49 protein-coding genes, 1 pseudogene and 1 riboswitch (1 of these 51 cut by a window edge) are annotated in these 57,671 nt (G+C 34.2%); of the genes and pseudogenes, 40 read left to right on the top strand and 10 right to left on the bottom strand.

Features of this window, described 5'->3' with window-relative positions:
* Window positions 1-93 precede the first annotated feature (93 nt).
* On the top strand, window positions 94-1,509 hold the full coding sequence (locus AC4BHP_RS13295) for a lipopolysaccharide biosynthesis protein (protein ID WP_490552737.1): 1,416 nt from the start codon (window positions 94-96) through the stop codon (window positions 1,507-1,509).
* Between the two features lie 1,140 nt (window positions 1,510-2,649).
* Here the strand turns inward: AC4BHP_RS13295 and AC4BHP_RS13290 are convergent.
* Window positions 2,650-3,426 (bottom strand): SGNH/GDSL hydrolase family protein, encoded by a 777-nt coding sequence (locus tag AC4BHP_RS13290; RefSeq protein ID WP_490552735.1) that lies wholly within the window; start codon window positions 3,424-3,426, stop codon window positions 2,650-2,652.
* Between the two features lie 191 nt (window positions 3,427-3,617).
* Here AC4BHP_RS13290 and AC4BHP_RS13285 point away from each other — a divergent pair, with 191 nt between their 5' ends.
* From AC4BHP_RS13285 to AC4BHP_RS13195, 19 genes are all read left to right on the top strand, one after another.
* Window positions 3,618-4,361: a YveK family protein gene (locus AC4BHP_RS13285; RefSeq protein ID WP_490552733.1), complete on the top strand. Its 744-nt coding sequence runs from the start codon at window positions 3,618-3,620 to the stop codon at window positions 4,359-4,361.
* Window positions 4,351-5,049 carry a CpsD/CapB family tyrosine-protein kinase gene (locus tag AC4BHP_RS13280; RefSeq protein WP_490552732.1) on the top strand — a complete coding sequence of 233 codons (699 nt, stop codon included), beginning with the start codon at window positions 4,351-4,353 and terminating at the stop codon, window positions 5,047-5,049. Before AC4BHP_RS13285 ends, AC4BHP_RS13280 begins: the two co-directional genes overlap by 11 nt.
* Window positions 5,050-5,128: 79 nt before the next feature.
* Window positions 5,129-5,893, top strand: a complete 765-nt coding sequence (locus AC4BHP_RS13275) for a tyrosine-protein phosphatase (protein WP_490552730.1) — start codon at window positions 5,129-5,131, stop codon at window positions 5,891-5,893.
* 311 nt (window positions 5,894-6,204) lie between these two features.
* The gene (galU, locus tag AC4BHP_RS13270; RefSeq protein ID WP_490552728.1) at window positions 6,205-7,098 is read left to right on the top strand and encodes a UTP--glucose-1-phosphate uridylyltransferase GalU; all 894 of its coding nucleotides are present in this window, start codon (window positions 6,205-6,207) and stop codon (window positions 7,096-7,098) included.
* A gap of 63 nt (window positions 7,099-7,161) precedes the next feature.
* On the top strand, window positions 7,162-7,791 hold the full coding sequence (locus AC4BHP_RS13265; protein WP_490552812.1) for a sugar transferase: 630 nt from the start codon (window positions 7,162-7,164) through the stop codon (window positions 7,789-7,791).
* Window positions 7,792-7,811: 20 nt separating this feature from the next.
* Complete coding sequence (gene fcl / locus AC4BHP_RS13260) at window positions 7,812-8,753, top strand: GDP-L-fucose synthase (RefSeq protein ID WP_490552810.1); 942 nt, start codon at window positions 7,812-7,814, stop codon at window positions 8,751-8,753.
* Between the two features lie 19 nt (window positions 8,754-8,772).
* Entirely contained in the window at window positions 8,773-9,852 is a 1,080-nt protein-coding gene (gene gmd / locus AC4BHP_RS13255) for a GDP-mannose 4,6-dehydratase (protein ID WP_490552727.1), read from the top strand.
* 114 nt (window positions 9,853-9,966) lie between these two features.
* Window positions 9,967-11,223 (top strand): glycosyltransferase family 4 protein, encoded by a 1,257-nt coding sequence (locus AC4BHP_RS13250; protein WP_490552725.1) that lies wholly within the window; start codon window positions 9,967-9,969, stop codon window positions 11,221-11,223.
* A gap of 116 nt (window positions 11,224-11,339) precedes the next feature.
* Window positions 11,340-12,410, top strand: a complete 1,071-nt coding sequence (locus AC4BHP_RS13245; protein WP_490552723.1) for a glycosyltransferase family 4 protein — start codon at window positions 11,340-11,342, stop codon at window positions 12,408-12,410.
* 74 nt (window positions 12,411-12,484) lie between these two features.
* Window positions 12,485-13,600 carry a glycosyltransferase family 4 protein gene (locus AC4BHP_RS13240; RefSeq protein WP_490552721.1) on the top strand — a complete coding sequence of 372 codons (1,116 nt, stop codon included), beginning with the start codon at window positions 12,485-12,487 and terminating at the stop codon, window positions 13,598-13,600.
* Between the two features lie 15 nt (window positions 13,601-13,615).
* Window positions 13,616-14,752 carry a glycosyltransferase gene (locus AC4BHP_RS13235; RefSeq protein ID WP_490552719.1) on the top strand — a complete coding sequence of 379 codons (1,137 nt, stop codon included), beginning with the start codon at window positions 13,616-13,618 and terminating at the stop codon, window positions 14,750-14,752.
* 24 nt (window positions 14,753-14,776) lie between these two features.
* Window positions 14,777-15,535 carry an acyltransferase gene (locus AC4BHP_RS13230; RefSeq protein WP_490552717.1) on the top strand — a complete coding sequence of 253 codons (759 nt, stop codon included), beginning with the start codon at window positions 14,777-14,779 and terminating at the stop codon, window positions 15,533-15,535.
* Complete coding sequence (locus AC4BHP_RS13225; RefSeq protein ID WP_490552715.1) at window positions 15,522-16,790, top strand: glycosyltransferase; 1,269 nt, start codon at window positions 15,522-15,524, stop codon at window positions 16,788-16,790. The genes AC4BHP_RS13230 and AC4BHP_RS13225 overlap by 14 nt, the downstream gene beginning before the upstream one ends.
* 26 nt (window positions 16,791-16,816) lie before the next feature.
* The gene (locus AC4BHP_RS13220; protein WP_490552713.1) at window positions 16,817-18,235 is read left to right on the top strand and encodes an O-antigen polysaccharide polymerase Wzy family protein; all 1,419 of its coding nucleotides are present in this window, start codon (window positions 16,817-16,819) and stop codon (window positions 18,233-18,235) included.
* Between the two features lie 46 nt (window positions 18,236-18,281).
* Window positions 18,282-19,835 carry a lipopolysaccharide biosynthesis protein gene (locus AC4BHP_RS13215; protein ID WP_490552711.1) on the top strand — a complete coding sequence of 518 codons (1,554 nt, stop codon included), beginning with the start codon at window positions 18,282-18,284 and terminating at the stop codon, window positions 19,833-19,835.
* Window positions 19,836-19,940: 105 nt separating this feature from the next.
* Window positions 19,941-20,498, top strand: a complete 558-nt coding sequence (locus tag AC4BHP_RS13210; RefSeq protein WP_490552709.1) for an acyltransferase — start codon at window positions 19,941-19,943, stop codon at window positions 20,496-20,498.
* Window positions 20,499-20,747: 249 nt separating this feature from the next.
* Window positions 20,748-22,136, top strand: a complete 1,389-nt coding sequence (locus AC4BHP_RS13205; protein WP_490552707.1) for a sugar phosphate nucleotidyltransferase — start codon at window positions 20,748-20,750, stop codon at window positions 22,134-22,136.
* A gap of 52 nt (window positions 22,137-22,188) precedes the next feature.
* Complete coding sequence (locus AC4BHP_RS13200; RefSeq protein WP_490552705.1) at window positions 22,189-23,262, top strand: glycosyltransferase family protein; 1,074 nt, start codon at window positions 22,189-22,191, stop codon at window positions 23,260-23,262.
* A gap of 111 nt (window positions 23,263-23,373) precedes the next feature.
* Complete coding sequence (locus AC4BHP_RS13195) at window positions 23,374-24,693, top strand: UDP-glucose dehydrogenase family protein (RefSeq protein ID WP_490552703.1); 1,320 nt, start codon at window positions 23,374-23,376, stop codon at window positions 24,691-24,693.
* Between the two features lie 864 nt (window positions 24,694-25,557).
* On the opposite strand, the gene AC4BHP_RS13190 is transcribed toward AC4BHP_RS13195, so the two are convergent.
* The 3 genes from AC4BHP_RS13190 to AC4BHP_RS13180 all read right to left on the bottom strand — a co-directional run bounded on the left by AC4BHP_RS13190 (window position 25,558) and on the right by AC4BHP_RS13180 (window position 27,570).
* Window positions 25,558-25,689, bottom strand: coding sequence for a hypothetical protein (locus tag AC4BHP_RS13190; protein ID WP_258188215.1), 132 nt, complete (start codon window positions 25,687-25,689; stop codon window positions 25,558-25,560).
* A 16-nt stretch (window positions 25,690-25,705) separates the two neighbouring features.
* A riboswitch (cyclic di-GMP riboswitch) is annotated at window positions 25,706-25,797 on the bottom strand.
* Between the two features lie 736 nt (window positions 25,798-26,533).
* On the bottom strand, window positions 26,534-27,124 hold the full coding sequence (locus AC4BHP_RS13185; RefSeq protein WP_490552701.1) for an acyltransferase family protein: 591 nt from the start codon (window positions 27,122-27,124) through the stop codon (window positions 26,534-26,536).
* Window positions 27,121-27,570 (bottom strand): acyltransferase family protein, encoded by a 450-nt coding sequence (locus AC4BHP_RS13180; protein WP_490552700.1) that lies wholly within the window; start codon window positions 27,568-27,570, stop codon window positions 27,121-27,123. The genes AC4BHP_RS13185 and AC4BHP_RS13180 overlap by 4 nt, the downstream gene beginning before the upstream one ends.
* 221 nt (window positions 27,571-27,791) lie before the next feature.
* On the opposite strand from AC4BHP_RS13180, the gene galU (AC4BHP_RS13175) reads away from it, so the two are divergent.
* Window positions 27,792-28,670, top strand: a complete 879-nt coding sequence (gene galU / locus AC4BHP_RS13175; RefSeq protein WP_490552697.1) for a UTP--glucose-1-phosphate uridylyltransferase GalU — start codon at window positions 27,792-27,794, stop codon at window positions 28,668-28,670.
* Window positions 28,671-29,048: 378 nt separating this feature from the next.
* On the opposite strand, the gene AC4BHP_RS13170 is transcribed toward galU (AC4BHP_RS13175), so the two are convergent.
* Window positions 29,049-29,369, bottom strand: coding sequence for a hypothetical protein (locus tag AC4BHP_RS13170; RefSeq protein WP_490552695.1), 321 nt, complete (start codon window positions 29,367-29,369; stop codon window positions 29,049-29,051).
* Window positions 29,370-29,779: 410 nt separating this feature from the next.
* Here AC4BHP_RS13170 and wecB point away from each other — a divergent pair, with 410 nt between their 5' ends.
* The 3 genes from wecB (at window position 29,780) to galE (ending at window position 32,647) form a co-directional block, all read left to right on the top strand.
* A complete protein-coding gene (gene wecB, locus AC4BHP_RS13165; protein ID WP_490552693.1) occupies window positions 29,780-30,931 on the top strand; it encodes a non-hydrolyzing UDP-N-acetylglucosamine 2-epimerase in 1,152 nt (383 codons plus the stop codon).
* Window positions 30,932-31,039: 108 nt separating this feature from the next.
* Window positions 31,040-31,201, top strand: coding sequence for a YwzD family small protein (locus AC4BHP_RS13160; protein WP_490552691.1), 162 nt, complete (start codon window positions 31,040-31,042; stop codon window positions 31,199-31,201).
* A gap of 432 nt (window positions 31,202-31,633) precedes the next feature.
* Window positions 31,634-32,647 (top strand): UDP-glucose 4-epimerase GalE, encoded by a 1,014-nt coding sequence (galE, locus tag AC4BHP_RS13155; protein WP_490552689.1) that lies wholly within the window; start codon window positions 31,634-31,636, stop codon window positions 32,645-32,647.
* 143 nt (window positions 32,648-32,790) lie between these two features.
* Here galE and tagU read toward each other — a convergent pair whose 3' ends face one another.
* Window positions 32,791-33,729: a polyisoprenyl-teichoic acid--peptidoglycan teichoic acid transferase TagU gene (tagU, locus tag AC4BHP_RS13150; protein ID WP_490552687.1), complete on the bottom strand. Its 939-nt coding sequence runs from the start codon at window positions 33,727-33,729 to the stop codon at window positions 32,791-32,793.
* A 160-nt stretch (window positions 33,730-33,889) separates the two neighbouring features.
* Window positions 33,890-35,155: a C40 family peptidase gene (locus AC4BHP_RS13145; protein ID WP_490552685.1), complete on the bottom strand. Its 1,266-nt coding sequence runs from the start codon at window positions 35,153-35,155 to the stop codon at window positions 33,890-33,892.
* Between the two features lie 167 nt (window positions 35,156-35,322).
* Here AC4BHP_RS13145 and AC4BHP_RS13140 point away from each other — a divergent pair, with 167 nt between their 5' ends.
* The 5 genes and pseudogenes from AC4BHP_RS13140 (at window position 35,323) to AC4BHP_RS13120 (ending at window position 38,345) form a co-directional block, all read left to right on the top strand.
* Window positions 35,323-35,478 (top strand): hypothetical protein, encoded by a 156-nt coding sequence (locus AC4BHP_RS13140; RefSeq protein ID WP_490552683.1) that lies wholly within the window; start codon window positions 35,323-35,325, stop codon window positions 35,476-35,478.
* Between the two features lie 4 nt (window positions 35,479-35,482).
* Complete coding sequence (locus AC4BHP_RS13135) at window positions 35,483-35,947, top strand: S8 family serine peptidase (RefSeq protein ID WP_490552681.1); 465 nt, start codon at window positions 35,483-35,485, stop codon at window positions 35,945-35,947.
* A gap of 312 nt (window positions 35,948-36,259) precedes the next feature.
* The gene (locus tag AC4BHP_RS13130) at window positions 36,260-36,679 is read left to right on the top strand and encodes a S8 family serine peptidase (protein WP_148630557.1); all 420 of its coding nucleotides are present in this window, start codon (window positions 36,260-36,262) and stop codon (window positions 36,677-36,679) included.
* A pseudogene (locus tag AC4BHP_RS13125) lies at window positions 36,676-37,109 on the top strand (Ig-like domain-containing protein). The gene AC4BHP_RS13130 and the pseudogene AC4BHP_RS13125 overlap by 4 nt, the downstream one beginning before the upstream one ends.
* Before the next feature lie 207 nt (window positions 37,110-37,316).
* Window positions 37,317-38,345 carry a DUF6270 domain-containing protein gene (locus tag AC4BHP_RS13120; protein ID WP_148630561.1) on the top strand — a complete coding sequence of 343 codons (1,029 nt, stop codon included), beginning with the start codon at window positions 37,317-37,319 and terminating at the stop codon, window positions 38,343-38,345.
* A gap of 51 nt (window positions 38,346-38,396) precedes the next feature.
* On the opposite strand, the gene AC4BHP_RS13115 is transcribed toward AC4BHP_RS13120, so the two are convergent.
* Window positions 38,397-40,520, bottom strand: a complete 2,124-nt coding sequence (locus AC4BHP_RS13115) for an LTA synthase family protein (protein ID WP_490552679.1) — start codon at window positions 40,518-40,520, stop codon at window positions 38,397-38,399.
* A 191-nt stretch (window positions 40,521-40,711) separates the two neighbouring features.
* Between AC4BHP_RS13115 and AC4BHP_RS13110 the strand changes: the two genes are divergently transcribed.
* From AC4BHP_RS13110 to AC4BHP_RS13100, 3 genes are all read left to right on the top strand, one after another.
* Entirely contained in the window at window positions 40,712-41,896 is a 1,185-nt protein-coding gene (locus AC4BHP_RS13110) for a processed acidic surface protein (protein WP_490552678.1), read from the top strand.
* 59 nt (window positions 41,897-41,955) lie between these two features.
* Window positions 41,956-42,501 (top strand): class D sortase, encoded by a 546-nt coding sequence (locus AC4BHP_RS13105; protein WP_262366005.1) that lies wholly within the window; start codon window positions 41,956-41,958, stop codon window positions 42,499-42,501.
* A gap of 163 nt (window positions 42,502-42,664) precedes the next feature.
* The gene (locus AC4BHP_RS13100; protein ID WP_490552676.1) at window positions 42,665-43,681 is read left to right on the top strand and encodes an LCP family protein; all 1,017 of its coding nucleotides are present in this window, start codon (window positions 42,665-42,667) and stop codon (window positions 43,679-43,681) included.
* 218 nt (window positions 43,682-43,899) lie between these two features.
* Here AC4BHP_RS13100 and AC4BHP_RS13095 read toward each other — a convergent pair whose 3' ends face one another.
* Window positions 43,900-44,973, bottom strand: coding sequence for a glycosyltransferase family 4 protein (locus tag AC4BHP_RS13095; protein ID WP_148630571.1), 1,074 nt, complete (start codon window positions 44,971-44,973; stop codon window positions 43,900-43,902).
* A gap of 293 nt (window positions 44,974-45,266) precedes the next feature.
* Window positions 45,267-46,001: a WecB/TagA/CpsF family glycosyltransferase gene (locus AC4BHP_RS13090; RefSeq protein WP_148630573.1), complete on the bottom strand. Its 735-nt coding sequence runs from the start codon at window positions 45,999-46,001 to the stop codon at window positions 45,267-45,269.
* A 374-nt stretch (window positions 46,002-46,375) separates the two neighbouring features.
* On the opposite strand from AC4BHP_RS13090, the gene AC4BHP_RS13085 reads away from it, so the two are divergent.
* From AC4BHP_RS13085 to AC4BHP_RS13050, 8 genes are all read left to right on the top strand, one after another.
* Window positions 46,376-47,794 (top strand): MBOAT family O-acyltransferase, encoded by a 1,419-nt coding sequence (locus tag AC4BHP_RS13085; RefSeq protein WP_066105948.1) that lies wholly within the window; start codon window positions 46,376-46,378, stop codon window positions 47,792-47,794.
* A gap of 12 nt (window positions 47,795-47,806) precedes the next feature.
* Window positions 47,807-48,982, top strand: coding sequence for a DHHW family protein (locus AC4BHP_RS13080; protein WP_066105951.1), 1,176 nt, complete (start codon window positions 47,807-47,809; stop codon window positions 48,980-48,982).
* A gap of 394 nt (window positions 48,983-49,376) precedes the next feature.
* A complete protein-coding gene (locus tag AC4BHP_RS13075) occupies window positions 49,377-51,785 on the top strand; it encodes a glucosaminidase domain-containing protein (protein ID WP_490552672.1) in 2,409 nt (802 codons plus the stop codon).
* A 349-nt stretch (window positions 51,786-52,134) separates the two neighbouring features.
* Window positions 52,135-52,851, top strand: coding sequence for an IspD/TarI family cytidylyltransferase (locus AC4BHP_RS13070; RefSeq protein WP_066105957.1), 717 nt, complete (start codon window positions 52,135-52,137; stop codon window positions 52,849-52,851).
* Window positions 52,844-53,875, top strand: coding sequence for a ribitol-5-phosphate dehydrogenase (locus AC4BHP_RS13065; RefSeq protein ID WP_066105961.1), 1,032 nt, complete (start codon window positions 52,844-52,846; stop codon window positions 53,873-53,875). The genes AC4BHP_RS13070 and AC4BHP_RS13065 overlap by 8 nt, the downstream gene beginning before the upstream one ends.
* Before the next feature lie 32 nt (window positions 53,876-53,907).
* Entirely contained in the window at window positions 53,908-55,071 is a 1,164-nt protein-coding gene (locus tag AC4BHP_RS13060; protein WP_066106837.1) for a CDP-glycerol glycerophosphotransferase family protein, read from the top strand.
* Window positions 55,072-55,115: 44 nt separating this feature from the next.
* Window positions 55,116-56,303, top strand: coding sequence for a CDP-glycerol glycerophosphotransferase family protein (locus AC4BHP_RS13055; RefSeq protein WP_490552669.1), 1,188 nt, complete (start codon window positions 55,116-55,118; stop codon window positions 56,301-56,303).
* A gap of 47 nt (window positions 56,304-56,350) precedes the next feature.
* A protein-coding gene (locus AC4BHP_RS13050; RefSeq protein ID WP_490552667.1) for a bifunctional glycosyltransferase/CDP-glycerol:glycerophosphate glycerophosphotransferase crosses the window boundary here: on the top strand, window positions 56,351-57,671 show its 5' portion. It continues 1,001 nt past the right edge of the window; only the first 1,321 of its 2,322 coding nucleotides appear in the window; it begins with the start codon at window positions 56,351-56,353; the stop codon falls past the right edge of the window.

Here is a 57,671-nt window from a genome sequence, read left to right as displayed (position 1 = left end):
CTCGAAGTTACTTTTAAAAGTAATACCAAGAAAGTTAAGATAAAAAAAGTAGTTAATTTTAAATCACTAATAAATTATTGGGATGTTGAAATAATGAGTAGGTATACTAAACTCGCAAAAAATTCTGCTATTTTCGCAATTGGCAACTTGAGCTCAAAATTTGTTACATTATTAATGTTACCTTTTTATACGAGATATTTATCACAAAGTGAATACGGTGAAGTTGATATAATAGTAACTACTCTAGCACTCTTCATGCCATTGTTTACTGTCAGTATAGTAGAAGCAATCGTCAGATTTAGCTTAGATAAAAAGAATTATAATTATGGAGAAGTTTTAACAAATAGCACTTTAATTATCATAGTTGGTTTTATTCTATTAATCTGTTTATTTCCCATATTATCAAATTTTAATTTTATTCATCAATATGGGCTTATCTTTTATATTGTTTTTTTTGTACAAGCAATAGATACCTCTATTAAACAATTTGCTAGATCAATAAATTTTAGCAAGGTTTACATGATAAGTGATATAATCTATTCTTTTGGATTTGTTTTATTTAATATTTTATTTATCTTTTATCTAAAGATGGGGGTAGAAGGTTATTTTATTTCCATGATATTTGCATATATTGTAGATATAATATATCTTTCACTAAAAACTAAAACTTATAGATACCTTCGTGTAAAATATTTAAATATAAATAAGATGAAAACAATGATAATATTTTGTCTTCCGCTTATACCAAATACTATTATGTGGTGGGCAATTAATGCCTCAAATAGATATACGATAACATTTTTTTTGGGCTTAGGTGCAACTGGTCTTTATTCTGTAGCTAATAAATTTCCTTCATTAGTGTCGAGTCTTTACGGCATTTTTTATAAGGCGTGGCAGGTATCTGCTATTGAAGAGTATAATAGCCATGAAAAGGAACGATTCTATACAAATATATTTAATATATTATTTTTTGCTATGATATTAGCAGCGTCTGTTTATATGATTTTTAACAAAGCTATTGTAAGTATCTTAGTAACCGATGACTTTTACTCTGCCTGGAAGTATGCTCCAATATTAGTTTTAGCAGCTGTTTTTTCTAGCTTTTCGAGTTTTGTGGGAACTAACTATATTGCCGTAAAAAAAACAAAGGGAGCTTTTTATACTTCCGTAGTTGGGGCATTAACGAATGTGGTCCTAAACATATTGTTATTACCTTTAATTGGATTGTATGGGGCTGCAATATCGACATTAATAAGTTTTTTCGTAATTTGGGTAATAAGAATTAAAGATACAAAAAAGTATGTTAATATCGAATATCCAGTTTTCAAAATGGTAATAGCATTAGGAATTTTAGTTATGCAAATATGTTTAGGGTACTTAAACATTAGCCTTTTTATATTTCTAGCACTAAATATTTTATGTCTTTTTATAATTTTATTAGTAAGTATGAAATATATAAAAAAACCAGTTCAGAGTTTAATTACAAAATTGAACCTATCTAAGAGTTAAGCAGATTGAGTGAACTGATATAGTGAATGCAAATCCTGCTTTTTCGAATATCAATCCTTCGATATTTCAATCCAGTTGGAGCACATGAGAGAGTGGATTAATTGTGAAGAGCATAATGGTATTCCCAAAAACTTAATGTCTTATGTCACTCAAGTGGCAAAAGGAGAGGTTAAGGGTTTTCGGAAATGATTATCCAACTGTTGATGGAACGGAGGTTTGAGATTATATTCATGTAGTAAATCTTGCTGTGGGCCATATTGCTTCATTGGAAAATCGGACTGAAGGTGTTCATGTTTATAACTTATGGACTAGAAGAATTATAAAAATTAACCCGCTGGCTGTTTTATTTGGCAGTATGGCGGGCTTATTTTTGCAGCCTAAGCAACTTCTCTAAATATAACAGGAAATTCTCTTTCTTGAATAAAAGCCTTCCATATATATTTAATATTCTCTAATCTTAATTTCATAACCATTCTGGTTCTTTTCCTGCCATCTCCAAGAATCCCAGCAAATCTCTTCGACTCCTCTTTTGGCTACCTTTCTCCTGGTACCCTCATAACATACTTAACTCCCGGTTTCCCGCCAGCCAATCATATAATTGTGAGAGTAAGAAATGATTATTCCTTAGTCATTCTATACCATTTCCTATTGATATAAATTCAACTTCTTCTCCCGTTACCTTAACGCATAATGAAATTCTTCAGAATCCACCGGTTATTTATTAAAAATAAATCACTCTATTTCTAGACACATTTAGTTTGCTAGAAATAACACTTTGAGAAACTTCCCTTTAAAGTCTATGGATTGCGATATAAAACAGATAACGGTTAGATTCCAATTAATTACAATGAAGTGAATGTGTAATAGAGCACTTTTAATCTTATTTGTAGGCTTATATTTTGAATATTTTTAAAAAAACGTTAAATCTAGTTTATGGTTTACATTGGTATATTTTGCATTAGCGATAAGTTATTGCTATCCCGAATAGTATATAATACACAGGCCCTCTGGAAACAATATTATGGAATTCTCGTGGCTTCGAAATAAAGAACTTGTGTAAGTAATCATTAATTTGCCCAATACAGTACATACAATGGTGATGTGAGAGGTCGGGGGTTAAACCCGACCTCTCATTCGATTTTAAATTCCAAACAAATTATATACTTGTTTGCTCCAAATCTGAATTCCCTGTTCATTCGGAGCGCTCTTATCCTCTTTCAAATACTCCATCAATTCGGTTTCATTCTTGTAATCAGGCCATTCTGTCCAGTGATCAATATACGTGATATTATTTTCTGCTGCATATTCCTTTAAGGCATCTACTTGTTGTGGGTAGATGATTGCATTTGGAATAGGGTGAGGTGGCATCATAATGACAAAAAGATCTTCATTGATAGACTTCAATTCTTGGATAATAGTTGCAATGTTTTCGTGATTTTCCTCCACTTCCACAACTCCGTTATCTGCCAATGTGAAAGCTTCAAGGATCAGAACATCAGGAATGGTATCCTGATAATCACTGATTAGACCTGCGTCTATTAATTCGGTAGATGTACCATTAAATTCTATATGAGATACTGCAATACCCTCTTCGAATTCTTCTTGTAACTCCTGACTAATTGTATTCCCAAGGCCGCTATCTTGATTGCCCAATGCTTTGGAACCAGCAATTAAAACGTTGGCTTTTCCATGTTTACTGATTCCTTTTTTAAGTGCGCTCTTTAGTTCTTGATTTTTAACATTCTTATATAAAGAGCCGGTGCTCTTTTCTATGTTCACTTCTTTTTTTTGTTCAGGTTGCTTTTTTTCCCTCTCCATCGCTACAGTTTCTTCGATTTGATTGTTCCAGCTGGTTTGTCCGAAAACTAAAACAACGATAGTGAATAAGGTAAGTAAAATCGTTGTTATATATTTCATTTTTCATCCTCCATGTAAATAAATATATTATAACAATATAATTATATTATATTGCTTTTATAAATTTATATAAAAAATTAGTAATCTTTCTAACATTAATTAAGTTTTTTGTGTATTTCCCAGAAAAAGTAAGGGCATTTAAAAAGGTATTGTAGTATAATATCTATTATTATTTTTAATCGGAGGACGAAATGGAAGAAACTATCAGCTTGAAGGATTTGTTTGCAACCTTAAAAAAACGCGCATGGTTCATCGCTATGATCACTGTTTTGGCTATTTTGATAAGCGGAGTAACAAGCTTTTTTATTTTGACTCCAATCTATCAATCTTCTACACAGCTACTTGTTAACCAGGCAAAGAGTGAAGAAACGTTATATAACCAAAACATGGTTCAAACGAATCTGCAATTCATAGAAACGTACAATGTCATTATGAAGAGTCCAACCATATTGGATAAAGTAATTGAGGAACTAGATTTGGACCTATCAGCGGAAGAATTAACCGATAAAATCACAGTAGCAAGTGAAAAGAATTCTCAGGTAGTAAACGTATCAGTTACCGATGAGGATCCCCACATGGCTGCCAAAATTGCTAATACGACAGCAGAGATTTTTAAAGAAGAAATCGTTGATATCATGAATGTGGATAATGTAAGCATCCTTGCGAAAGCAACGGTTTCAAATAATGATTCACCGATTAAACCACAGCCATTACTTAATATTGCGATTGCGATGGTAGTAGGATTGATGGTCGGTGTCGGATTAGCATTCTTGATGGAGCATTTGGACCATACAATCAAATCCGAGCAGGATATAGAACGTATTCTCGATTTACCGGTTATTGGTGTGATTGGTGTTATTGAAGCGGATAATACGCAAATGGAAGCGAGAGCAAGAACGAAGCGATCAGGAAGAGGTGGGCAGCATGGCGCGTAATAAGGGAAAACAAACTGGAAATCGAAATCAACGAAAACTAATCACCATGTGGGATGCAAAATCACCGATCTCAGAGCAGTATCGTACACTTCGCACGAATATTCAGTTTTCTTCGATTGATGAAGAGATTCAAACGATGTTAATTACATCTTCCGGTCCGGCAGAAGGAAAATCAACCACTGCAGCTAATATAGCCGTTGTGTTTGCCCAACAGGGAAAACGTACATTATTTATTGATGCGGATTTGCGTAAGCCATCATCACACTACACGTTTTCTTTTACAAACACTTTTGGGTTAACGAGTGTTTTAACGAAACATTCGAGTTTAGAAGAAGCTGTTAATGTTATTGAACCGCTTGGATTGCATGTGTTAACGAGTGGCCCAATACCTCCAAATCCAGCTGAGTTATTGTCATCTAAAGCAATGAAAGAGCTGATTAACGAGGCAAAAAATGATTATGATTTGATTATTATTGATACCCCGCCTGTAACGGCTGTCACAGATGCACAGATTATATCAAGTCTTTGCCAAGGCATAGTTCTGGTAGTCAGCAGTGGAAAAACTCAGATAGAGGATGCAATTAGAACAAAGGAACAACTGACCAAAACGGGTACAAAAATTCTTGGTGTTGTTCTTAATAACAAACAAATGAAGGATAGCACCTATTATTACTACGGTAATCATTAAAGAATTTTCATAGACTTTATTTTTAAGTGAAGCGTGACCAGGTTACCACATTATTATACTAATAAGGGGTTGCACAAGAATGATTGATATACACAGTCATATTTTACCAAATCTTGATGATGGGGCTAAAAGTTTAGAGGAATCGCTAAATATGGCTAGACTAGCCGTTAGTAATGGCATAGAGACCATTGTTGCAACCCCTCATCATAAAAACGGAAAATACGAAAATGAAAAAGAGTCTATTCTATCATCAGTTAAACGGTTAAATGAAGAGTTGGGAAAGAATCAAATTCCTTTAACAGTTTTACCAGGACAAGAGGTGCGAGTTTATGGGGAACTGCTTGAAGATATGGAACAAGGATTGATACAAACCGTGAGCAATTCTTCCTATCTATTAATAGAATTTCCCTCAAACTATGTTCCGAGATATGCCAACACTTTATTTTTCGATTTACTCCAGCGCGGAATAAATCCTATATTGGTTCATCCTGAACGGAATGCAGCCATCGCTGATCATCCGAACTTACTATACGAGTTTGTACAACAGGGTGTAAGTGCACAAATTACAAGCGGAAGTATTGCTGGTAAATTCGGGAAGAAAATCAAGAAATTATCTATGGACCTCATTGAAGCGAATCTTATTCATTTTGTAGCATCTGATGCACATAATGTTTCGTCCAGACAATTTTGGATGAATGAAGCATTGGATGAACTGGAAAAACAGTTTGGACTAGACCAAATCTATTATTTTGAAGAAAATGCAGAGTTACTCATCAGTGGCCAGACAATCATGAGAGAAATGCCACAGCCAGTCAGAAAGCGCAAGTTTTTAGGACTATTTTAATGATGAGCATGAAGGTGATGCCTCCTAGCCTTTATCAAAGGAGGCACTCGGCCATGCTGTGGGGAGCCAAGAAGCTTCCTTAGATGCAAAGTCATCAATAGGATGGTGTGAGGACGGGTTAGATGCCCGGTTTTTTAATTTATGTAAGATTAATTATTTTATATAAAATACGGAATGAGCATTAAACAGTTCATACAATTTTTAAAAATTATAAAGCATAAAAGATAAAAAATGACAATTAATGTATTTAAATATAGGTATTTATATATATTGGTAAAATACATAACAAACCTTTAGAAGGAGGAATACCATTGCGCAAAGTTAGAAAAGCGATTATACCAGCTGCCGGACTTGGTACACGATTTTTACCGGCGACAAAAGCGATGCCGAAGGAAATGCTACCGATTGTAGATAAGCCTACGATTCAATATATCGTCGAAGAGGCGATTGAATCAGGGATTGAGGATATCATTATCGTGACTGGTAAAGGAAAGAGATCCATCGAGGACCATTTCGATCATGCGTATGATTTAGAGAATAACTTGATGGAAAAGGGTAAGTTTGATCTTCTCGAAAAAGTACAGGCTCCTTCCAAGGTCGATATCCATTATATCCGCCAAAAAGAACCAAAAGGTTTGGGACATGCCGTCTGGTGCGCGCGTAACTTTATTGGAAATGAACCATTTGCTGTTCTATTAGGGGATGACATTGTTCAAAATGATAATCCTTGCTTACGTCAACTTGTTGATGAATATGAAAAAACATTATCTTCTGTTATTGGTGTACAAACAGTAGATGAAAATGAAACGCATCGTTATGGGATCATTGATCCTTCATCACAAGAAGGAAGAAGATATCAAGTAAGTAACTTTGTTGAGAAACCAGCACCGGGAACGGCACCATCTAACTTAGCTATTATGGGACGTTACGTGCTAACACCGGAAATCTTTATGTTCCTTGAAAAACAGCAAACGGGAGCTGGTGGAGAAATACAATTAACAGATGCTATTCAAAAATTAAATGAGATTCAAAGAGTCTTTGCATATGACTTTGAAGGACGGCGTTATGACGTAGGAGAAAAGTTTGGATTTGTGAAAACAACGATTGAATATGCATTACAACATGAAGACCTCCGAAATGAAATGAGGCAATACTTGAAACAATTGGTTGTTGGTTTTGAAAATGGAAAACAATTGGTTGAGTAAAGGCGGGGGGCAGGAGTGTCTGGAAAAGCAAATCAGGATATTGCATTATTTAGCAATCAAGATGTGTCAATTCAGTTAAATAATAGCCGTGGGTATATGTATACTAAGCGTTTAATAGACATCATCGGCTCATTATGTGGAATTATCCTATTAAGTTTATTATTTGTTGTCATTGCCATTTTAATTAAAATAGAAGATCCAAAAGGTCCGATTTTCTTTGCCCAAAAGAGAGTCGGATTAAACGGGAAAGAGTTTAAAATGTATAAATTTCGCTCGATGGTAACTGATGCAGAGGAAAAATTAAAGGAACTCCTTAAATATAATGAAGTTTCTGGTGCGATGTTTAAAATGAAGGATGACCCTCGCGTAACAAAGGTAGGAAAGTTTATTCGAAAAACGAGTATCGATGAACTTCCTCAGTTGTTTAATGTTTTAAAAGGGGAAATGAGCTTGGTAGGCCCGCGGCCTCCTCTACCTAGAGAGGTAGAAATGTACTCTAATTATGATAAACAACGGTTAATGGTTACGCCGGGATGTACAGGTCTATGGCAGGTTACTGCTAGAAATAGTGTCGGTTTTAAAGAAATGGTTGAATTAGACCTTCAGTATATTGAAAAACGTTCATTTCTATATGATATTAGAATTCTCATTAAAACAGCTGGTGTTCTATTCGGTTCAAAAGATGCATTTTAGAGAGAGGGATTTATTAGATGATGAAAAAGGATTCAAAAATATATATTGCTGGTCACCGAGGCCTTGTAGGTTCCGCAATCGTTAGAAGGTTAGAAGAAAAAGGATACACAAATCTAGTTTATAGAACAAGTAAAGAATTAGATTTAAGAGATAAATATTCAGTGGATATTTTCTTTGCAGAAGAAAAACCTGAATTTGTTTTCCTCGCTGCAGCAAAGGTGGGAGGAATAGTTGCCAACAACGAATATCCGGCAGATTTTATTCGTGATAACTTATTAATCCAAACGAACATTATCGATGCGGCTTATCGGAATAATGTGACTAAGTTGTTATTTTTAGGAAGCACTTGCATTTATCCTAAAATGGCTCCACAACCTTTAAAGGAAGAGTACCTATTGACTGGTGAATTAGAACCAACTAATGAACCATATGCTATTGCAAAAATAGCGGGAATTAAGATGTGTGAATCATATAATCGTCAATATGGAACACAATATATTTCAGTAATGCCAACGAATCTGTACGGTGAAAATGATAATTTTGATTTGCATACATCTCATGTTCTTCCTGCATTGATTCGTAAATTCCATGAAGCAAAGAAAAACAGCGCACCGTTTGTTGAAGTTTGGGGAACAGGCTCTCCTAAACGTGAATTCTTATATTCTGATGACCTAGCTGATGCTTGTGTATTCTTAATGAATACATATTCAGGTGAAGAAATTGTAAATATCGGCGTTGGTGAAGATATAACTATTAAAGAACTAGCGGAAAAAGTGAAAGAGACTGTAGGATATACAGGAAATATTCAATTTGACACTACTAAACCTGATGGTACACCAAGAAAATTAGTTGATGTAAATAAGTTGAACTCTCTTGGATGGAAAGCTTCCACTCCATTAAATGAGGGGCTAAAAAAGGCATATCAGTGGTTCTTAGAAAATGAAATTACAACAGTGAACTAACATAAATTGGAGGATTAAAATGAAAAAGGCGTTAATTACAGGGGTAACAGGGCAAGACGGATCCTATTTAGCTGAGTTTTTATTAGAAAAAGGATATGAAGTACACGGAATCATTCGCAGGAGTTCTTCATATAACCAAGAGCGTTTAGAGGATCTGTTGACTGAAGAAGAAGCAAACGTATTATTGAATAACAAAAACTTCCACCTTCATTATGGGGATGTAACAGACGCTTTGAATGTGACCCGTATCATTGGTGAAATCCAACCTGATGAAATCTACAATCTAGCAGCTCAATCACATGTACGTGTATCCTTTGATATGCCGGGTTATACGTTAGATGTAGATGCAAAAGGGACGCTAAACATCCTTGAAGCAGTACGTATTCTAGGCTTGACAGAAAAAACTCGTGTATATCAAGCTTCAACATCTGAGTTATTTGGAAAAGTACAAGAAGTACCACAAAAAGAAACAACACCATTTTATCCACGTTCTCCATATGGTGTAGCAAAAATATATGGATTTTGGATTACGAAAAACTATCGTGAATCCTACAACATGTTTGCTGTAAATGGTATCTTGTTTAATCATGAATCAGAGCGTCGAGGAGAAACATTTGTGACTCGTAAAATAACACTTGCAGCTGCACGTATTGCTCAAGGTAAACAAAAGAAGCTTTCCTTAGGAAACCTAAATTCATTGCGTGACTGGGGATATGCAAAAGACTATGTTGAATGTATGTGGCTAATTCTTCAACATGATAAGCCAGAAGACTTTGTTATCGCTACTGGAGAAATGCATACAGTGCGTGAATTCGTAGAGTTAGCCTTTAAGCATGTTGATATTGAGATTGAATGGACAGGTGAAGGTGTTGAAGAGAAAGGGATTAATAAAGCAACTGGTGAAGTAATTGTTGATGTTGACCCCAAATTCTTCCGACCTGCAGAAGTCGATCAATTATTAGGTGATCCTACAAAAGCTAAGACATTATTGAGTTGGAACCCAACTAAAACATCATTTGAAGAATTGGTAAAATTAATGGTTACTTATGATTTGGAAAAGGTATCGAAAGAAGAAAAAATTAAGAAGATGTATGACTGAAGAAAATAGCAGAAATGAATTATATGGTAATATTTCATTTCTGTTTTTTAATGAATAAATAATTAATTTCTATAAATTCAATTGGATTGAGGGATTATATAAAAAGGTGAAAAGATGGGAATTATAAAAAAAAAGCTTTTGATATATGCACACTACTATACTCCAGATGTGGCATCGACTGGTCAAATATTAAAAGAATTAGCAGAAGGTATGCTTAATGAGTTTGATATAACAGTAATCTGTGTCGTTCCTTCATATACAGGAAAGATTTCAGCGGAATATAAAAGGAAATTTTTTTATGAAGAAAATATAAATGGAGTAAATGTTGTTCGAATTCGTGTACCTGAGTTTACAAAAGATAAAAAAATTAGCAGAGTTAAGAATATTGTATCATACTTTTTTGGAGCTATGATTGGGACATTTAAAGTTGGAAAGATAGATTATGTTTATTCTATCTCTCAACCACCTATTTTGGGAGGTCTAATTGGCGTTTGGGGAAAATGGATAAAGCAAGCAAAATATATCTATAATATTCAAGATTTTAATCCTGAGCAAACTATAGCTGTTGGTTATAGTAATAATAAATTAGTTTTAAAAATGATGATGTGGCTAGACAAATTTAGTTGTAAACAAGCTGACAAAGTCATTGTTGTAGGTCGTGATATGATAGTGACTTTGAAGGAGAGATTTAAAAATAAGAAAAAAATCCCAAATACCGTTTTTATCAATAATTGGATTAACGAACAGGAAATTTATCCTCTGTCCGAAGATGATGAAAAGGTACAATCATTTAAAAAAATGTATGGTTTGGAAAATAGATATATTATTATGTACTCGGGTAACTTAGGTCTATATTATGATCTTGAGAATCTAATGCCTATATTAAAAGAGTACAAAGATAGAAAAGATGTTGTTTTCGCATTTGTAGGAGAGGGTACTATTCGGGATAAGTTGATCCAATATAAGGAAAAATGGGGTTTGAATAATGTCGTTTTTATTCCTTATCAAGATAAATCTGATTTGATTTATAGTTTGAACGCTGGAGATGTCCACTGGTGTATGAATGCCAAGGGAATTAAGGGGATAAGTGTTCCGAGCAAGCTTTATGGCATTATGGCAGCTGGAAAACCGGTTTTAGGTTTATTGGAGGAAGGATCTGAGGCAAGAGCTATTATCGAAAAGGCGTCTTGTGGTCGAGTTTGTAATCCTGGTGATTATAAAAAAGTTTCAGACAATCTTAAATGGTTCATAGATAATATTCGGTGTCCTGAACAGACATTGATGGGGAATCGTGGAAGAGAGTATCTAGTTGACAATATTACTAAAGATTTGTCTATTAAAAAGTATATCGAAGAAATAAAGAGTAGTTAAAGGATTTTTTTTAAAAAGGTTGTCCGCTGGATAATCAGATTAAAATAATGAATTCAGTATATTAGGAGTTATATTTGGTGTATTAATTTTAACATGAATAACTTTGAGGTATTTTTATGAAAAAAAAAGTAGGCATTATAGGTCATTTCCCTCCACCGGTTCATGGTTTATCTAAGGCTTTGGATACTTTAGTTAATTCGTCTATTAAATCAAACTACAAATTAACAAAATTCGACATATCAAATAATAAGTTTTTTCTATGGAGATTCGCACAAATATTGATAAGTAATCTAGATGTATATTACTTTACGATATCTCAAAGTAAGTTTGGAAATATTCGAGACTTAATTATTTTGAAATTAATTCAAATGAAAAAAAAGCGGATTATTATACATTTACATGGTGGGGCATTTAGAGATTTATTGAATCAATTTGGTAATCTTCAAAAAAATGCCAATTACAGGTTGCTAAGTAACGTTGATTGTACGATTGTATTAGGAGAATCTTTAAGATATATTTTTTCAGGCATAATAGACGATAGGAAAATTAAAGTTGTGAAAAATTGTGTTGATAAGCAATTTATTATTGATAATTGCACTTTCAATGAAAAGGTCCATACATTTAAAAATAAAAATGAGTTAAAAATTTTATATCTAAGTAATTTTTTGGAAGATAAAGGTTATAAAAGCGTATTAGAGCTTGCTAAAAGGGTGAGGGTTGAAAAGGAAAATAGGTTAAAATTTGTATTTGCTGGTAAATTTTTTAACGAAAATGATAAAAAAGAATTCTTAAATTTTATAAATGAAAATCAATTGGAAAATACAGTTGAGTATAAAGGTATTGTTCTTGGAGAAGAAAAAAAAGAACTACTTAGAGAATGTGACTATTTTATATTGTTAAGTAAAAATGAGGGTCAACCTATTTCTATAATAGAAGCAGCCGTTAATGGATTAAGAGTAATATCAACTAATTGCCCAGGAATTCTAGATATACTTAATCAAGATGAAATGATAATGTGCGATAAAGATAACCTTGATATTGAATTACTATATAGGAAAATAATTCGCGAAATTAGCAACAAAGATGTGGTTACTGATATTTTGATCCATAACAGAAGAAAGATGCTTGCAGATTTTTCTGAGGAAAAATATATTGAGGATTTAAATAATATCTTTAACAAGGTTTAATGTTATAAACACGCAAAAGGTTAGTTTATAGATAGTTTAGTATAGAAATCATGAAGAAAACGGAGAAAACTGTAATGAGAATTCTTTATTTAACCAATTTACCATCACCGTATAGGGTTAAATTCTTTTCGGAACTCGGTAAATTGTGTGATTTAACAGTAATTTATGAAAGACGAGCTGCAAGTGATAGAGATTCAAGATGGTATATAAAAGGAGATAATAATTTTACTGAGATTTATTTGGATAGCTATAAAGTTGGGGCTGAGAATTCTTTTACATTAGAAATATTAAAGCATATAAACCGAAATTACGATCATATCATAATTGGAATGTATAGCACTTTGACTGCGATGGTTGCAATAACTTATATGAAGGTAAAGAAGATACCATTCATTATAAGTACTGATGGAGGTTTTGTTAATAAAGAAGAATCTTTTCTCAAATATTATTTAAAGAAGTACTTCCTATCTTCAGCTAGCGCATGGTTGAGTACTGGAAAAGTTACGACAAATTATCTTACTTATTATGGTGCAAGTCCTGAAAGAGTTTTTACCTATCCATTTACATCTATAAATGAAAAAGAAATATTGAAAATCCCCCCATCTGATACAGAAAAAAGAATGTTACGAAATAAATTAGGAATGACAGAAGAAAAAATTGTTCTCTCAGTGGGTCAGTTTATCCCTAGGAAAGGATTCGATATCCTTCTTAAGGCGTGTGAAGGAATAGATAAAAACATTGGAGTTTATATTGTTGGAGGTAAACCTACCAAGGAGTATTTAGGTATACAAAGAGCCTTGGGTCTTTCGCATGTTCACTTTATTGATTTTCTAAAAAAAGAAGACTTAATCCCTTATTTTAAGGCTTCTGACTTATTTGTATTACCGACACGCTATGATGTATGGGGATTAGTAATTAATGAAGCAATGGCAAATGGGCTTCCAATTATTACAACCGACAAGTGCATAGCTGGAACTGAGTTGGTGAAAAAAGGATTTAATGGGTATGTGATATCGGATAATGAAAACTCACAGATATTCTCTACTTTGTTAAACAAAATCCTTTTGGATAATAGTTTAGATGAAATGTCCATGAATAGTTTAAAAATGATAGAAAAGTATACCATAGAGAACATGGCAGATGTACATTATAAGCTATTAAATAAAATATATTTATCGAGAAATCCATAGGAGAAAATTTTTGAAATGAAAAAACTTATATATATAGCGCCAGTTAATATTGATTTTCATAAACCAGACGGGGTTGCAAAAAAGGTTTTGAATCATTTTAGTGTATTTCAAAAGTATTTTGATACTCATTTGGTTTCTTATAGTTCAGAAGGAATACAAATTTTAAACGGACAAGGCAGTAATATAAAAAAATATACTGGTGGTCATAGGCGCTTTGAATTATATGATTTCATAAGTGATATAGCTCTTTATGAGAAATACAGTTATGTTTATATTAGATATCCTAAAAGTGAACGTAAATTTATAATGTTACTTAAGACCTTAAAAGATTCAGGTACTAAAATTGTCACTGAAATTCCGACTTATCCATATAACGGAAATGTTTTGGAGTCAGCAAAGAATCTAGCAATCGCTATTGTAGATTTATACTATAGAAAAAAACTTAAAAAGTATGTTAATAGAATTGTTACGTACTCTGACGATAAATCAATATTTGGAGTGGAGACAATCAATACAATAAACGGTATCGTATTTGATAAGGTATCTTTGCCCCCTATGAGAATAAAGAAAGAAAATAAGATAATCTTAATTGCTGTAGCTACTTGTTATGAATGTCATGGTTACGACAGAATTATTGAGGGCCTACATCATTATTATTCAAATGGTGGAAATATTGATATTAAGTTTCATATCGTTGGGGATGGGCCAGCTGTTGCAGGTTATAGGTCATTGATTAGTAAATATAAATTAAAAGATCACGTATTATTAGAGGGTTATTGCACGGGTGATAAACTCGATACTCTATATGAAAATGCTGATATTGCAGTTAATTCTCTTGCGATTCATAGAATTAAACTTGAGAAAGAAAGTACTTTAAAAACAAAGGAGTATGCTGCAAAAGGGCTACCTATGATTTCCTCATATTTTGTGGATGCTTTTGATGAGAATGGTAATCGAAATTTTGTATTTAGGGTACCTAATGATGACTCTCCGATAAATATTAACGAACTAATTTCTTTTTATAATAATTTATTCTTCGAAGAATCGAACGGGTATCTAGCACCAACTATACGAAACCTTTCTAAAAATATATGTGATATGGAAATTACATTACAAGACGTAATTGATTACTTTAAGTCTGATATAGAATAATCAAAAAATGGAGAGTTTAGATTCATGAAAACTTCTTTAAAATTAAGATGGTTAAAAATTAAGATTAAATTATTATCAAGATATGCAAAACCTGAGGACTTTAATCAATTATTGAGACTTGAAGGTATAGAAGTCGGTAAAGGGACTATTTTTTATGATCCTAAATCACAAACAATAGATAGACAACGCCCATGGATGCTTAAGATTGGAGAATATTGTAAAATAACCAAAGGAACTGTCATCCTAACTCATGACTATAGTCGTTCTGTCCTCAGAAGATCGTATGGAGATATAATAGGCGAAGCGGGTGAAACTATAATAGGAGATAATGTTTTTATAGGAATGAACTCGATAATACTTATGGGAACGCAAATTGGAAATAATGTAATCGTCGGCGCAGGTAGTGTGGTTAGTGGCATTATACCAGATAATGTAGTAATTGCAGGTAACCCCGCACGAATTGTACGTACCTTGGATGAACATTATAAAATTAGAAAAAACAAGTATGTTGAAGAGGCTAAACTATTTGCCAAGTCCTACTATGACACATATAATCAAAAGCCAACAATTAGGAATATGGATGCATTCTTTCCACTTTATTTAAAAAGAGATGTTAGCCACATACATCAAAATAATTTAAATATTAATCTGAATGGTGATAATTCTGAAGAAATTTTAGAATCATTTTTAAAAACTAGCCCTATTTATAGTGATTACCAAGAGTTTTTAAAAGAAGCTTTAGAGATTCAAAAGGAAGCGGGGGAGGAGTTTGAGTATAAATAAAAGAAAAATATTATATGTATTAAATGCATTTTATCCATATCAGGTCGGAGAATCTTTTCTGGAGTCGGAGGTAGATTTTCTTTATGGTTTTGATAAGATAATAATTGTTCCTGTTTATGCAACCTCAAGAAATAGTAATATAGGAGGCATCTACAAGAAACCTAATGTTGAGTTGAATTATTTAGATGTAGGGGATTTTAAAAAGGTCGGTCTCATCCTAAAGTATGGTATTAAAGCTTTACTTGCAAAAGAATTATATACTGAGATTAAAATTCTTAGAAAAAGCAAGCGTCTTACTTTAATAAACCTTTCTAAAGCAATTAGATTTATAATGAGAGGTATATACTGTAGTGATATTGTTATTAAGGATATTAATAGAAATAAAAAAGGTGAAAATAATATTGTTTTGTACTCATATTGGATGAATTTGGATGCTTATGTTGGGGCAAAAGTGAAAACAAAAATACAAAAACACATAATTGATAAATTTGTCACTAGATGTCACCGTGTTGATATATATGAGTATGCGGATCCTACTAACTATATACCAATGCGTAACTTTATTTTTAAGAATGCTGACTTGATATTACCGATATCTAATGATGGAAAAAATTATCTTAAAAAAACTTATAATCTTCCTGAAGAAAAAGTGAAAGTAATGAGATTGGGGACTTTGGATAAAGGAGAGAGATTCTCGCCGAAGGAGAATTCTTTAAAAGTTATTTCATGTTCCTGGATTCGACCAATAAAACGACTTGATTTAATTGTTAAAGCACTTAAAAATGTAAAAGTACCTATAAAGTGGACCCATTATGGCGATGGTGATGATTATGAAAAGATTAGAACTGCTATAGAAAATTTAAATAATCCATTAGTAGAATGTATTTTGGCAGGTCCAAGAACAAATACAGAGATCCTTGAAATATATGCATCTGAAGATTTTAATGTTTTTATTAATGTTAGTGAAAATGAAGGTGTGCCAGTATCTATAATGGAGGCAATGTCATTTGGGAAAATTGTCATTGCTACAGATGTTGGTGGAACTAGAGAAATTGTTGTCAATTCTAAAAATGGATTTCTATTGGATAAAGATTTTGATATAGATCATTTGACTAAGATTTTTGAAGACATATACTGCATGAGTTCAGAAGAATATTTTGAAATGTGTATTGAATCAAGGCGTATTTGGAAGGAAAAATACAATTCAGTTGTAAACTATACAGATTTTGTAAATCTGCTTAACTACAAATTGTAAGAAAGGTATTAAGGAAATTGTATATATTGGCGATATTATCATTTACAACATTTGGAATAGGGCTTTTGCTTTGGCCAATAGCAACCTTAACTCATGAGATTGGTTTACTTTTTATTGCGTTTCATTTAATTTGGTTTTCTAATTTATGTCATGGTTTTGTTAAGTTGCGTTTAAGATTTATTTTTACTGTTTTTCATTTAACTTTCTTTTTATTTGTAATGGGTAGAATGACAATGAACTGGCTATTTGAGGGATCATATAGTTTAGATTATTCATCAACAATTGTCTTTAAGGTTTACCAAATAATCACATTATCTTTAGTTACATTAAGAATATTTACCCACCTTTTTGAAAATCATAAAATTAAATTTTTTAGTAATAAAAAAATTAGCTTAAATGGAAATAACATAAATAAAGAAATCTTTAAAAAAGCAGCAAGAGCATTATTTTGGATATCGGTTCCCTTTTCAATAATATATATTTTGGAAAAAGTGCTCTTTGTACATGTTAATGGTTATGCAGCATATTATGTTGATTATGCAACTAATTTGCCAAGTATCTTTGCAAAAATAAACACGATTAATGAAATTGCATTTTTTGCATTTTTAGGATCTTCGCCAAATAAAAAAGAAGTGAAATGGCCTATATTAATTTATATACTTATAGGGATTTTGTGTTTAGGATATGGTCAACGTAACCCAATAGCACTAAGGATTTGTTTAATATTTTTAATTTATTTCCCTATACGTGAATTATATGCTGTCCAAAAGGGTGAATGGATTAATAAGAAGTATAAGCGATTTTTAATAATAGCAATACCGACATTGGTTTTATTCTTTTCCTTTTGGGGGTATTACCGGGCTTCTAACAGTGCAGAAGGTCTAGGGGAAATGTTTATTAGCTTTTTTGATTCACAAGGAAATAGTTCAAAGATACTTGCAGAAACTATCGAACATCAACATGAATTTCCAGAGAATAAGTATTATACATTTGGTTGGTTAATTGAGTTCGCTACTAATAATTTTATATCTGATTTCTTAATCGGTAATAGTGAGACATATTCTGGCTTTACGGCTGAGGCTGCATTAGAGGGTAATAATTTCGGTAATGCTATCTCGTATATATCAGATCCTTCTCATTACTTAGTAGGAGTAGGATTAGGGTCGACATATATGGCGGAATTATTCAAGGATTTTGGTTATACAGGGGTAGTATTAATAAATATCCTTTATGCTTTCCTAATGGCCAAAATTCCAAAGTTTTATTCAAAGAATATTATTTTTGCGGTCATGTCATTACTATTCGCTTACAGAATAATCTATGCTCCTAGAGATAGCGCATTAGCATTCATCTCTGTAGTCACTTCATTTACATTTATTATGGCGATTGTGATGTTGTATGTATTTTATAGAATAATTATACAGAAGCATTCCAGGAAATTATAAAAAACAATCCACATAATATACAGCACTATATGCATAAGGAGTAATTATGAGCAGTTCAAGAACAAGTAAGTCCATAAGGAATATGTCATTAGCAATAATCAGCCAATTAGTATATAGTTTAGCATCCTTTGCTACTAGAACAATTTTTATCTATACTTTAGGAAAAAATTATTTAGGTTTAACAGGCTTATTTAGTGATATTCTAACAATCTTGTCTTTAGCAGAATTGGGTTTAGGTACAGCTATAACTTATTCCATGTATAAGCCCATAGCAGTTAGGGATTATAGGAAAGTAAGTGCACTATTAAACCTATATAGAAAGTTATATCTGTTAATTGGATTTTTTATTACAGTAGTTGGATTATGTATCACTCCATTTCTTAATTTCTTTATTTCTGATTTACCTAATATGCCTGAATTACCAATTATATATATACTTTATTTATTTAATACAACATTTTCCTATTTATTTATATATAAAAAGAGTATTCTTATTGCCACTCAGAATACCCACATATCATCGATTATATATATAATTACGATCGGTATCCAAAGTTTGTTGCAGATTTTTATACTCGTTTATTTTAATAGTTTTATTGGTTATTTAATTGTTCAACTTTTATGTACCATAATAAATAATATAGCTATATCTTTCTATGTTGACCGGAACTATAAGTATTTAAGACTATATAGAAATGAAAAGTTGGATAAGGCTAGTAAAAATACTATTGTGCAGAATATAAAAGCAATGTTTGTTAGTAAACTTAGCTCAGCAGTTGTAACTTCAACGGATAGTATTTTGATATCAAAATTTGTTAGCACGGTTCATTTGGGGTATTATTCCAATTATATAGTCTTTACAACTATAATTAGAAGTGTATTTACACAAATTTTTGAAGCCTTAACAGGTAGTGTAGGAAATTTAGTGGCAGTTGAATCCCAGGAAAAGTCAAAAGAAGTTTTTAAGAAAATGTTTTTTATGAATTTTTGGATAATTGGATTTAGCAGTATATCCTTATATATTCTCGTTAATAAATTTATTATTATATGGATTGGTTCCTCTTATCTGCTTGATACATCAATTGCCTTATTTATATGTGTTAATTTATATATGCGCCTAATTAGAAATACGCAATTGGTCTTTATAGACACATATGGATTGTTTAATGATGTTAAATGGAAGAATATTGCTGAAGCGATTATTAATCTAGTGGCTTCTTTAATCTTTGTAGGCCCTATGGAAATGGGGATTTTTGGCGTGCTTTTGGGCACTTTTATAAGTAATATTACAACTAATTTTTGGTTTGAACCTTTTGTTATTTACAATAAAAGGTTTAATGAATCTGCGACATCCTACTTTATCGATTTTTTTAAATATTCAACAGCCACAGTAATATGTGGATTTTTGTTGAACATCTTATGTTCGTATATCGAATTTAACAATCAAATTCTTAATTTTATAATTTCCTTAATTGCATGCATAATATTTGTTAACTTATTCTTTGTATTACTTTTTGGCAGAACTAAGGAGTTTAAATGTTTATTTGAGTTGGTTAGAAATGTAAGTAAGAAGATTTTAAAAAATAAAGCTAGTCTTTAAACAATCATAATATAAATTTTTCAAAATCTAAAATACTGATAGATGTCTTATTAGAAATTCGTTTAAAGCTAAACCGTGCAATTTATGTTATTTGGAGGGAGTTCAATGAATTCAAATTACTTTAAAATAGTAATGAAACTTTTTAATATAAAATTTGGTGCTGGTTTAATTTTAAAGGGATGCCCGGTTATTTATAATAAAAGTGGAGCGACTATGATATTCGGAAATAATGTTGTCATTAAGTCTTCTTTTTTATCAAATTTAGTTGGTTTATATTCTCGAACTATTATTGTAACCAGAACACCGGATTCGAAAATTGAAATTGGTGATAACGTAGGGATTTCTGGAGCTACTATTTATGCTAGATCTTCAATTAAAATTGGAGAAAATTCCATGATTGGAGGAAATGCAAAGATTTTGGATAATGATTTTCATCCAATCGAGATAGCAGCTAGAAATGCTGATATTAAGGAGAAGATTGGTGCGCTTCCAATCTCAATTGGAAAAAATTGCTTCGTAGGTTGTAACGCTATTATTTTAAAAGGGACAGAGTTAGGGGATGGAACTGTTGTTGGGGCTGGAGCAGTAGTAAGTGGTAAGTTTCCACCCAACAGTGTGATTGTTGGTAATCCAGGGAAACTAGTTAAAACCCTAGATCAGTAAATGTTTAATGGTTTTAACACAGATAGAAAGTGATTTTAGGGATAATATATCGAAACTCTTATGCAGTTTAAGTAATACAGTTTTCAATCCCAAAAATGATTAGAATCAGTCTGCAAGAACTAAGATTACTTTAAAATGAACTACCGTGACATAGTTTACGATTAAAATATCTTTACCAACTGCTTACAATTGGCGATTAATGACACCTATTTTATTAGTTTAAGATATATTTTTGGGGGAGGGATACAGGTGAGACTTGTATTACTTTCTGGTGGTTCAGGTAAACGATTATGGCCTTTATCAAATGACACTAGATCAAAACAATTTTTAAAAGTATTAGAGAATAATAAAAAAGAAAATCAATCGATGGTCCAGCGGGTATGGGGCCAACTGAAAAAAGTTGGTCTATCTGATTCCTCAATTATTGCAACGTCAAAAATGCAAAGAGATATGATTCAAAGCCAGGTTGGTATGGATGTACCATTAATTATTGAACCTGAGAGACGTGACACATTCCCTGCAATTGCCCTAGCAGCATCTTATTTATATTCAGTAAATGAGGTTACAGAAGATGAGGTTATTGTGGTACTCCCGGTTGATCCGTATGTTGAGGATAGTTTCTTCGAAAAATTAAAGGAACTAAAGAATGTATTAGTTGATACCAATGCAGATTTAGCATTAGTTGGTGTAAAGCCAACCTATCCTTCTTCAAAATATGGTTACATTGTTCCTAAAGAAAATACTGAAAATAATAAATATATTACTGTCAATTATTTTACAGAAAAACCAAGTGAGGAAAAAGCTCAAGCACTCATAAATATCAATGCACTTTGGAATTGTGGAGTATTTGCATTTAAGTTAAAATACCTCATTAACATTTTAAACCAAAAAGGTTTATCTACTAGTTATGAAAAATTAGTACTAGAATATAAAAATCTTCCCAAAATCAGTTTTGACTATGAGGTGGTAGAGAGGGCAAAACATATTGTTGCTCTCCCGTATGAGGGGGATTGGAAAGATTTAGGGACGTGGAATACTCTAACTGAAGAGATGGCAACATCTCAAATAGGTAAGGGGGTTTTAAGTGAAGATTCAGTTAACACTCACTTAATCAATGAACTTGATATTCCAGTAACAGTCTTAGGAACAAAAGATATTGTTGTAGCTGCCAGTCCTGATGGTATTCTAGTTGCTGATAAAGCATCTAGCCCAAAAATTAAAGAATTAATTGGTGGTTTTAACCAACCGCCAATGTACGAAGAAAGAATTTGGGGTTGGTCTCGAGTACTTGATTACGCAAAATATAATGACGGTAATGAGATGGTTACAAAACGGATCTGTATTTATAAAGGTAAAAACTCTAGTTATCACTTCCATAATCTACGTGATGAAGTTTGGACAATAGTTCGTGGTGAGGGAGAACTAGCATTAGATGATTATATCACTTGGGTCAAGGCAGGGGACATTATTCATATTCCAGCAGGAAAGAAACATGGGATTAAAGCAATCTCTGAACTAGAGTTTGTTGAGGTACAAACAGGGGCTGGAATTAGTGATGAGGATTTTACTCGCCTTTGCTTTGAGTGGGATGAGGTTATTACACACTTTACTAAATCAAAGGCAAAAGTAATTATATAACGCATTGGGGAAGAATGGCAGTTCTTTCCCTTTTTAGTGTGAGGAGATTTAATTGAAAACCATCGCCTACTATATTTCAGATTATGGATATGGTCATGCTTCGAGGAGTATAGCAGTTATTAGGGAACTACTGAAAAACCCTAAGGTAAAAATTATTGTCTGCCATTCATTTGCACTATCTTTTATTAAGCGTTCACTTCATAGTAAACGGGTCACTTATAGACGCATTCAAACAGATGTAGGATTCTTTTTAGAAAAAAACTCAATATATCCTGATAGGAGTTTGTTGTTTAAAGAATATAAGAATTATCTTTTTGATTGGGGGGCCAAGGTAACGGCGGAGGGTGACTTCTTGAAAGCCAATAATGTTAGATTGGTCATAACAGATATATCTCCACTGGCTATTGATGCTGCAAGTAAATCAGGCATTCCTTCAATTGGGTTATCTAATTTTACATGGTATACAGCGTATAAGGGATTGATCGAGGAAAAAGAGCTAAATTCTTTTTATGAAATTTATGGAAAAATGAATCATTATTTTGCGCTAGCGGGCAGTCAAGAGCCATGGAATAGTAAAATTCAGGACTTTGGTTTTTTCTCAAGAGTTATAGATGAAAAAGAGGTTAACCGAATTCAACAGTTAATTAACCCTACAGGTAAAAATAATATAGTATTTCTAGGACTTGGTATGAAGATTGACCTTGATATACTTGAAAGTCTACCTATTTGGGATAGTCCAAATGTATCTTTCATTGTGTCCACTAATGTTAATGTATTCCGAAAAAATGTCTATCAAGTACCAATTAACTACATCGAGACACAAAATTATATAGCAGCATCCAATCTGGTTATATCAAAGGCCGGTTGGGGAATGGTAGGGGAGGCGTTGTGCTCCAATACCCCATTATTGCTCGTTAACAGATCATCAATGAGGGAGGATCGAAATACCATTCAGTATTTAAAGGAACGTAATTTATGTAAGACAATTGAATGGGATGATTTTAAATCCCTCGAAGTTAAGTCTGAATTTATAAAGGAACTATATGAATCAACAAATATAAGAGATAACAAGTTTAGTAATGAGGCTGGTAGAGTGGCAAAGGGAATACTCAAGTTAATGAAATAGTAGCTATATATACATTTAATAGTGATACACTACTGCCGAAAATCACTATATTAGTATAGTATAATATAAGTGAGTAACAAGATTAAAATCCATAAATATGAGGTGAGCAATATGAAAATTGCAGTAGCTGGAACAGGATATGTTGGTTTAGTAACAGGTGTTTGTCTTGCAGAGCATGGTCATTCTGTTACTTGTGTAGACATTGATGAAAATAAAGTCGCTATCATGGAAGCAGGAGTTTCCCCAATTTATGAACCTGGTTTAGAAGAATTAATGAAGAAAAATATGAAGCGGTTAACTTATACAACTGACTATCATACAGCTTATAAAGATGCTGATGTGATTTTTATCGGTGTAGGTACTCCTGAAAAAGTTGATGGATCCGCTAATTTAACCTATGTTTATGAAGTAGCTGAGCAGATTGCTCGGAGTATAGAAAAAGACTGTGTAGTTGTTGTGAAATCCACTGTACCTATTGGGACGAACGATAAGGTTGAGGAAATGATTAAACGCAATTTAGTTCATGACGTCAATGTTTATATTGCTTCTAACCCAGAGTTTTTAGCGCAAGGGACAGCAGTTCGTGATACTTTACAAGCTTCTAGAGTTGTAATTGGCGCTGAAGAAGATTACGCGGCGGAGGTTTTAAAAGAGGTTTATAAAGGCTTTAATGCACCTATCGTTGTGACAAATCGTAAGAGCGCAGAGATGATTAAATACGCTTCCAATGATTTTCTGGCACTAAAAATCTCATTTATTAATGAGATTGCGAACCTATGCGAAACCATTGGAGCAGATATTGAAGATGTTGCGCTTGGTATGGGCCTTGATGGTCGTATAGGAAATCGTTTCTTAAATGCTGGGATTGGCTATGGTGGTTCCTGTTTCCCTAAAGATACAAAGGCATTACATTGGATAGCAAACTTCCATGATACTGAGTTGAAAACAGTTAAGGCTGCGATTGATGTCAATGAGAATCAAAAACTTAAGTTATTTAAGAAATCACGTAAGTATTATAATAATCTACAAGGGTTAAATGTTGCGGTGTTAGGGTTAACGTTTAAGCCTGGAACGGATGATTTAAGAGAAGCACCTTCATTAGTAAGTATTCCATTGATACTTGAGGATGGAGCAAAAGTAAAAGCATGGGATCCAGTTGGTGTTGATAACTATAAGAAGATATATCCTAATGAAATTACGTACTGCAACTCAATAGAAGAAACTCTTAAAGATGCAGACATTTGTTTTATCTTTACTGAATGGGATGAAGTTAAAGAGTTTGATTTAGCGAAGTATAACCAGTTAATGAAGAACCCAATTATCCTTGATGGTCGTAACTGCTATGCTTTGACTTCTGCTAAAAAAGCGAATGTACTTTATGAATCTATTGGTAGAGAAACTGTAAACAATTTAGAAACTGCACTTGTTTAATCTTAAAGCAGACTTGATTTTATTTAAAATCAAGTCTGCTTTTTTTGTATGTAAATCAACCTGTAATTAATGTCTAACCAAGAAGTTTAATCTATAGCAGGATACTTAATGAAGTTCCCCATACCAATCCAACTAAGAGATTTCCATGTTCCTTCAATGCACAACTTATTTAAGTTCAATTACAATTTATACTATGTTCTGTGTGCTATATAACTAAATTGAGAAGTAAAGTGAAGAGTAACAGGGATTTAAAAACTTTTCGACAAATAGAATTAACTTAAAGATAAAGTTCACCTTAGACAAATCATAAACATAGTTCTAAATATGTTTTAATACAAAAATAAAATTCTGATAAATTTAGATTCTAAAATATAATAAAGGAAATTCTAATGGAAATAACAGCTGGGTGTTGCGCTAATTCAAAAGACTAGGATAGGAGTTAAACCCAGAATTCTCTAAATGTATCAAGACATACAATGGTTTACGGAGAATTATATAAGTTGATTATTTTATTTTCTTAATAAATAAAGAGTGTTTCAAAAAGTGGAGAAAAAGCTAACAATTTCTCCACTTTTCTACTATAAAATGCCTCAAAAATACTCCCCCAACACTAATACTACTAAAAATAAATTCACGATGTCTTCTAAGAAGGAACCTCGGATTTTAAACTAGGATATTGAAGAAGATATAAAAGAGCTTTCAAATTTCATCTTTTATTCTAGATATTTTTTATGTAAGGTATTTTGGCCATTCATTATAAGATATGTGTATGAAAAATTGCTACGTAGATAAACCCTCTTCCTGTATCAAAAGAAAAGATGAATGAACATAAAAAAGAATGGAACCCATAGTTCCACTCTTTTTTTACATATTGTATAGCAGCACTTGTAATCCTAAAATGATTCCAACAGCTACTACAATTAGGCCTGCATAGGTTGCAGTCTTTTTTAGTTTTCTTTTTCTGTACATTTCCTCAGGAGTTTGATAGTAATTCAATTTCGTGCCTCCTCGTTTTGGTAACTGGCTGACTTAGCTAGCATGAGACGAGCCTTAGTCCCTTTAGTTTTGCGTCACTAGTTTTCGCTAGCTTTGCTTTTTCGACGTTTAATATAATGGTACAAAATGTATTAAATATAAAACAGGGACCAAAGTCGCATTTTGTCAAAAAACAGAAGAAAATTTTAAGAATTATACCAACTTAAACAATAGCAGTATTTAAAATTAACTGTCAATACTGGTTCTTCAAATGGATAAATCCACCTAAACTCTGGATAATCCTCTTCTCCTATTACTTACAGTCATTGATTACTCTGTTCTGTCTTTATGGCATTTCCTCTCAATCTTCCGGAAAGCTCCCATAATAAATGGATGAATCAATCCGGCAACATTTCAGTAACCGTTGCCGCAGAACCTGCTAGAACATAAGTAAAGTAGCTTACATAGATTTAATTATCAAGCTTATTGAACATCCTGCTCTCTCGGGAATTTGGAAATGGTCTGGATGTTTTTTTGTTTTTTTAGAGGGATGGAATGGGATATGTAGTATTAGTTATATAAGATGAAAAATAAAAACGATGAGAAAGGATATATATAAGAATCAGGAAAATAGGCAGCAGGTCTTGGAATAAAATATATAAGAGGGTAAATTTGATTTATTAAAAGAGGCAAAAACCCCCTGAGCTTGAATTTATGCATTATATTTTCCCGGGAGACCAAGAGAGAAAACTTTACCTCTACCCGACGATAATAGACTGCTAAAAGTAATTCCAGCAGTCTGCAGAAGATTATATCATACTATTAATTATGATTTTTATATTCAACTTGAAGTTATAGCTTTAAATCATGAAATTCTATCTCTAGCTTGCAAGGTAGAGGTGACTGGTTGACCGTTAGAATTTTGTTTAGGTGCTGATTTTTTCAATTGTCCAATGATATAAGAGCCAAATGGTAAGAGTGAAATTAGTTTGATCAGACTCATACTGATTAGCAAGGAAACAAAAAATAAGGCTAATACTCTCGTTGATGTATGATCAAAGAAACCAGCAATATATGGTGCTACAAGCCGTTGGACCTGCCAATGAATTAAATAGATACCGAATGAATAATTACTAATTATATTGATAATACGATAATTCGGTATTTTTTGACCCCATGCCAGGATCAATGCACTTGTAACTATAACAAATAATAATAAATCGAATCTTTTAGATGATACGCTGGTATTTCCAGATTCATAGGAAATATACATAACCGCTAAAGAGATAATAAATAGAAGCACCGTCATCCATCTATACTTCATTAACTTCTCTGAAACAATTTTATAATTTTTACCCACAGCATATGCAATAGTGAAGTAAGCAAACCAAGCAAGAAAAGGTATGTGTATAGTCATTCCATATTGTGCTGAAAGCTCTGGATTTAGCCTTATCATATACTTAAGGGTATCATCCAAACCATAGAAAGCTTAAACTTCGTTACAATATAATGAAGAATATAAAATTGGAAAATAATCAGTATAAAATATCCTTCATATCTGCCGAATATAGCATTATTAATGATCTTCTCTGGAAGGTCTGTATTTGGATTTAAATAAAACGTTACAAATGCATCAATTAAAGCGAAGGCTAAATAAGGAATAAAAATAAACTTTAATCTTTTCATCCAAAAGTTTTGAGGAAGCTTAGATGGATACCTATTGGCCAAAATAATCTCCGATAAAACAATAAATGTTGGAGTAGCATAACATAATAGCATCCTATAAAAATGATAGTTTGTTATCTCGGGATAGCCAATACTTCTGCCAATTTGAGTAGTACAATGTAATAAAACGATACTTAGACAAGCAATAACACGCAGTAAATTCCATTCTTTAATCATGATTCTACCACCTAGTCAATAAAGTCTGTATTATTTTATCATTCATCGGTAGGTATATAAAGTTAAATGTGAAATGAATGGAAACAAAGGTGAATGTAGTTAAAAAATTGTAAGGTATATAAAACTTTTAGAAAGTTTAGTAATGACTTTACAATACTGAGATAGTTATCGAGGACTTTTATTTAACTCTATAATAATAAGAATGGGCAAAGGAGATTTGTATGAAAAGAATCAGGAAAGCAATCATACCTGCAGCAGGTCTTGGAACAAGGTTTTTACCTGCAACAAAGGCCATGCCGAAGGAAATGCTGCCAATTGTAAATAAACCGACCATTCAATACATAGTTGAAGAAGCCGTTGCATCCGGGATTGAGGATATTATCATCGTAACAGGTAAGGGAAAGAGAGCGATTGAGGATCATTTTGATTATGCCTATGAATTGGAGCAAAATTTAAAGGAGAAGCGTAAATTCGATTTATTGAAGGAGGTACAAAAGCCTTCAGAGCTTGCGAATATCCACTATATCCGTCAAAAGGAACCGAAAGGTCTCGGCCATGCCATTTGGTGTGCTCGTAATTTTATCGGGGATGAACCGTTCGCTGTATTGCTTGGTGATGATATCGTAGTTCATGATAAGCCGTGCTTACTTCAATTAATTGAACAGTATGAGGAACTTGATTCATCGGTTATTGGTATAAAATCTATTCCGGAAGAAGAAACCGATCGATATGGGATTATTGATCCGATTCAGGTGGATGGGCGTTGTCATCTAGTAGGCAGTTTTGTAGAAAAACCGATGAGAGGAACTGCACCTTCTAATCTGGCTATTATTGGGCGATATATTTTTAAGCCAGAGATATTTGATTTTCTCGGTGAAATGGAAATAGGAGCGGGTGGTGAAATTCAATTGACCGATGCGATTCAAAAGCTCAATCAAATCCAGCGTGTCTATGCCTATGAATTTGAAGGGGAACGATATGATGTAGGTGAGAAGCTAGGGTTTATCAAGACAACGATTGATTTTGCTTTGAAAAATGAAGAGCTAAGAGAGGACGTTCTAAAATATATTGCTCGGCTGATAGAAACGGAGAGAAGATGAGTTGGTTTTATGGAGTAGAATGGTCAGAGCGTATTCCAATTCTACTCCATCTATATGAATGGATTATCCATTGGATTGTTCACCTGAAATATAAAATTTCTCGATATCGTTAAGCTTTAAATGTAAGTCATAAATTTTTTTGTTTAAATCCTTTTTCATATCGGGATTAGTACAGGAAACTGTTTTATTGATAAGGCGTTTTAGTCTATATTCATACCAAAGATGTTTTAGGAGTATCATTTTAGCACCTCTTTTTGTTCAATATATAAAATATATATTCCCTTCTAATTCTAAAATAATCCTTTTGTCCTGAATATAGGTAAAAGGACAGATTCTTTTTTACAGAAAAAAGACTGAACACTCTAAAATCTAGTCAGTTCAGTCTTCTTTTGGTTCAATTAGAGGAGTAAGGTCCTGTAGTACCCCTTTTAATTCAGTGCTTTGATGCTTCGAATCATCGTATACTTTTTTGATCACCTTTTGGGCTTCTTTTAGCTTTTTTTGCTGCTGGTCATTAATTGATTTTCGTTCCTTTTCGAGTTGTGCTTTTTCTAAGCTCTGGTTTGCCTGATCCTCCGTGTATTGCTTGTACGCTTCTGCACGGGTCTCCTCAATTTCCGCATAATAATGGTTATTCCCATAGACTAAAAATCCAATACACAGTAGAGCTGTTACACCTGTAATCCCTATTCGCTTCATAGATCACCTCTTAATCTTTTCCAAATAGTACCACGATGTTTGCGGTCTGAATAGGCGATATCAGCAAGTTTTTTAACATGTGAAATGGTGTGTTCGATATAGTTATTGCGATAGAGATAGGATATTTTTTCAGGAAAATAAAAAGAATTAATTGTATAGCAATAAAAAACTGAATTTGTAAAGTATGACAATGAGTTCCTAGGATAATTTTTATGATCTAGGGTAATAGAGAATAGCGAAAGATTATTTAAAGAGTTTATTATCTATAATATATATGGATATGGTAATTTGAGGATGTTTTTTAATATTTCCTTTGTTCAAATGATGCTTACTTGTTAGTATAGGATATATGAACTGACTTGGGGTTTTGAGTTCAACGTTTATTGATTGTCGAAAAAAGGAGAGTTCCGATGGCTCAGAAAATAAAGGTAATGACTGTTTTTGGTACAAGGCCGGAAGCGATTAAAATGGCTCCCTTGGTTAAAGAGTTAGAAAAGTATCCAGAGCAAATAGAAACGATTATTACGGTAACAGCCCAGCATCGTCAAATGCTTGATCAGGTACTTGATATATTTGATATTAAACCGGATTATGATTTGAATATTATGAGAGATAAACAAACATTGGCCGGGATTACGACACGTGCACTTGAAGGGCTTTACGAGGTAATGAGAGATGTTGAACCGGATATTGTGCTTGTCCATGGTGATACGACGACAACTTTTGTAGCAAGCCTTGCAGCATTTTATCATTCCATCCCGGTTGGGCATGTCGAAGCAGGTTTGCGGACATATAATAAATATTCTCCATATCCTGAGGAAATGAATCGTCAGCTGACTGGAGTCTTAAGTGATTTGCATTTTTCACCTACCTATCAATCCAAACTCAATTTATTAAACGAAAATAAACCGGATGAATCAATCTTTATCACCGGAAATACAGCGATTGATGCATTGAAAACAACTGTTAAAGAATCTTATTCCCATCCTATTTTAGATGCTGTGGGCGAAGACCGTCTTGTTTTAATGACCGCCCATCGCAGAGAGAATCAGGGGAAACCAATGCGTAATATGTTTAAAGCTATTAAGCATTTGACTGAAGTTCACCAGGATATTCAAGTAGTCTATCCTGTCCATTTAAATCCTGTCGTTCGAGAATTGGCAGCTGAAATATTGGGAGAAAATCGGCGTATTCATTTAATTGAACCGTTGGATGTGATAGATTTTCATAACTTTGCATCCCGATCCTATTTAATCCTGACCGATTCAGGCGGTGTTCAGGAAGAAGCTCCATCTCTTGGGGTACCGGTATTGGTTTTAAGAGACACGACAGAGCGTCCGGAAGGAATAGAAGCCGGTACATTGAAGCTCGCAGGTACAGATGAGGATGTTATTTTCAATATGGCAAATGAACTTTTATCAGATGAAAAGGCACATGCCAAAATGGCGAAAGCATCCAATCCTTATGGAGATGGACAAGCATCCAGGCGTATTGTCGAGGCCATTCTCTATTATAAAAGGGAAAGGAAGGAAAGACCGTTAGATTTTTTGTCATCTAAGTAGATGATTATTTCAATGGCATTACCGTTTTGTGTCAAAATTTTTCAGTTATTTACAACATATAGATTAATTTGTATAATTAGGTAATGGTTTTTGGAGGAGAAAAGTGAGATGACAAACGAATTAAAATACAGAGAGACTGAGGATACTCAGACAAGAGCATTTATGGACCTAATCAAAAATGCCTACACTCGTGGAACAACAAATGAAACATTAACTGCACAGGAATTCATCGAAGAAATTAAATCAGAGATTAAGAACATCTATAAATGAGAAAACGGATTAAGCGAGCTGCTTAATCCGTTTCTATTTACTTATTGATTTGTAAATGTTCCTTTAACGTATCCTGAAGGTTTTTCAAAGATTCATCGGAAGGAATATAATAATAAATTTTATTTATTTTTGTTCCTTGCCCTTCAAGCTGTAGCTGTTCTAATGACTAAGCTGCTTCTTGCTTTTGACATTGAAAAGAAGATGTTATAAAAATATAATATGGCATGAGTAGTAAAATGGTAGGTTTAGCGATAGTATATAAGTATGTGCCCTGATTTTTTCTGATATATAAAGAGCACTTTATATATTATAGGGAACTTATAATTTTTTTTGAAGAAATGTAAAATTCCATTTTGCAATGTATCTTTATTTTTTAATTTAAGCTCACACTTTTGTATAATAAAGCGTTGATTTATAAGGAGGTAAAAAAAGATGGCAATCTTAATCACTGGAGGAGCTGGATATATCGGCAGCCATACATGTATCGAACTCATGAATGCTGCTCAGGATATTATCATTGTAGATAACTACTCTAACAGCAAACCTGAATCAATTGTAAGAGTGAAAGAACTTGCGGGTGAAAACTTAAAATTTTATGAAGTAGACCTTCTTAACCGTGAGGGTATTGAGGAAGTCTTTTTAAATAATAAAATTGATGCAGTTATCCATTTTGCAGGCTTAAAGGCAGTTGGAGAATCCGTATCTATTCCACTGCATTACTACCACAACAATATTACTGGAACATTAATTTTATGTGATGTAATGAAAAAATATGGTGTTAAAAACCTTGTATTTAGTTCATCTGCAACTGTTTATGGAATGCCAGACCAAGTACCTATCGCAGAAGACTTTCCATTAAGCGCAACAAACCCTTACGGACGTACAAAGTTGATGATTGAAGAAATCCTGAGGGATTTATATGTCGCAGACCCTTCATGGAGCATTGCTTTATTACGCTATTTTAATCCAATAGGGGCACATGAGAGTGGTTTAATCGGAGAAGATCCAAACGGTATTCCAAACAATCTTATGCCATATATCACTCAAGTGGCAGTTGGAAAACTGAAAGAGTTACAGGTATATGGGAATGATTATCCAACTGTAGATGGGACAGGTGTCAGGGACTATATCCATGTTGTTGATTTGGCTATTGGACATTTAAAAGCACTAGAGAAGGTAATGTCAAGTAGTGGGGTAGAAGCTTATAATCTTGGAACAGGTAATGGATATAGTGTACTTGAAATGGTTAAAGCTTTTGAGAAAGCGTCAGGTAGACAAGTTCCTTATCGAATCGTAGATAGAAGACCAGGAGATGTAGCTATCTGTTACGCAGATCCTTCCAAAGCTAAAAAGGAACTAGGTTGGGTAGCAGAAAGAGGAATTGAAGAGATGTGTACGGATTCTTGGAGATGGCAAGAGAAGAACCCGAATGGTTATGAAAAGTAAAGCTGAAGAATATTTAAAACAGGGAAGGCTTCTATTTAAGAAAAAGCCTTTCCTAATTTTTTTAAACCCTTCAATCAAATTCTGCCATTGTTACTATAAATGAGAAAACGGATTAAGCGAGCTGCTTAATCCGTTTCTTTTAATTATTTATTGATTTGTAAATGTTTTTTTAACGTATCCTGAAGGTTTGTCAGAGATTCATCTGAAGGAATATAATAATAAATTTTATTTATTTTTGTCCCTTGCCCCTCAATCTGAAGCTGTTCTAATGATTTAGCTGCTTCCTTGTAGTTTTGCTGAATACTGACCATTTGAGAGAAACTGATATCTGTTTTCACATTATCACCGAGTGCGTCAAAAATCCCATCAAAGCGGGTTAGAGAAGAAAGGCTTGCGCCTTCGTTAAGGACTGCCTGGATAACTTGTCTTTGCCTCATTTGGCGCCCGAAATCACCGCGTGGGTCTTCATATCTCATTCGTGAATATGCCAGGGCCTTTTCGCCATTCAAATTAAGGGTTCCTTCTGCGAAGTGATGACCATCAGCTGTAAAATCAAGATCGTTTACAACAGTGACGCCACCAACAGCATCGACGATATCTTTAAATCCTTCCATATTAACTTGTGCATAATAATCAATCGGAATATCAAGTAAGTTCTCTACAGTATCCATGGACATTTCTACACCGCCAAAGGCATATGCATGGTTGATCTTATCATCTATTCCTTTTCCGATAATTTCCGTTCTTGTATCACGAGGGATACTTACCATTTTGACTGATTCGAGGATTGGATTTACCGTCAGAACAATCATCGTATCGGAGCGGCCCTTATCGCCTTCTCTTTCATCTACTCCTAATAAAAGTACAGAAAAAGGTGTCTTATCCTTCAGGCTGACCTTCTCTACCCTCTTTTTAGAGCCTTCCCGGCTGGTTGGATTGTGCATCGCTTCTAAGGCATTATCAAAGGAACGATACACCGTAAAGGCGTATACGCCTCCAACTAAAATAAATAGTCCAATGATTCCTAAAACTATCTTTTTCCAGGTCTTCATCTTTTTCTTTTTTGTTCTATCTGTCCTCATATAACTCCCCGTTTTCTACAAAATATTACATTCTATTTATATTATATATTATATCTGTATGATTGAAACGAAGAAATTACATTTAGTACTTTTATTAATTTAAGAGTATCTACGATGTAATAAAAAAAATCCAGCCTAGCAAATAGGCTGGATCCTGAGTTTAATAGAATCTCTTAAAGCTGGAAAAGTGCTTCTTATAATATGAATTACTTAAGCTAACGATTCTGACGCCGCTATTATCTGCGTTAATGAACTGATTATTTCCTATATAAATACCTAAATGTGAAATGCCTTTTTTATAGGTATTTTCGAAGAATACTAAATCGCCCGGCTTCGGATTATCTACATAATAAGAACGGTCATAATAGCCTGCTGCTGAGTAGCGATTAATATCATATCCGGCCTTATTAAATACATAATAGATAAAACCACTGCAGTCAAAGCCTGATGTGCTAGTGCCACCAAAGACATATTTGGTTCCAATAACCTTTTTACTTTCATTGATCAGTCTAGAAGTGAAAGTGAAATTACCGATTTGGCTATCTGAATCATCTCGTACAATTTCATCTTGTTTAGGAGCTGGTTTACTTGTAGAGTTACTTGATAACTTTAACTTTTGTCCTACGTAAATCATATCTGATTTAAGATTATTTAATGATTTTAACTGTGCCACTTTCATTCCATATTGCTGGCTGATTCTCCCCAACGTATCCCCGCTTTTGACAGAGTATGTTGTTTTCGTTGATGGAGCTGGAGATTTAGGTGCGACAGGTTGTTTGGAAGGATTGTTTGAAGTTACAACTGCCACCTTTAGTTTCTGCCCAACATAAATTAAATCGGACTTAAGATTGTTAAGGGTTTTTAGCTTGGCTACCGTTAATCCGTACTTTTTTCCAATTTGGCTTAGGCTATCGCCACTCTTCACGACATACACTGTAGTTTTTGAGGTAGAGGGGGACTTAGGGGATGTAGTGACTGGTTGATTAATAACCGCTGTAGTCCTTGAAACTTTAAGCACCTGATTAGGATAAATAATGGTGCTTTTTAGATTATTCCACTCTATTAGATTGTTAATGGAGACTTTATACTTGGCTGCAATCTTAGAGAGGCTGTCTCCTGATACAACTTTATATGTTTTAGCAGAGCTTGTCTGGGAAGGAATTTTGGCTTGGGCGGTCTTTTTAGTTGTTGCCGGTTTGGTAGGACTAGTAGATATAATCTTTAATACTTGGTTGGGATAAATCAAGTCGGATTTTAGTTGGTTTACTTGTTTAAGAGCAGCTACAGTTGTTCCGCTTTTATTGGCAATAGCCGACAAGGTATCTCCTTTTTTTATTGTATATGAATTGGAATCGGCAGATGCAGATCCTGCATATGTTGCAGAAAGTATGGCGACGGCAGCGAATGCGACAGCTTTTGATTTCATTTTGGACTCCCCCTTTGAAAGTATCTCCTATAATATGGTAACACAAGGAAGGAGTTTTGGGAACTTTTTCTATTTTTATGATAAAAAAGAACTATGTGAGTTTATAGGAAATAATGGTGAAATTGGTCGAATAATATATTTATATAAGTGAGAAGAGGAGCAGTAGAATGAAAAGAATGATAGTGGCGCTAAGCATTATCGCTTTGGTGTTGGCGCCTTTAACTCCTGTCGAAGCAGCTATACAAAACTCGAAAAATAGCAAAGAAACGACTGATAGGGTTATTGCTTCAATACGGAAGTTCGATACTAGAAAAGAAGACTAACCTCATGACGCTTCAAAAGCCAAATAGTAAATCAATGGCTGCATTTTTGAAGGAGTTAAAGAAAAATCCTGAGGTTCTCTATGCTGAGCCTGATTATAAAGTAACGCTGGATGGATTATCGAATGATCCGTTACTTAATAAACAATGGCATCATAATGCCATTCAATCAGGGCAAGCCTGGGATACGACAAAAGGTTCTCAGCAAACAATCGTTGCGGTGATTGATAATGGGATTGATCTAAAGCATCCGGATCTTTCTACTAATATTATTAAGCCATTTGATATTATGGCAAATACCAACAAAAAGATGCCTGTTGGGGAACATGGTAAGCACGTAGCTGGTTTGATTGCTGCGGTAGGGAATAATAAAATAGGCGGTTCTGGGGTTGCCCCTGGAGTGAAAATAATGCTGATTAATGTTTTTGTAAACGATGTAGCTTATACATCCGATATCATTAAAGGAATTTAATATGCAGCCAAATCAGGTGCGGATGTTATTAATATGAGCCTCGGGATGTATGAAAGCTCAAAAGCACTTAATGATGCTGTTCAGGCTGCTTATAAAAAGGTGTATTGAATGTAGCCGCAGCCGGCAATGAACAAACTACCAGACCATCCTTCCCGGCAGCATTGCAAAATGTGTTATCTGTCAGTTCTAAACGAAGTTTGATAAAAAGTCATATTTATCCAATTATAGGACTTCGATAGACCTATCCGCACCAGGCTCAGAGATAACCTCTACTCTTCCTAATAATAAATACGGGTCAATGAGTGAACCTCAATGGCTGCTCCCATTGTAGCGGGGGCAGCTGCATTGGTTTTATCAAAGGAGCCCAAATTAACGAATGAGCAGGTGACATATCGGTTGGCGTCTACAGCGGATGACCTTGGGGCAAGGGGGAAAGATACCAGTTATGGAGCGGGCAGGGTAAATGTGGCGAATGCCCTGAAATACCGGTTGCTTTCCACCCCGGTGGTCAGCCAACTAACCGATAAAGATAAGGCCATTCGTATACAGTATAAAGAAGCATTTAAGGGTAAAGTTATCATTACAGGAAAAACGAAAGTTGAAAAGCAGTTAAGCTCAGACCGGACATTTAATCAGTTGATTAATATCCCTCCCCAAAAGGGAGATACAATTGTTTCTATTAAGCTAGTCGATGAAAAAGGGAATGAAAGTTGTCTGTCAAGCGAAGGGTGAAAGACACAACACCGCCTGCTGCTCCCAAGATTAACAGTATTGCAAATAATAGTAGAGTTGTTCAAGGAAAAGCAGAAGCAGGCGCAAAAGTAACTGTTCGCAAGGGAAACAGCCTGTTGGCATCAGGCAATGCAAACAGTGTGGGAAGTTTAAAGTGACCCTGAAATCAGCCCAAAAGGCTGGAATGGCACTCTTCATTCAGACCACTGATAAAACAGGAAATAAGAGTCCGGCCACCAAAACGATTGTGAAGGATAAAACGGCGCCTAAATTAATCAATATTAATAAATTCTCGCCCAATTCAACGAAGGTAAAAGGTACGACAGAACCATATGCGAATGTCGTGTTGAATGTCAACAATAAATTAATAGGAAAAGGGAAAGCGAATAAATTGGTAGCTTCTCCGTTTCTGTCAAAAAGTAAAAATTAAAGATAACCATGAAAGTTTACTTATCTGATACTATCGGAAACACAAGTTCATATCGGTTGACGGTTAGGAATTAGGAGGAATATTCATTTTAGGTGATTTTTTAGATATTGCATGGTTGAAATTATATAAAATATACAGAATTGTTATATAACAGGCGAACTTTTTATGATAAAATTCATTTATCGAGATATGCAAAAGGAGTCTATTATGGATATTATAAAAGTAGCTGTTTTGGGTAGCTGTGCAACAAGGGATAATTTTAATTCAAAGTTTAATCCAAGCTATAAAGAATATTATGATTGTATCTTGACGCAAAATCAAACATCTTTGATAAGCTTGATGTCTCATCCATTGAATTATACCGAAAATGACATTGGTGATTTAGATGATTATGATAGATGGAATGTAGAGACGGACTTTTCTAAGGGTTTCCTTGCAGATTTAATTAAGCTGGAGCCAACTTATTTAATTGTTGATTTTTTCGCTGATATTCACTTTGGGGTAATATCCCTGGAGTGTGACCAATATATTACGGATAATCGCTGGAAATTATGGAAAACCCCCTACTATAAAAGCCTAATAGAGAAGGATGTCATTGAGAGATTAACGATAATAAATAATACAGAAGAATATTTTGTGAAGTGGAAACAGAGTGTAGATAAGCTGTTCGCTTTTTTAAATGAGAGATTGCCCAATTGTCATGTCATAATACATAAAGCTAGGAATGTGAGTATTCTCAATGATAATGGTACATTAGTTGATTTAGCAACAAGTGGACGTGTCAAAAAAGAAAATGTACAGCTCTTAAACCGGTACTGGGATGAGCTTGATCAATATGTAATTGATCATTATCCTGTATCAGTTATCGAAATAAATGATAAAGAATATCATACATATAAAGAACATCCTTGGGGACCTTTTTATGTTCACTACACAGAGGATTATTATCATAACTTTTTATTAAAATTGCATCGGATAGTGTTTGCCAACCATATTAACGACCATGCCGTGAATAAAATATTGGAAGATATCTTTAAGCATCATGATGATTTGAAAGAAAAAAATGAACAATTGTCTCAAAATTTATTAAATGAAATGAAAGTTTCTGAGGGATTACAGGCAATAATTAATTTGGCTAAGGAAGAGTACCATAAAGAACTTGAAAAATACCGAAAAGAATCGATTATTACCTTTTTAAAAAGAAAATTGAGAGTAAAAGTGAAAAGTGGCATATAATTGCTTTTAAATGAACCCCCTCTGAAATAATGAGGGGGTTCAATTCGGTCATTAGTCAACAGAATATTTCTTTGTTTTTAGTAGAGTTGTTTTACGATCATCCTGTACCTCAAAATAAACCTTTTTCGGTTTTCCTTGGACCTTAAAAGTTGAGCTACCCTCTTCTGATTTTATCCAAGTAATCTCTAGCTTTTCATCAGATTCATCAAATAGTTTGGCGTATTTAGGTATTCCTTCAGCATAAATCAGGATTTCCCCATTACTTTTAGTTATGTTAACTTTTGGATTTTTCGTCCATCCAACGATGTAGTCGGAAGAACCTTTTGTAGCTAAGGCAGTCTTCGTAAAGTACCTTTTGCCGTGAAGCATGTCGTATTGGAGCATTTCTAAATCCTTCATCTCATTCGTATAGTCTCCCATTTCCTTTGTAAATTGCTTATATGGGAAATAGGAGGTTCCGCCTTCCATGACCTGTGTCAACAAGTTTGTAACCGCATTACCTTCGATATCGGCCATTTCTGTAACAATTTGGCTGAACATATTTGGTGTTACATCTCGTTCCAACGGTGTATTATCCTTGCTGTTCCAAACGAAATAAGGGACTTTATGAAGTTTCATCCAGTCCTCAAAACTTCCATTTAGACTGGATGTAAAATTTAATCCTTCTTTTCCGTACACTGTTTGAAAGGGTGTGAAACCAGGGAAGTGGTCACCCCAAAAGACAACAATGGTTGGTCGTTCCAGTTTTTTTAGTTCCCCCAACAGTCTGCCCAAATCTTTGTCCACACTGTTTAATTTATTCACATATGTACCAAAGGTTTCATAAGTAGCCATTTTCATTTTCGCTTTATCAAGAAAAGGGGAACCATTTTTTTCTCTTGGATATGGCATATGGCCTTCAAGTCCAACGGCATGTATAAAGGAAGGATTTTTATTTTCCTTTACAATTTTTAAAATAGAATCATTCATATGTCGATCGGATGGATAGCCATTCCCACTATTGAATGGGAAATCAAGATTCATAAAATCACCGGATATAAACCGATCGAAACCCAGGTTTTTATAAGCGGTGGAACGCTGATAATACCAGTTCTTGAAAGCGTGAATCGCCGTAGTGTGATATCCTGCTTTGTTAAATGCTCTTGCAACTGATGGAACTGGATGATTTAAATATTGATTATAAGCCACATCATCTCCGGGGAGGAATTGTCTGCTCAAACCTGTTACCGCCTCAAATTCGACATTTGCCGTTCCTCCGCCATACTCGGGCGAATACATAAATCCGTGCATAGATTCCTGGAAGGCTTTTCTGAAATTAGGGGTGGGATCCTTTGTGAAATATTGCTTTCCCCAAGTATATGGATCAACAAATGCTTCACTCATGATGTAAATCACATTTGGTCTTTTGTTTTCTTCGACAGTTTGCTGCTTCGTGTCAGGTTGATATTTTTCAGCAAGCTCTTTAATCTTAGCTTCAGAATACCCCACTGGCGGCTGAATTTGTGCCTTTTTTGCAAAGAGAGTGAAATTGCCTATTAAACCGTTTTCGCTGATGCCCAGTTCCGGTCGCCAGCGTGTATACCAAAGATTAGCCTGGGCCATTGGAGATATCGGTTTCTCATTCCATAATATAAGGAGAAAAACGAATGAACCAGTAAACAGTAGAGTCTTTGGAATCCAAAATTCTTTCCCTTTTGGTAAGAAGTAGATGATCAGTATACCGACAATTAAAATTGCAAGTCCCAATATAATAGGTTTCATTGGTAATTCTAGATTATCTAACCCCTGCAATTCCTTAATAAGACTCATATCGGATAACATAATGGGGCTATTTCGCAATTCAAGTTTCATTTGATTGGCAATCGTAAAGAGAATGAATAAACCGCTTATGACTAGAGAAGTAATGTAATACAATTTACGTGGAAGTATATAGAATAGATTAATGACAGAAAAATAAATTAGATAGTTTAATAGGAAAGCTTTCGTCTTTAAATCAAAAAATTGACCGAGTGTGTATAAATTTAGGTCTTTTCTGACTAAAGTTTCACAGACAATCATGAGTGCTAACGGTAGGAGAAATACAAAACATATAGTAATAATGGAAAGCCAAATAGAGAACCTCGTTCTTTTATTCACATGTAGGGGCGAATAGATCTGTCTTCTTGTACCCAGCAAAACTAGATTCCTCCTTGAAAAATATAATATTACAAATTATAACGTATTATATGGTTATTTTAACCTTAAATGTCAGAATAATATATACGAATGTGTCATTTAATAAAAAACTTGTGGTAATATTTTCTAATTAGTACTATACTAAATTTGGAGTGTAATATTTTTGTAACATTACTTTATGGGGGGAAAAGATGAAACGGATAGTTATGTCTTTAGTTGCTTTTATGCTGTTATTTACAGTAATAAAGCCAGTGGTCGGTTTGGCTGAAATTAATGAAGGAGATTTTGGGGATTTTGCTGAAGCAGAGGGGATTTCACCAGATACATTAGAAGAACTCATACTTACATACCTCGGTAAAGAATATACAGAATATAACTCAATTGATGATTTGAAAGAAGAATTGGGTGAAAAAATAACTGAAGAAAATTTGAATGAGCTTATGGAAACATACGGATTTTCCAGCAGGGATGAATTGATGGTTGAATTGGAATACCAGGATGGTTATGACAAATCTAACTCAATTGAAGACACCTATATTTTTATAAATATTTTAAAACATGCATTAAGCTGGGAAGAAATTGAGGGCACTGAAATAACAGATGAATCCTTGAAACAATGGCTTGTGGATTATGAAATGACTTTAGAGGAATTAAATGAATTGTTATCCAGCAACAGTGATAGCTTATCCAATTATCAATACCTTGAGGATCTTGAGGCAGCTGTTTTAGGTTATATGTTTATAGATGCAATATTAGAAGGGCTTGCTGAATTCGGAATTGATAGGCAAGAGTTGGAGAATTTAGAAAAACACATCTCTGCCATAGATTTTGAAGATCCTGCACTAGAGGAGAAACTCCTGGAATTAGAAAAACGAGCAGATAATTTACCGGAATTTGAGAGTTCTTCAGAGTTAACTGAGGCACAGATGAAAGAGATTGTAGCTTTGTTTAATGAAGTTTTGGATATCTATCAAATGGAAGCTAAATTTTATTTAACGAAGGATGGCAGCAAGAAGGCTATTTCTATTGAAGAACTTATGGTACTTGAATCAACTAATGGGGCAGATTTACTAATCGAGTTTTATAACAAACAAGGTGAATTACTTGCAAACATGATTATTACAGCAGAAATGTTTGGTTCTGATTTAATTGATAAGGTTACTGAACCGGTTAAGACAGTTCCAAAGCCACAGGTTGAGAATAAGGCAGGGAAAATCGAGAATAAAGAAGGAAAAGCCATTAATAAAACAATTAACGGCGGTAAATTGCCTAATACAGCCGGCAATTATGCTGAAGGTGTATTACTAGGAATAGGAGCCTTGGCAGCAGGAGCTGGACTATTATTTTTCCGTCGGAAAAATAAGGAAGCTGCATGATTCCTAAAGCAAGAATAGTGGTGCTTTTGGCTAGCATTCTGATCCTCATAGGTGCTGGCATGATAGTGAAGTATGGTCTGCCTCTTATAACGGCAAAAGCGCCTGGGCCGGTAAATGTTGAAGAAACTCCCGAGTCTGCACCGGTTTCTGTGTCAGAAGATACGGATCAATTAGATGATTTATATAAAGTTTACCCAAAAACAGGTGAAAAATTTGGTGAATTAATTATTCCGAAGATATCAGCTTATCTCCCGATTATTGAAGGAACAGATGAAGATGAACTGGAAAAGGGGGTAGGACACTATGCAGACAGTGTACTGCCTGGAATGAAAGATAATTCAGTTCTATCTGGCCATCGTGATACAGTATTTCGTAAACTCGGGCAGGTTGGTAAAGGCGATGAATTGATTGTTCAAACAACGGCTGGGACTTTTACCTATAAAGTATTTGGCGTCCGCATTGTAGATGCAGATGATCGGACCGTTATTGTGCCTAAGTCACGTCCTGTTCTGACAGTCACTACGTGTTATCCGTTTGATTATATAGGGGATGCGCCGCAGCGTTATATACTGTCAGCCAATTTAATAAAAATGGAAAGACACTAGAGTGGTTTATTCTAGTGTCTTTTTTGAATTATAATGTTGAGATTTAGATTATTACCCTTTTTTTGGGAGAAAAAATTAATTTACGCAATTTAAGAAAAAGGGTACAATGATGTAAGACTAAAATGACTTCTATGTTTTTAATATATATAAAAGGAGAAAACCAATGCAAAATAGGCAAAATATGCGCAAGGTAAGGCGCAGGCGGAAAAATAAGAAACGCATTGCAGCGGTCATCTTATTTCCGATTCTTATTGTTATTTTAATTGCTGGTGGTTATGCAGGTTACTTATATGTGAAAGCTCAAAATGTACTTTCTGAATCATATGATGAAAATTTTGCAAACGATGGACGGGGAGTAAATCCTGCTAAGGATAATGTATCCGTGTTATTTATGGGAGTAGATGATAGCAGTGTACGTAATAATGAAAAAGGTTCTAGAACAGATGCACTTATGCTTGCTACATTCAATGATAAAGAAAAAACAGTTAAATTGTTAAGTATACCGCGTGACTCATATGTATACATCCCTGGGAAAGATAAGTATTCAAAAATCACTCATGCCCATGCATATGGCGGGGTAAAATATACAATCGATACAGTCGAAGAATTACTGGATGTCCCAGTTGACTACTATGTAAAAATGAACTTTAATGCCTTTGTTGATGTAGTTGATGCATTGGAAGGCATCGAAGTTAATGTGCCTTATACATTCTCAGAGCAGAACTCAAATGATGAGCAAGGTGCGATCACCCTTGAAGAAGGTTTGCAAACATTAAACGGTGAAGAAGCATTGGCATTGGCCAGAACAAGAAAGAAAGACAGTGATATTGAGCGTGGTAAACGCCAGCAGGAGATTCTGACAGCTATAATTGACAAGGCAGCTTCAGCTAAATCGATTACGAAATATGCTGATGTCATTGAAGGTATCGGTAAAAATATGAAAACCAATATGACCTTCAAAGAAATGAAGAGCTTCTCTAGCTATGTGCTAGCTGCATCTAACCTTCAAATCGAATCTATTAATCTGAAAGGTCAGGATTCTTATATTGGAGGTACGTATTATTATGAGTTAGACGAGCAATCCCTGGAAAATATTAAACAGGAGCTCCAAGTTCATCTTGATTATAAAAAGGATGCAGAAACAGAATCCATTCCTAATGATTCAGTTATAATTGAATGAAGATTAATTTGCTAATAAAACCCCGAATTCTGTTAAAGAATTCGGGGTTTTAGCATTTATAGAGTGAAGATTTCCTTTGATCTTTTTAGCTGAGCATGAATGAAATAAAGAAGAAACGGCTTGTTTAGATATTTATTAGAAACTACTAATACCCATTTTGAATAAGTTCCCATAAAAAAAGCTGCCATTAATTTGTATGGCAGCTTTATCAATTTCTATTATAATCTTTCCTTTGAATCAGCTGAACGTAATGCTAAAAGTTTGTGCAATGGTCTATGATTATCGCCAAGAAGGCCAATTCGTTCGACCATCAATTCAAGTGCTATAAGCAGAATAAAACTGAAGAATATTCCGCCCCATAGTGTGGCCATACTAAAGATGAAAGCGGCCAGTCCAAAGACAGCAGCCATTGCATAAATCATCAGTACAGTGGTTCTGTGGGAATAGCCTAATCGCAATAAGCAGTGGTGTAAATGAGACTTATCTGGCGCATGCAATGGTTTCTTCTGAAGGAACCTCCGTACCATTGCAAAAAACGTGTCAGAAATTGGTACACCTAATATTATAATCGGTATGATTAAGGAAATTACCGTAATATTTTTAAATCCTAATAGGGATAGTACTGATATCATAAATCCAAGGAACATAGCTCCTGTATCGCCCATGAATATTTTAGCTGGGTAGAAATTGAATTTCAAAAATCCTAATGTACTTCCAGCAAGAATTAAAGCAATCATGGCAACGAATATATCGCCAATTCTAAAGATCGCCATTGCGGAGATGGTTAATAAAGCTATTGTTGAAACACCTGCTGCCAATCCATCCAATCCGTCAATTAGGTTAATGGCATTCGTGATGCCTACAATCCAAATGACAGTGATTGGGATAGCCATAAATCCAAATTCAATCGTTTCCCCAAACGGTGTATTAATATAGTTAACCTGGATATCGCCGACAATAACAATAATTAAAGCGGCAGCAATTTGCCCGATTAACTTCACTTTTGCATCCAATTCATATTTATCATCAAATATACCAAGAATTAAAATGACAGCTGCACCCAAAAACATGGCTGAAAATGTGTCTGAACGGGCAATTTCCGGTGAAAAAATCGGAAGCGTTATAATAAAGCTGAGGAAAATTGCTAATCCGCCCATGCTTGGCATCACTTTTATGTGCACTTTTCTATTATTGGGAGCATCGGTTGCTCCAATTTTATGCGCTAATTTAATTACAAATGGGGTGATGAGTATGGTTAGGCATACGGCAACTAAAAAAGCTGCAATTAACAAATTGTCCACCCTCTATCTTATAAGTCTGAATATAAATACCCAATATGATTATTTTTAAACCAGATTGTAGTAAATATAGTAGATTGAAATAGTTGTATAAATATATCAACCTCAACTATCAATTATATACGGTTTATGTCAAAACCTCTACTAAAAATTGATTTCCCTCTAGTTATTTTACAAAATATGTAACTTTTAAACACCTAATTCTTAGTTAAATTTATAAAACAATGATAGAGAAGTGTAAGAAAATAACAAAACGAAAAGAAAGGGAATAATATTTCCCTTTCATCTCATTTAAGAAATTTATGTTTTAAAACTCTTAAAAGAAATAATGGTAGAACAAGCATCCGTTTCCAGCGGCTTGGCTGCTTGAGCAATCTATACAACCATTCAAGATTCAGCTTAATCCAAAATTCAGGTGCTCTTTTCAGTTTGCCGGAAAAAACATCAAAGCTTCCGCCAATACCAACGAAGAGTCCCTTATTAAATTTATCATAATGTCTGGTGATCCAGTTTTCCTGACGGGGAAAGCCCATGCCAAGTAAAACGAGATCGGGTTTTAAAGCGCTGATTTCCGTAGCAAATTGATTGTCATCTATATCAAAAAAGCCATGATGGTATCCAACTAATTCAACATTTGGATAGGATGCCTTGACTTTCTCGGCACAATTTTCAATTACTTCTGCTTCAGCTCCAAGCATATATATGCGTATAGGCCGTTTTGTATTCATTTTAAAAAATTCAAGCATCATATCATAGCCGGTTATTCTTTCTTTTAATGGTTTGTTGAGAATTTTAGAAGCCATAATAATGCCAACTCCATCAGGTGTGATATAGTCAGCTTGCATGATAATCTTACGGTAATCAGTGTGACTGCGTGCATACTCGACAATTTCAGGATTGGCAGTAACGATAAAGGTTTTTTCCTCTCTATCAATTCTATCCTTTATCTCCGAGTGAACAAACTCCTGCATTGTCGATGAGTGAAAAGGTATACCTTCTATATATATAATATTCTTCTTCATAAGTATTTCTGCCCTTCTAAAGATAATTCTTTTATATTTTACTTTACAGGAGATTAAAAAGGAAATTTCATTAAAAATCATCAATGTTAGTAAATGGCGGTAAACTAGAAGAAATTGTTATTTAGAGACTTGGCTAAGAGAGGAAGTATTACTTACTATGTGTCATTTATGGGACATTAGCAAGGAAAAGCGCCTCATTATTTAGCTACTTGGCATATCAAAAGGGTGAATATAGCGAGCTAAGAGAGTAAGGCTAATGCTATACGAAGGTATATGTAACATATTGGTATAATTATGTGTATTCTAATCTCGTTAAATATGATATGATTTTTTTTGGTTTTTATTTTATTGCCAAGATAAAGAGAGGTAAGCACATGTTATTCAGTTCGACTGTTTTTTTATTCTTATTCCTACCACTAGTTTTAATTTTATACTTTTTGGTTCGGCCAGGACTGAAGAATATCGTACTGCTGGCTGCTAGTTTGTTTTTTTATGCGTGGGGTGAACCTAAATTTGTAATCATTATGATTATATCCATTATAATGAATTATCTTTTTGCCTTATTTGTAGACGCTAAAAGAGACAAAAAGACTCAGGTTAAATGGATAATGGGAATTATGGTTGCGTGCAACCTATTATTATTAGGAGTTTTTAAATATGCCAACTTCCTTGTGGATAGCATAAATGAGATTCTTCATACTACTATTTCAATTCCGACTATTCCATTACCAATCGGTATATCTTTCTTCACTTTCCAAGCAATGAGCTATGTAATAGATGTTTATCGAAGAGATGGGGATGTGCAAAAAAACCCTCTTAATATGGCTCTATATATTGCTTTGTTCCCACAATTGATTGCCGGACCTATTGTTCGCTATCAAACAGTGGCAGATCAGATTAAAGTAAGGTTTGAAAACTTCGATAAATTTTCAGAAGGTGTAAAAAGATTCATTATCGGATTGGCAAAAAAAATGTTGCTAGCTAATAACTGTGGGTTAGTAGCTGATCAAATATTTGCCTTGCATCCTTCGGAAATGTCAACTGGGCTAGCTTGGATTGGAATTATTGCCTATTCATTGCAAATCTACTTCGACTTTTCAGGATACTCGGATATGGCTATTGGATTAGGGAAAATGTTTGGTTTTGAATTCCTTGAGAACTTTAACTATCCATATATTTCAAAGTCCATTGCTGAATTTTGGAGAAGATGGCATATATCTTTAGGATCATGGTTTAGGGACTACTTGTATATCCCGCTGGGTGGAAATAGAAACGGCAATCTAACGACATATAGGAATCTTTTAATTGTTTGGTTTGCCACAGGATTATGGCATGGTGCGAGCTGGACCTTTATAGCTTGGGGATTATATTACGGTTTATTTATTATGATGGAGAGAGCATTTCTTGGAAAACTATTGAAAAGGATTCCAGTTTTCCTGCAACATGTATATTCCTTGATTATTGTAGTTATTGGTTGGGTTTTCTTCCGATCAGAAACTTTTGATTATGCATTTGCTTATATACAGACCATGTTTGGCTTTAATGGTATAGGCCTATGGGATCTTCAAGCGAAATATTATACCTTTGAATATGGCATCATTATTTTAATGGCTATTATAGCTGCAACACCTATATTTAAATTAATACAAGAGAAAGCAGTGTTTACATCATCTAAAATGATGATTGGCGGCAGAGAAACGTTGTCAGCTGTCTATTATGTAACTATATTTGTCCTATCAGTTACCTATGTTGTTTCAAATACTTTTAACCCATTTATTTATTTCCGCTTTTAAAGGAGTAATCGCATGGAAAAAAAAGCAAGTCAATATTTTATAGCAATATTTTTCTTATGTTTGATTTCTATTTTTGGTATATGGTCTTTGTTAGACCAGGATCGTGTGAGTTCAGAAATGGAAGGAAGAACTTTAGAGAAGCGACCTGATTTAAATGTAGAGACTTTGACCTCCGGCGAATATTTCAGCAGGTTTGAGGATTATTATAATGATAATTTCCCTTTACGTAATCATTGGATAGAAACCAATTCACTTGTCAGTCATAAAGTTTTTGGACAACGTCTTTTTAAGGATGTTTATATGAACAATGATGGATATCTAATTAGCACTGTGGCGCCGGATAATACGGATGAATCCATTACACATGTAAATAAGAAGATCAATGACTTCGCTGCTGGATTAAAGGAAAAAGGTGTACCTGTCTATTTTGCGCTGGCTCCTAATAAGACAACGATAATGGAGCATCAATTGCCGGATTATATAGAGAGTAATGCTAATAAGCTGTCTGATGAATTATCCAAAGGTTTTTCTGCTGATGTAAATTTTCTTGATTTGAGATCGGCTATTCAGCCGCATATGAATGAAAAAGATATGTATTTTTATACTGACCATCATTGGAAGCCTAAGGCAGCCTACTATGCTTACAGTGAAATCATAACAAATATGAATGAACGATTGGCTGATATTGGACAACCTTTACCGATGTCAGCCTATAGTTGGAAGGAGGATACTACCTCTTTTTATGGTTCTGAAGCGAGGAAGGTAGGCAAAAGCAATATTTCCAAAGTAGACACGATTACGGTAGTGGAGAAAAAAGCAGAAGAAAAACCGCTTGAAATATCCTATAGGGGTAAAAGTAATCAGCCTCTTTTTAATGAAGAGGTATTAAAAAAAGAAGATGTATATACGAATCGATATGTTAGTTATTTCTCTGGAGATGTGCCAGAAGGGATTATTCGAAATCCTAACGTGCAAAATGGCAAAAGGGTATTAGTCCTTAAAGATTCTTATGCTAATGCGATGATTCAATTTTTCCCTTCCCATTTTGAGGAAACCAGAGTTTTGGATTTAAGGCACTATAAGCATATGACTGTTAAGGAATATATCAATAAAAATGATATTGATGCGGTGGTATTCGTTCACAACATTAATTCTATCCTTATTACACCTCAGTTTTTAGATTTTTGATTTACTGATTCTAAACGTAAAAAAGAAGCTTGAGCTATGACGCTCGGCTTCTTTTTGTTTATGAAAAGTATTATCGGAGTAGGGAGATTGCTTAGTATTTATGAAATTTCATAGAGAAAACTTTACTTAAATATTTTAAAAACCAAAATAGTCTTAATATGTTATTTTTCGACAAATTTTGCTAAAAAGGGTACAAATTATATTGGTAGTTTGTTAAAATATGACTAGTTTAGTATATGCGTATTTTTGGATTTAATATCCTATTATAAGGATTAAAAGTAATTTGATTGATAGAAAAGGAGGATTGTTTACTATACTTTCAGGATGTGAAGCAGAAATACATACGAGCTAAACTATTTACTCAACCTGAGAAATTAATATAGAAGGAGATATAATGACAGCTATAAAAAAAATACCTATATATTTAGTTATTCTGAGTATGGTTATTTCATTACTGCCTTATCAGGTGCTGGCAACTGTAACCGAGGAGATAACTAAGGATACTGAAGGAGTTACGGCTACCATATTCACAGAAGAAGAGAGTGGTACTGTAAATCTTTATAAGGAAAATAATCAAGAGAGCGAGATTCTGACTCAGTTACAAAACAATACGGAAGTAACTGTGATAAATGAAGATGATGAAAGCTTTTTTCTTGTCGAATATAGCATTCCAGAAAAGAGTGAGATATGGAAGGGTTATATAGAAAAATCAAATATTAAATTACCTGCTCAAGAAATGCAGGATGATGAAATTCAGAAAGAAAATCCTCAAGTAGAAAAACCGCAAGTAAAAGAACCCAATGTAGACCAACTTCCATCCGAGGAAGAAATGGTTGAAGAAGAAGTTCCATCCAATCAGGAAGAGGACAAACCAATTGCTGAAGAACAACAAACTGTAGAGCAGAACCCAGTAGTTGAAGAGGAACAACCAGAAGAACAGCAGACAAGCAATAATCAGAGTAAACTGGCAGTAGCAGCTAGTTCTGCTGTCTACGAGGGTGTCACACTAAATGCCACAAAAGTTTATTCCACTCCATCTACGAGTGCCAATGTTCTTAGAACCTATTCAAAAGGCACAGTGCTTAAATTTTATATACATTCAACAGAATGGTATTGGTCTAATATTACTGTAAATGGTAAATTAACTAAGATTTATATAAACAAAAAAGATATTGAACAAGCTACGGACAACCCCGTAAGAGGTGAGGGAGTTGCACTAAAAACCTCAACTAATATGTATGCATCACCAACAACAGATGGGAAGGTTCTTAGAACTTATGCTTCTGGTACCATACTGAAATTCTATACCTATACTTCAGGATGGTATAAATCTAATATCACGGTCAACGGAAAACTGACAACGATTTATATTAATAAGAATGACATAGAACTTCCGACAAGTAACCCCGTAAGAGGCGAGGGAGTTGCTGTAAAAAATCCTACTAATGTGTATGCGTCACCATCAACAGGCGGGAAGGTTCTCCGGACTTATCCGGCAGGAACCGTATTAAAGTATTATACCTATACAACAGGGTGGTACCGTTCAAACATCACCATTAAAGGGAACTTGACGACAATCTATATTAAAAAGAGTGATATAGAGCAGCCTGTTGCTAACCCGACAAAAGGTGAGGGGATTGCACTGAAGGAACCAACTAATGTGTATTCTGCACCATCAAGAGATGCAAATGTATTAAGAAGATACTCTTCCGGTACCATTTTAAAATACTATGATTATACTACTAATTGGTATAAATCAACTATCACAGTAAATGGAAAAGCAACAACTATTTATATTAATAAAGCAGATATAGAGCAAGCCGATAGACAATCTGCAGTCTTGCAGGGAATCGCAAAAACATCACCAACAAATGTTTACCAATTACCATCAACTAACTCTAAAGTTTTACGGAAATATAATAAAGGAACAATATTAAAATATTACGATTACAGTCCAAATTGGTATGTGACCGGGATAACGGTAAATGGCAAGTATCAGGATATTTACATTCGTAAGGTTGATGTAAGTGCTGAACAGTTAAGTCAGTACTCCATTACTTTAGATCAAGCAGTAGCAATGCAGATGAGGCTGACGGATCCCCCGCCGCAAACAGATACTACCGGGGTCTTATCGAAATATACGAATTTTATAACCTCAATAGAGAGAGCTTCAGATCCAGGTTTTTTTGATGCAACTGCTGAGCAGGTGCGTTATTATATGGATCCAAAGAATTTCTCTGCGGCCTCTACTAGCTTTTATCAGTTCTTAGTTCTGTCTTCTCCGGCAGGAACTAATGCGACAGAAGTTAACAATACAATTTTGAAGGGCAGAGGAGTATTGGCTGGTAAGGCATCCTCCTTTATACAGGCTGCTAAGACGCATAATATTAACGAAGTGTATTTAATAAGCCATTCATTATTGGAAACTGGAAATGGGACTAGTCCGTTGGCAACAGGAATCAAGTATAATGGCGTTACGGTGTACAATGTATACGGCATTGGAGCTTTTGATGGAGATGCTAATAATAAAGGTGCAGAGTATGCTTATAATCAAGGATGGACGACTATAGAAAAAGCCATTGTAGGCGGTGCGGCATTTGTATCGAAGAATTACATTCACGCTGGACAAAATACTCTTTATAAAATGAGATGGAATCCAGACGGAATGATTAAATACGGATATGCTACGCATCAATATGCATCTGATGTTGGCTGGGCTGTCAAACAAACAAGAAAAATGGCTGAAATGTATGCCAGCTTAACGCAATATAACTTACTATACGATGTACCGGTTTATCGATAAAGTGGTAGTTTAATATGAATATCAAAACCTCCAATACTAGTTATTTAACCTGCTTATATTTCAGCCTGGTGGTAACTGGTTTGGAGGTTTTTGTTTAGCGTGTTCCTTTTCTTTAACCTGCTTGGTAATAGTTAAATGTGTTTATGCATGTCAAAGGACATAAGTTATATGGTATGGTAATTAGTATAGTAATGAATAAAGTGTGTCGATTTAGAGGGGCTAGCAGGGGCATACTTGAAAAGGTACTAGAAAAAGTGTATAGTTTACATGGATTTTTATAACGTAATCTAATGGTGAAATTTAATCTTTTTTGTCATATATTGAATTTAAAAAGAAATGAGGTAAGGTCATGATTTATGCAGAAATATTAGCAGGTGGTAAAGGCACTCGTATGGGTAATACGAATATGCCTAAGCAGTATTTACCTTTAAATAATAAGCCCATCATCATCCATACAATTGAAAAATTTATGCTAAATGATCGCTTCGATAAAATTTTGGTCGTTACACCTAAAGAATGGATTAACCATACTAAAGATATCATCAGAAAATTTATCGGTGAAAATAACCTTATTGTAGTAGTAGAAGGCGGTAAAGACCGAAACGAATCTATTATGAGTGGTATTCGATATATAGAGAAGACATTTGGGATCAATGACGATGATGTCATTATTACTCATGACTCTGTACGTCCATTTTTAACTCATCGGATTATTGAAGAGAACATTGATGCCAGTCTTAAATATGGTGCGGTTGATACAGTAATTGAAGCAATAGATACAATCATCCAATCAGAGGATGGAGAAGTTATTTCAGACATCCCAGTCCGTGATACCATGTATCAGGGGCAAACTCCACAAAGCTTTAATATCAAAATGTTGACTGAACACTATAACTCTTTAACAGATGAGCAAAAACGAATATTAACAGATGCTTGTAAAATCTGTGCATTAAAAGGCGAAAAAGTTAAGATCGTTAAAGGCGAAGTGTTTAATATTAAGGTTACTACTCCATATGATTTGAAAGTTGCTAATGCTATTATACAGGGGCGAATAAACAATGATTAATCAGGTATATAGACTTGTATCTCCTAGGCAATTTGAAGTAGCTTATAATGATCGTTCACTACAGTACCATGAAGATTTTGTTGTAGTTAGACCAACGCATCTATCTATTTGTGCTGCTGACCAACGATACTATACTGGATCTCGAGGGAAAGAAGCAATGGCGAAAAAGCTGCCAATGGCTTTAATCCACGAAGCTATAGGTAAGGTCGTCTACGATCCTAAGGGTGAAATTAAGAATGGTACAATGGTCGTTATGATACCTAACACACCGACAGAGAAAGATGAAGTAATTGGTGAGAACTACTTGCGTTCCAGCAAATTCCGTTCAAGTGGCTATGATGGATTCATGCAGGATTATGTCTTTATGGGACGGGACCGCATTGTTGAATTACCAGAAGGAATTGACCCGTATGTTGTTGCATTTACGGAATTGATGACCATTACAACTCATGTTTTATCCAGATTTGAGAGTCGGTCTCATAAACGCCGCAATGTATTTGGCGTATGGGGAGATGGAAACCTTGGGTTCATTACGACTCTATTCCTTAAAAAAATGTACAAAGACTGCAAAGTTATTATTTTCGGTAAAACCGGATATAAATTGGACAACTTCTCCTTCGTGGATGAAGTTTATACAATTGATGAAATCCCGGAAGATTTGAGAATTGATCATGCATTTGAATGTGTTGGTGGGAAAGGAAGCCAATATGCGATTGACCAGATGATCGACCACCTTCATCCGGAAGGTTCTATATCTCTAATGGGGGTATCTGAGTTCCCAGTTGAGGTTAATACAAGAATGATTTTGGAAAAAGGAATCACACTAATTGGAAGCAGCCGCAGCGGACGTGAAGATTTTGTGAGAACAGTAAACTTTCTAAAAGAAAACCCGGATGTTGTTGACTATTTGGGTACTTTAGTTGGAGAAGTGCAAGAGGTTAAAACAATTGGGGATATTTTATCTGCATTTGAAAAGGATCTGACTTCTTCTTGGGGTAAGACAGTTATGGAATGGAAAATATAATTTTTAAATATTGGAAGGCAGGAAGGCAAAGTATGAAGCATTTGAAGATGATACCTACGTTATTAACAAAGTATAGTATTCAATTTGCTTATGCTTTGTCTTCTCTTTTTTTTAAGGTTGATCCAAATAAAATAACCATTGCTACGTATCGTTCTAATGAATTGGAAGGTAATTTATCCTACATAGCAAACGAAATAGATCGAAATGATCCGCGGAAAAAAAGGTTTGTTCTGGCGAAAAAGTTTAATAGCTCTATTGGAGGGAAAGTCTCTTATTTCTTTCATCTAATCCGGGCAAGTTTTCATTTAGCGACTTCGCGCTTTTTTATTGTAGATGATTTTTATTTTCCTATATACGTAGTTAAACCGCGAAATGGTTCTGAATTTGTACAGCTTTGGCATGCTGCCGGAGCCTTTAAAAAGTTTGGCTGGAGTACAATCGGTAAGGATTTTGGACCCAGCGAGGATTATTTAAAGACAGTCAAGGTACACTCCAATTACTCCAGAGTTTATGTCAGTTCTGAAAAAGTAATACCAGCTTATGCTGAAGCTTTTAATATGCCTGAAGAACAAATATTTCCCTTGGGAGTTCCGAGAACGGATTATTTTTATAATCATGAAGAGCATAAAAAGCTTAGGATTCGTTTTTATCAGCAATATCCACAGTTGGATGGAAAGAAATTAATTTTATACGCCCCCACTTTCCGTGGTAAAAGCCATTATCAGGAAGAGTTTACTATGCCTGTGGATTTGGAATTGATGAGGAAAAAACTTGGTGATGAATATGCTTTTATTATTCATTTACATCCCTATATGAAATTACATTTAAGTGGTATTGAACAATATAGTGATTTCGTAATCCACATGAAAAAGGGATATAATATTCAAGAGTTATTAGTTTTAGCAGACATTTTAGTTACGGATTATTCTTCTGTTATTTTTGATTATAGTCTGTTGAAGCGTCCTATCGCTTTTATAGCGGATGATTTGGAAGAGTATTTAAAAGAGAGGGATTTTTATTATCCGTATCTTGACTTTATACCTGGCCCATTTTTTACAGAAACTTTGCCGTTAGCTAATTGGATTAAAGAAAAGGGCTATAATATTACTAAAATTGAGGAATTTCAGCAGGAGTTCTTTGATTATACAGATGGAAGAGCCAGCGAAAGAATTGTAAAACACTTATTGAGCAAGTAAAGAAAAATAAAGCGTGTATAAGTTAGTTTTATAGATAAAAGTGAGTGATCTATTTGGAGAAATCAAATTTACTTCTAAGAATAACATCAAAATTCAAAGAGAATAAGGGGAGAATTTTTAATCGATTTTTCTCTACCTATGTATTTAGATTTTGTTATCGGGTATTTACTATCTTGCCAATTAATAAAAAGAAAATCTTATTTGCCTCAGATAGTCGAACAAAAATGGAGGGTAATTTTCGTTTTGTATTTGATGAATTGCAAAGGCAAAATAAAGGTTTCACTTATAGATATATGTTAAAAGAGGGGACATCAGCAAAGAAAACCTGTAAGGAAATTCTGAAGCTATCCTATGATTTAGCAACATCGAAATACATCTTACTTGATGATTTTTACCCAATGGTATACCCATTGAAAATCAGAGAAGGCGCTGAGCTGATTCAGCTTTGGCATGCAGTAGGAGCATTCAAAAAATTCGGGTTTAGCCGTGTTGGTTTGCCGGGAGGCCCTGATCCGGATTCGTTAAACCATAGGAACTATACTAAAGCAATTGTCAGTTCCAAAAATGTCGCAAAGCATTATGCTGAAGGATTTGGAATTGAAGAAAGTAAAGTTGTCGCTACAGGTATTCCCAGAACTGATATATTTTCTGATCAGGAATATAAAACTAAGAAGAGAAGTGAGCTTTATGAGCAATATCCTTTTCTTAAAGATAAGAAGGTTATTTTATTTGCACCAACCTTTCGGGGTCCTGGGCAACAATCCGCTTATTACCCGTTGGAATATCTGAATCTGGATAAAATTTATCAGGCATTTCATGATGAATATATATTCTTGTTTAAGATTCACCCATTTGTTAAGGAAAAATGGGAGATACCGCTTAAGTATAGTTCTTTTTTTTATGATTTCTCATTTTATAGTGAGATCAATGACTTATTGTTGATTACAGATCTTCTGATTACAGACTATTCATCTGTATGTTTTGAATATGCATTATTGGATAAACCTATGATTTTCTATGCTCCAGACATGGAAGAATATACGTCAGAAAGAGATTTTTATTATGACTATCAATCATTTATTCCAGGTCCTCTGGTTAGAACCGAGGAAGAATTGATTAGTACGATAAAAAGCAGGCAGTTTCATACAGAAAAGCTAGATGCGTTTAGAGAGTACTTTTTTGATGATATCGATGGGAAATCCAGCGAACGAGTTGTCGATTTATTAAAATGATGAATATTAAAACAGAAAAACAACTACTAAGAGGGGTTAAAGTCAATATGGATACTAAACAAATTGAGGGTGTAAATAATAGAAAAATTAAAGTGAGTATCATTACACCCGTCTACAATGTTGAAGAATATTTGCGGGAAACATTAGATTCATTAGTCAATCAAACCCTATCACCGATAGAAATCATTATGATAGATGATGGATCTACTGATCGCAGCCCGGAGATTATTGAGGAATACAGTCAGAGATATTCCAATATCATTTTTGTGAAGCAAGAGAATTCCGGTCCTGGTGCAGCCCGTAATAATGGGTTAAAAGTAGCCCGAGGCGAGTATATCAGTTTTGTGGATTCAGATGATATACTGCCGCTTGATGCGTTGGAGAGTATGTACAAAGCCGCTCTTGAAAAGAATTCAGCTATCGTGCTGGGAGCATCTCTGAGCTTTAATAAAACGGAGACTTGGTTTATTGGCAGTCACTATAATAATAAAGTGTATGAAAAAGGTGAAAAGAACTTAGTTGCTAATCAAGAATTACTATATTCTTTGGGGCCATGCAATAAGATTTATCGCCGTGACATCATAAAGGATATATCCTTCCCATCAGGAATAAAGGTAACGGAAGATCAGCCATTTGTTATTGAAGCTTATCTACGAGCCGGTGCTGATATTTATACGATTGATAAAGTGATTTATAATTATCGTTCCAGAGAAGATGAGGATAACCTATCTTTATCACAAACTGTACGTGTTAATTCAGTAAGTGTTCTGAAAGACATTATGAATAGTATGTCTATATCTGATCCTTTATGGGAGAAATATATTGACAACGAAGTGTCACGTTTTCACGTTAAGAAATTTTATTACAATCGCTTGGTTTCAGCAGATATATGGCCGGCAATTCGTAATGCAGTGGATAGCAGAAATAGCGACATTGCAGTTCAAACCTTTAAAATTTTTAATGATTGGGTAAAGAGTTTAGATAAGAATTTGTTTAATGAAATTCCAGCGCTTCATACGGTTATTTTTAAAAACTTAGTGAATCGATTTGATTTAATGGGATCTTCAGCAAGAAAAAGTTATAAGGAATGTTTGGATATTGCTTTTGATAAGATTTCTTTTAAAACTGAATCCAGGTTATTGAATTCCCCTTCTTTTAAAAGAACATTTATAGCAACCCAAAAAACAGATAGGCAGAACAGCTTCCTCCCTATCCAAATGTATGTGTATGGCAGAAAATATAAAAGGTTTAAGACTAAAGTAAAGACAGCTGCTGTAAGACGTATTGTCTTTCCGTTATCCGGATTTCTGCCTCTTCAAAATAAAATTACTTTTGCATCAAATAAGATGCCAAAGTTGCAGGATTCCT

This window comes from Pradoshia sp. Z4_20 (assembly GCF_058216035.1).
Note: the sequence above shows the minus strand (reverse complement) of the source record. Positions and strands in the feature narration are given on the sequence as shown.

Excerpts from the sequence above, each read along its gene's own strand:
- AC4BHP_RS13295 (WP_490552737.1), top strand. The coding sequence starts at position 94 with ATGAGTAGGTATACTAAACTCGCAAAAAATTCTGCTATTTTCGCAATT.
- AC4BHP_RS13290 (WP_490552735.1), bottom strand. The coding sequence starts at position 3,426 with ATGAAATATATAACAACGATTTTACTTACCTTATTCACTATCGTTGTT.
- AC4BHP_RS13285 (WP_490552733.1), top strand. The coding sequence starts at position 3,618 with ATGGAAGAAACTATCAGCTTGAAGGATTTGTTTGCAACCTTAAAAAAA.
- AC4BHP_RS13280 (WP_490552732.1), top strand. The coding sequence starts at position 4,351 with ATGGCGCGTAATAAGGGAAAACAAACTGGAAATCGAAATCAACGAAAA.
- AC4BHP_RS13275 (WP_490552730.1), top strand. The coding sequence starts at position 5,129 with ATGATTGATATACACAGTCATATTTTACCAAATCTTGATGATGGGGCT.
- fcl (WP_490552810.1), top strand. The coding sequence starts at position 7,812 with ATGAAAAAGGATTCAAAAATATATATTGCTGGTCACCGAGGCCTTGTA.
- gmd (WP_490552727.1), top strand. The coding sequence starts at position 8,773 with ATGAAAAAGGCGTTAATTACAGGGGTAACAGGGCAAGACGGATCCTAT.
- AC4BHP_RS13250 (WP_490552725.1), top strand. The coding sequence starts at position 9,967 with ATGGGAATTATAAAAAAAAAGCTTTTGATATATGCACACTACTATACT.
- AC4BHP_RS13245 (WP_490552723.1), top strand. The coding sequence starts at position 11,340 with ATGAAAAAAAAAGTAGGCATTATAGGTCATTTCCCTCCACCGGTTCAT.
- AC4BHP_RS13240 (WP_490552721.1), top strand. The coding sequence starts at position 12,485 with ATGAGAATTCTTTATTTAACCAATTTACCATCACCGTATAGGGTTAAA.
- AC4BHP_RS13235 (WP_490552719.1), top strand. The coding sequence starts at position 13,616 with ATGAAAAAACTTATATATATAGCGCCAGTTAATATTGATTTTCATAAA.
- AC4BHP_RS13230 (WP_490552717.1), top strand. The coding sequence starts at position 14,777 with ATGAAAACTTCTTTAAAATTAAGATGGTTAAAAATTAAGATTAAATTA.
- AC4BHP_RS13215 (WP_490552711.1), top strand. The coding sequence starts at position 18,282 with ATGAGCAGTTCAAGAACAAGTAAGTCCATAAGGAATATGTCATTAGCA.
- AC4BHP_RS13210 (WP_490552709.1), top strand. The coding sequence starts at position 19,941 with ATGAATTCAAATTACTTTAAAATAGTAATGAAACTTTTTAATATAAAA.
- AC4BHP_RS13195 (WP_490552703.1), top strand. The coding sequence starts at position 23,374 with ATGAAAATTGCAGTAGCTGGAACAGGATATGTTGGTTTAGTAACAGGT.
- AC4BHP_RS13185 (WP_490552701.1), bottom strand. The coding sequence starts at position 27,124 with ATGATAAGGCTAAATCCAGAGCTTTCAGCACAATATGGAATGACTATA.
- AC4BHP_RS13180 (WP_490552700.1), bottom strand. The coding sequence starts at position 27,570 with ATGATTAAAGAATGGAATTTACTGCGTGTTATTGCTTGTCTAAGTATC.
- galU (WP_490552697.1), top strand. The coding sequence starts at position 27,792 with ATGAAAAGAATCAGGAAAGCAATCATACCTGCAGCAGGTCTTGGAACA.
- AC4BHP_RS13170 (WP_490552695.1), bottom strand. The coding sequence starts at position 29,369 with ATGAAGCGAATAGGGATTACAGGTGTAACAGCTCTACTGTGTATTGGA.
- wecB (WP_490552693.1), top strand. The coding sequence starts at position 29,780 with ATGGCTCAGAAAATAAAGGTAATGACTGTTTTTGGTACAAGGCCGGAA.
- AC4BHP_RS13160 (WP_490552691.1), top strand. The coding sequence starts at position 31,040 with ATGACAAACGAATTAAAATACAGAGAGACTGAGGATACTCAGACAAGA.
- galE (WP_490552689.1), top strand. The coding sequence starts at position 31,634 with ATGGCAATCTTAATCACTGGAGGAGCTGGATATATCGGCAGCCATACA.
- tagU (WP_490552687.1), bottom strand. The coding sequence starts at position 33,729 with ATGAGGACAGATAGAACAAAAAAGAAAAAGATGAAGACCTGGAAAAAG.
- AC4BHP_RS13145 (WP_490552685.1), bottom strand. The coding sequence starts at position 35,155 with ATGAAATCAAAAGCTGTCGCATTCGCTGCCGTCGCCATACTTTCTGCA.
- AC4BHP_RS13140 (WP_490552683.1), top strand. The coding sequence starts at position 35,323 with ATGAAAAGAATGATAGTGGCGCTAAGCATTATCGCTTTGGTGTTGGCG.
- AC4BHP_RS13135 (WP_490552681.1), top strand. The coding sequence starts at position 35,483 with ATGACGCTTCAAAAGCCAAATAGTAAATCAATGGCTGCATTTTTGAAG.
- AC4BHP_RS13130 (WP_148630557.1), top strand. The coding sequence starts at position 36,260 with ATGGCTGCTCCCATTGTAGCGGGGGCAGCTGCATTGGTTTTATCAAAG.
- AC4BHP_RS13120 (WP_148630561.1), top strand. The coding sequence starts at position 37,317 with ATGGATATTATAAAAGTAGCTGTTTTGGGTAGCTGTGCAACAAGGGAT.
- AC4BHP_RS13110 (WP_490552678.1), top strand. The coding sequence starts at position 40,712 with ATGAAACGGATAGTTATGTCTTTAGTTGCTTTTATGCTGTTATTTACA.
- AC4BHP_RS13105 (WP_262366005.1), top strand. The coding sequence starts at position 41,956 with ATGATAGTGAAGTATGGTCTGCCTCTTATAACGGCAAAAGCGCCTGGG.
- AC4BHP_RS13100 (WP_490552676.1), top strand. The coding sequence starts at position 42,665 with ATGCAAAATAGGCAAAATATGCGCAAGGTAAGGCGCAGGCGGAAAAAT.
- AC4BHP_RS13090 (WP_148630573.1), bottom strand. The coding sequence starts at position 46,001 with ATGAAGAAGAATATTATATATATAGAAGGTATACCTTTTCACTCATCG.
- AC4BHP_RS13085 (WP_066105948.1), top strand. The coding sequence starts at position 46,376 with ATGTTATTCAGTTCGACTGTTTTTTTATTCTTATTCCTACCACTAGTT.
- AC4BHP_RS13080 (WP_066105951.1), top strand. The coding sequence starts at position 47,807 with ATGGAAAAAAAAGCAAGTCAATATTTTATAGCAATATTTTTCTTATGT.
- AC4BHP_RS13075 (WP_490552672.1), top strand. The coding sequence starts at position 49,377 with ATGACAGCTATAAAAAAAATACCTATATATTTAGTTATTCTGAGTATG.
- AC4BHP_RS13070 (WP_066105957.1), top strand. The coding sequence starts at position 52,135 with ATGATTTATGCAGAAATATTAGCAGGTGGTAAAGGCACTCGTATGGGT.
- AC4BHP_RS13065 (WP_066105961.1), top strand. The coding sequence starts at position 52,844 with ATGATTAATCAGGTATATAGACTTGTATCTCCTAGGCAATTTGAAGTA.
- AC4BHP_RS13060 (WP_066106837.1), top strand. The coding sequence starts at position 53,908 with ATGAAGCATTTGAAGATGATACCTACGTTATTAACAAAGTATAGTATT.